This is a genomic window from Nocardia sp. NPDC004278, from assembly GCF_053602975.1.
In genome coordinates this window covers 1-57,671 of record NZ_JBSGEQ010000020.1, presented here as the reverse complement: position 1 = coordinate 57,671, position 57,671 = coordinate 1, and the positions used below count along the sequence as shown (strand labels likewise).

The 57,671-nt window shown below is 65.3% G+C and carries 43 protein-coding genes (1 of these 43 running past the window's edge); 17 read left to right on the top strand and 26 right to left on the bottom strand.

Annotated elements, in window-relative coordinates; all coding sequences use genetic code 11:
- Positions 1-17,394: the 3' portion of an MFS transporter gene (locus tag ACWEO2_RS27295; protein WP_452407916.1), read on the top strand. Its footprint begins 10,173 nt before the window's first position; only the last 17,394 of its 27,567 coding nucleotides appear in the window; the start codon falls outside the window, past its left edge; it ends in the stop codon at positions 17,392-17,394.
- Positions 17,395-17,575: 181 nt separating this feature from the next.
- Here ACWEO2_RS27295 and ACWEO2_RS27290 read toward each other — a convergent pair whose 3' ends face one another.
- From ACWEO2_RS27290 to ACWEO2_RS27275, 4 genes are all read right to left on the bottom strand, one after another.
- Positions 17,576-17,953: a hypothetical protein gene (locus ACWEO2_RS27290; RefSeq protein ID WP_452407915.1), complete on the bottom strand. Its 378-nt coding sequence runs from the start codon at positions 17,951-17,953 to the stop codon at positions 17,576-17,578.
- A 173-nt stretch (positions 17,954-18,126) separates the two neighbouring features.
- Positions 18,127-19,410 carry a KamA family radical SAM protein gene (locus ACWEO2_RS27285; protein ID WP_452407914.1) on the bottom strand — a complete coding sequence of 428 codons (1,284 nt, stop codon included), beginning with the start codon at positions 19,408-19,410 and terminating at the stop codon, positions 18,127-18,129.
- Complete coding sequence (locus ACWEO2_RS27280) at positions 19,407-20,660, bottom strand: MFS transporter (RefSeq protein WP_452407913.1); 1,254 nt, start codon at positions 20,658-20,660, stop codon at positions 19,407-19,409. Before ACWEO2_RS27280 ends, ACWEO2_RS27285 begins: the two co-directional genes overlap by 4 nt.
- The gene (locus ACWEO2_RS27275) at positions 20,648-21,691 is read right to left on the bottom strand and encodes a GNAT family N-acetyltransferase (protein WP_452407912.1); all 1,044 of its coding nucleotides are present in this window, start codon (positions 21,689-21,691) and stop codon (positions 20,648-20,650) included. The genes ACWEO2_RS27280 and ACWEO2_RS27275 overlap by 13 nt, the downstream gene beginning before the upstream one ends.
- Positions 21,692-21,999: 308 nt before the next feature.
- Here ACWEO2_RS27275 and ACWEO2_RS27270 point away from each other — a divergent pair, with 308 nt between their 5' ends.
- Positions 22,000-22,731 carry a response regulator transcription factor gene (locus tag ACWEO2_RS27270; protein ID WP_452407911.1) on the top strand — a complete coding sequence of 244 codons (732 nt, stop codon included), beginning with the start codon at positions 22,000-22,002 and terminating at the stop codon, positions 22,729-22,731.
- A gap of 50 nt (positions 22,732-22,781) precedes the next feature.
- Here the strand turns inward: ACWEO2_RS27270 and ACWEO2_RS27265 are convergent, their stop codons facing one another.
- On the bottom strand, positions 22,782-23,822 hold the full coding sequence (locus ACWEO2_RS27265) for an epoxide hydrolase family protein (protein ID WP_452407910.1): 1,041 nt from the start codon (positions 23,820-23,822) through the stop codon (positions 22,782-22,784).
- A gap of 37 nt (positions 23,823-23,859) precedes the next feature.
- On the opposite strand from ACWEO2_RS27265, the gene ACWEO2_RS27260 reads away from it, so the two are divergent.
- Positions 23,860-24,420, top strand: a complete 561-nt coding sequence (locus tag ACWEO2_RS27260) for a TetR/AcrR family transcriptional regulator (RefSeq protein WP_452407909.1) — start codon at positions 23,860-23,862, stop codon at positions 24,418-24,420.
- 515 nt (positions 24,421-24,935) lie between these two features.
- On the opposite strand, the gene ACWEO2_RS27255 is transcribed toward ACWEO2_RS27260, so the two are convergent.
- The 8 genes from ACWEO2_RS27255 to ACWEO2_RS27220 form a co-directional block, all read right to left on the bottom strand.
- Positions 24,936-25,403, bottom strand: a complete 468-nt coding sequence (locus tag ACWEO2_RS27255; RefSeq protein ID WP_452407908.1) for a hypothetical protein — start codon at positions 25,401-25,403, stop codon at positions 24,936-24,938.
- A gap of 81 nt (positions 25,404-25,484) precedes the next feature.
- Positions 25,485-26,168: an MFS transporter gene (locus ACWEO2_RS27250; RefSeq protein ID WP_452407907.1), complete on the bottom strand. Its 684-nt coding sequence runs from the start codon at positions 26,166-26,168 to the stop codon at positions 25,485-25,487.
- An 18-nt stretch (positions 26,169-26,186) separates the two neighbouring features.
- Positions 26,187-27,314, bottom strand: a complete 1,128-nt coding sequence (locus tag ACWEO2_RS27245) for an ATP-grasp domain-containing protein (RefSeq protein ID WP_452407906.1) — start codon at positions 27,312-27,314, stop codon at positions 26,187-26,189.
- 454 nt (positions 27,315-27,768) lie between these two features.
- The gene (locus tag ACWEO2_RS27240) at positions 27,769-29,169 is read right to left on the bottom strand and encodes a DHA2 family efflux MFS transporter permease subunit (protein WP_452407905.1); all 1,401 of its coding nucleotides are present in this window, start codon (positions 29,167-29,169) and stop codon (positions 27,769-27,771) included.
- A gap of 508 nt (positions 29,170-29,677) precedes the next feature.
- On the bottom strand, positions 29,678-29,884 hold the full coding sequence (locus ACWEO2_RS27235; protein ID WP_452407904.1) for a DUF397 domain-containing protein: 207 nt from the start codon (positions 29,882-29,884) through the stop codon (positions 29,678-29,680).
- Positions 29,885-30,026: 142 nt separating this feature from the next.
- Positions 30,027-30,233, bottom strand: coding sequence for a DUF397 domain-containing protein (locus ACWEO2_RS27230; RefSeq protein WP_354959563.1), 207 nt, complete (start codon positions 30,231-30,233; stop codon positions 30,027-30,029).
- Positions 30,230-30,877, bottom strand: coding sequence for a DUF5753 domain-containing protein (locus ACWEO2_RS27225; RefSeq protein WP_452407903.1), 648 nt, complete (start codon positions 30,875-30,877; stop codon positions 30,230-30,232). The genes ACWEO2_RS27230 and ACWEO2_RS27225 overlap by 4 nt, the downstream gene beginning before the upstream one ends.
- Before the next feature lie 105 nt (positions 30,878-30,982).
- Complete coding sequence (locus tag ACWEO2_RS27220) at positions 30,983-31,108, bottom strand: hypothetical protein (RefSeq protein ID WP_452407902.1); 126 nt, start codon at positions 31,106-31,108, stop codon at positions 30,983-30,985.
- A 261-nt stretch (positions 31,109-31,369) separates the two neighbouring features.
- Here ACWEO2_RS27220 and ACWEO2_RS27215 point away from each other — a divergent pair, with 261 nt between their 5' ends.
- The 3 genes from ACWEO2_RS27215 (at position 31,370) to ACWEO2_RS27205 (ending at position 32,675) form a co-directional block, all read left to right on the top strand.
- Complete coding sequence (locus ACWEO2_RS27215; RefSeq protein ID WP_452407901.1) at positions 31,370-31,798, top strand: DNA-directed RNA polymerase subunit beta; 429 nt, start codon at positions 31,370-31,372, stop codon at positions 31,796-31,798.
- A 6-nt stretch (positions 31,799-31,804) separates the two neighbouring features.
- Positions 31,805-32,053 carry a hypothetical protein gene (locus ACWEO2_RS27210; protein WP_452407900.1) on the top strand — a complete coding sequence of 83 codons (249 nt, stop codon included), beginning with the start codon at positions 31,805-31,807 and terminating at the stop codon, positions 32,051-32,053.
- Between the two features lie 130 nt (positions 32,054-32,183).
- Positions 32,184-32,675, top strand: coding sequence for a hypothetical protein (locus tag ACWEO2_RS27205; protein WP_452407899.1), 492 nt, complete (start codon positions 32,184-32,186; stop codon positions 32,673-32,675).
- 198 nt (positions 32,676-32,873) lie between these two features.
- Here ACWEO2_RS27205 and ACWEO2_RS27200 read toward each other — a convergent pair whose 3' ends face one another.
- A complete protein-coding gene (locus ACWEO2_RS27200; protein WP_452407898.1) occupies positions 32,874-33,236 on the bottom strand; it encodes a hypothetical protein in 363 nt (120 codons plus the stop codon).
- A 201-nt stretch (positions 33,237-33,437) separates the two neighbouring features.
- Positions 33,438-34,010: a hypothetical protein gene (locus ACWEO2_RS27195; RefSeq protein WP_452407897.1), complete on the bottom strand. Its 573-nt coding sequence runs from the start codon at positions 34,008-34,010 to the stop codon at positions 33,438-33,440.
- Between ACWEO2_RS27195 and ACWEO2_RS27190 the strand changes: the two genes are divergently transcribed.
- From ACWEO2_RS27190 to ACWEO2_RS27180, 3 genes are all read left to right on the top strand, one after another.
- A complete protein-coding gene (locus ACWEO2_RS27190; protein WP_452407896.1) occupies positions 34,009-34,137 on the top strand; it encodes a hypothetical protein in 129 nt (42 codons plus the stop codon). The two genes, ACWEO2_RS27195 and ACWEO2_RS27190, sit on opposite strands and share 2 nt — an antisense overlap.
- Positions 34,134-34,274: a hypothetical protein gene (locus ACWEO2_RS27185; protein ID WP_452407895.1), complete on the top strand. Its 141-nt coding sequence runs from the start codon at positions 34,134-34,136 to the stop codon at positions 34,272-34,274. The genes ACWEO2_RS27190 and ACWEO2_RS27185 overlap by 4 nt, the downstream gene beginning before the upstream one ends.
- Before the next feature lie 157 nt (positions 34,275-34,431).
- Positions 34,432-35,379 carry an MBL fold metallo-hydrolase gene (locus ACWEO2_RS27180; protein ID WP_452407894.1) on the top strand — a complete coding sequence of 316 codons (948 nt, stop codon included), beginning with the start codon at positions 34,432-34,434 and terminating at the stop codon, positions 35,377-35,379.
- A gap of 260 nt (positions 35,380-35,639) precedes the next feature.
- Here the strand turns inward: ACWEO2_RS27180 and ACWEO2_RS27175 are convergent, their stop codons facing one another.
- Complete coding sequence (locus ACWEO2_RS27175) at positions 35,640-36,809, bottom strand: FAD-dependent monooxygenase (protein ID WP_452407893.1); 1,170 nt, start codon at positions 36,807-36,809, stop codon at positions 35,640-35,642.
- 79 nt (positions 36,810-36,888) lie between these two features.
- Entirely contained in the window at positions 36,889-39,609 is a 2,721-nt protein-coding gene (locus tag ACWEO2_RS27170) for a helix-turn-helix transcriptional regulator (protein WP_452407892.1), read from the bottom strand.
- A 128-nt stretch (positions 39,610-39,737) separates the two neighbouring features.
- Here ACWEO2_RS27170 and ACWEO2_RS27165 point away from each other — a divergent pair, with 128 nt between their 5' ends.
- Complete coding sequence (locus ACWEO2_RS27165; protein ID WP_452407891.1) at positions 39,738-40,793, top strand: helix-turn-helix domain-containing protein; 1,056 nt, start codon at positions 39,738-39,740, stop codon at positions 40,791-40,793.
- On the top strand, positions 40,759-41,652 hold the full coding sequence (locus ACWEO2_RS27160; protein ID WP_452407890.1) for an alpha/beta hydrolase: 894 nt from the start codon (positions 40,759-40,761) through the stop codon (positions 41,650-41,652). The genes ACWEO2_RS27165 and ACWEO2_RS27160 overlap by 35 nt, the downstream gene beginning before the upstream one ends.
- Before the next feature lie 195 nt (positions 41,653-41,847).
- Here the strand turns inward: ACWEO2_RS27160 and ACWEO2_RS27155 are convergent, their stop codons facing one another.
- The gene (locus tag ACWEO2_RS27155) at positions 41,848-42,750 is read right to left on the bottom strand and encodes a class I SAM-dependent methyltransferase (RefSeq protein ID WP_452407889.1); all 903 of its coding nucleotides are present in this window, start codon (positions 42,748-42,750) and stop codon (positions 41,848-41,850) included.
- 275 nt (positions 42,751-43,025) lie between these two features.
- On the bottom strand, positions 43,026-45,803 hold the full coding sequence (locus ACWEO2_RS27150) for a helix-turn-helix transcriptional regulator (RefSeq protein WP_452407888.1): 2,778 nt from the start codon (positions 45,801-45,803) through the stop codon (positions 43,026-43,028).
- A 214-nt stretch (positions 45,804-46,017) separates the two neighbouring features.
- Here ACWEO2_RS27150 and ACWEO2_RS27145 point away from each other — a divergent pair, with 214 nt between their 5' ends.
- Genes ACWEO2_RS27145 through ACWEO2_RS27135 form a run of 3 tightly spaced genes read left to right on the top strand, consistent with a single transcriptional unit; the run spans position 46,018 to position 48,256 of the window.
- Positions 46,018-47,223 carry a phosphotransferase gene (locus tag ACWEO2_RS27145; RefSeq protein ID WP_452407887.1) on the top strand — a complete coding sequence of 402 codons (1,206 nt, stop codon included), beginning with the start codon at positions 46,018-46,020 and terminating at the stop codon, positions 47,221-47,223.
- 19 nt (positions 47,224-47,242) lie between these two features.
- Positions 47,243-47,818 (top strand): hypothetical protein, encoded by a 576-nt coding sequence (locus ACWEO2_RS27140; protein ID WP_452407886.1) that lies wholly within the window; start codon positions 47,243-47,245, stop codon positions 47,816-47,818.
- Positions 47,819-47,833: 15 nt separating this feature from the next.
- A complete protein-coding gene (locus ACWEO2_RS27135) occupies positions 47,834-48,256 on the top strand; it encodes a threonyl-tRNA synthetase editing domain-containing protein (RefSeq protein ID WP_452407885.1) in 423 nt (140 codons plus the stop codon).
- Here ACWEO2_RS27135 and ACWEO2_RS27130 read toward each other — a convergent pair.
- Genes ACWEO2_RS27130 through ACWEO2_RS27120 form a run of 3 tightly spaced genes read right to left on the bottom strand, consistent with a single transcriptional unit; the run spans position 48,245 to position 50,237 of the window.
- Positions 48,245-48,640, bottom strand: a complete 396-nt coding sequence (locus ACWEO2_RS27130; protein ID WP_452407884.1) for a hypothetical protein — start codon at positions 48,638-48,640, stop codon at positions 48,245-48,247. The two genes, ACWEO2_RS27135 and ACWEO2_RS27130, sit on opposite strands and share 12 nt — an antisense overlap.
- Positions 48,637-49,815, bottom strand: coding sequence for an aminotransferase-like domain-containing protein (locus tag ACWEO2_RS27125; RefSeq protein WP_452407883.1), 1,179 nt, complete (start codon positions 49,813-49,815; stop codon positions 48,637-48,639). The genes ACWEO2_RS27130 and ACWEO2_RS27125 overlap by 4 nt, the downstream gene beginning before the upstream one ends.
- Positions 49,812-50,237, bottom strand: a complete 426-nt coding sequence (locus tag ACWEO2_RS27120; RefSeq protein WP_452407882.1) for a cupin domain-containing protein — start codon at positions 50,235-50,237, stop codon at positions 49,812-49,814. Before ACWEO2_RS27120 ends, ACWEO2_RS27125 begins: the two co-directional genes overlap by 4 nt.
- A 714-nt stretch (positions 50,238-50,951) precedes the next feature.
- Between ACWEO2_RS27120 and ACWEO2_RS27115 the strand changes: the two genes are divergently transcribed.
- A complete protein-coding gene (locus ACWEO2_RS27115; RefSeq protein ID WP_452407881.1) occupies positions 50,952-51,242 on the top strand; it encodes a hypothetical protein in 291 nt (96 codons plus the stop codon).
- Positions 51,243-51,580: 338 nt separating this feature from the next.
- Here ACWEO2_RS27115 and ACWEO2_RS27110 read toward each other — a convergent pair whose 3' ends face one another.
- On the bottom strand, positions 51,581-52,147 hold the full coding sequence (locus tag ACWEO2_RS27110) for a hypothetical protein (protein WP_452407880.1): 567 nt from the start codon (positions 52,145-52,147) through the stop codon (positions 51,581-51,583).
- A gap of 167 nt (positions 52,148-52,314) precedes the next feature.
- Here ACWEO2_RS27110 and ACWEO2_RS27105 point away from each other — a divergent pair, with 167 nt between their 5' ends.
- A complete protein-coding gene (locus ACWEO2_RS27105; protein ID WP_452407879.1) occupies positions 52,315-52,467 on the top strand; it encodes a hypothetical protein in 153 nt (50 codons plus the stop codon).
- A gap of 62 nt (positions 52,468-52,529) precedes the next feature.
- On the opposite strand, the gene ACWEO2_RS27100 is transcribed toward ACWEO2_RS27105, so the two are convergent.
- On the bottom strand, positions 52,530-53,264 hold the full coding sequence (locus tag ACWEO2_RS27100) for a MerR family transcriptional regulator (protein WP_452407878.1): 735 nt from the start codon (positions 53,262-53,264) through the stop codon (positions 52,530-52,532).
- Between the two features lie 170 nt (positions 53,265-53,434).
- On the opposite strand from ACWEO2_RS27100, the gene ACWEO2_RS27095 reads away from it, so the two are divergent.
- Positions 53,435-53,791 (top strand): DUF1707 SHOCT-like domain-containing protein, encoded by a 357-nt coding sequence (locus tag ACWEO2_RS27095; protein ID WP_354959540.1) that lies wholly within the window; start codon positions 53,435-53,437, stop codon positions 53,789-53,791.
- 42 nt (positions 53,792-53,833) lie between these two features.
- Here ACWEO2_RS27095 and ACWEO2_RS27090 read toward each other — a convergent pair whose 3' ends face one another.
- Complete coding sequence (locus tag ACWEO2_RS27090; protein WP_452407877.1) at positions 53,834-56,269, bottom strand: tetratricopeptide repeat protein; 2,436 nt, start codon at positions 56,267-56,269, stop codon at positions 53,834-53,836.
- 126 nt (positions 56,270-56,395) lie between these two features.
- A partial coding sequence (locus ACWEO2_RS27085) for an amino acid permease (RefSeq protein ID WP_452407876.1) occupies positions 56,396-57,671 on the bottom strand: 1,276 nt, incomplete at its 5' end.

The following is a 57,671-nucleotide window of genomic DNA, read 5'->3' as shown; positions in this document are numbered from 1 at the left end:
CTACGCTTGGCCGAGATCGCGCTGCCGATCATCCTGGACGCGTTGGTGTCCGGGACAGATATCTCGACTGACGACTTCCTCGACTACCTCGGCAGCCGAATTCACAACGGGCGGCTCCAACACCATTGGCGCACGGCCACCCCGGAACAGCGACTTCCGTTCGACGATCCCGGCTACCCCGAGGAACTGCGTGAACAGCATCGGTGCCTCGCCCGCGCGGCACGTGATTCGGTGGTCTCGGCCAGTGCTATCGACCAGTCCGTGGCCGATCCGTTCGAATCCTGCGCGACGGGCGCCAAGGTCGCCGCGGAGTTGTGGCGCAGACACGCGGTCCGCATCTTCGGATTCGACTTAACCAGTGTCACAGTGGAAGTCGTTCGTCGGATCGCTCGAGCGATACATCATTTGTTGACGAAATACCCGCACGTGCAACTGCTCCAGATCGGGATCGGGCCCGTCTCGCAGGGGCGACGGTTCGCCATGAGTGACCATGTCGCGGGAACCGCTACGAGTTACCCGTACACGCGGTCGATCACATTGTCCGACGATTTCGCAGCCGACCCGGAGCTCTTCGCTCAGCAATGGGCCGAGATGCTGAACGACGGGCTCGCTGTAGGGTCTGTCGAGGAGCCGGTACTCGGGTTGGTCCGGCGGGAATTCGGCTATGCACTTAATAATGCGAGTTGGCTGAGAGCGCAGCGGGACGCCAAGTTGACGCTTGTCGACCACCATCGAGACAGTCATCAGGGGCCGATGCCGTGGTCTCCGAGTGAGGCGTTCGCCTGGCGGGACAGCCAGTTCCGCAAATATGGACTCGGTGGCGACGGCCGATTGGATGTGGCCGCCGCGCTGGCGGGAGCCTTCTCGGCCACGGAGCATGATCCGACCGGCGCATCGGTCGGGGAGCAGGTACTGCACGACCTGTTGACCAAGATCGCGCCACAGCGGTTGGCCCAGAAGTACCGCGAGCGAGGGCAACTCGCGGCCGAGTACCGTCCTGTGACGCCGACGGAACAACAGGCCAAGATGGCGATGGTCGCGGCGCTGCGAGCCGATCATGGCATCGATCTCATCGGTATCGAAAACCCCGGTATCAGCGCGGACACCGCCGGTCAGCTCATTGCGGCCAGACTGCACATGATCGCCCGGTTCCCGATCCTCAGAGACCTGTCCGAGATCAAGATCGTCCCTGGAGACATCGGCACATTCGGCGAGACGTCCATTGACGGCATCGAATTCAACGAATTGTGGATGACCGCACCGGCGCGAATGCACGCCGATGCAATAAAGCAGGCGGCTACCGGACGGCTGCGCGTCGATCTCGACCGCGTGTACTTCTGCCTGGCCATTCACGAATTAGCTCACGCGCTGCGCCGGCTACTGCCCATCCACGCGCCGAGTGCGTATGAGGTGGTCTGTAATTACTTCGAGGAAACCCACGGTTCCAACAACATTCGAGCATTGCGGGCATGGATGGCGGAGCAATTCAGCTCATACGGCATCCGCCAGAAGGACGGCGCTCTCAATCCGGACGAGGCCGAGGCAGAATCGGTGGTGGCTGCCGAGGTCGACACCCTGACGCCGACCGAGGGCGAGGCAATGGTCCACCGCAATATCAGCGCGCTGGCCGACGCCGAGGCCGAACGACGCGGCCTGACCCCGGCCGAGCCAGCCATCGCGGAACAGCCGGACTCCGATGACCCAACGCATGCGGCGGAACCCGAACGACAGCAAAGCACCGTCGGCGAACAAGTCGACTCGGATACCGCCGCAGTATCCGACCAACCCACCGCACGCGTGGAAAACAGCCAGGTCTACCACCGACTGATGGCCGCGCTCGGCAACCCACTCATCGCACGAAACCTGGCCGCCAGAGTCCGTGCCCGCGCCGCCCGAGAACAACTACCCACCGACACCGAAGCCGCCAGGCAACGACTGTTCGATATGGCCGAAAACGTCCTGGCCGAACACCGTGACGCCATGGCGGGACTCCCAGCGTTCGACAGCAACCAACCCGCACCCGAAAGAGAAACCGGCCCCGTCTCCTTCCAGCGCGGCGGCGTCTTCAACCACAACCTCCCCGACAACCAACCACCCGAAAAACCCCACGAAGCGGCGGTACCCGACACTCAGCACAACCCCACATCTGCCGCCAACAACGAAAACTCCACGGAAATAGGCAGTGCCGGTCACGGCGACGGCGCTGGAGCGAACCCGCCGGACGCCCGCGAGCGCCTTGCGACACAGCGGGAGCAGGCTCGCGCTCGGCGCGACGAACTCGCCGAGCGGCACGACATCGATCCGACCAGCTTGACGCCAGGTTCCGAGTCGTTGCGAGCACTGCGCACCAATTCCACTCAGGCACAGGCGATTCTGGCCTCGCGACTGGACGACGACAAGCGTGCCGACCCGCCGCGCCCGCCCGACGAGATAACGCGTACATATCTCGAGTCGTTCAAGGCCAACCGCGACATGCTGGCGGCAGCCGAGCGGGTCAATGCGTTGGACGCGGAAATTCGGCTGCTCGACAAGGTCGACGAGGCCCGTAGCCATGCCGATTCGACGGCGGCGCAAGCACAGGACCTGTATAACGTGCGGCGCAAGCGAGACGAGGCGGCGGCCGAGCTCGCGCAACAGCTCGGTGTGGACCAAGCGGTATTGGGCGCGTGGGTCAGCTGGGTGGTCACCTTCCTGGAGACCAATGGCACGCAGGACGACGACCCCCGACTCCGCAACGCTAAGCAATTCGTCGAATTCCATTCGCGGACAGCGGCCGCCGAGGAATCCCGCTTCCTGGATGGCCAGCGCGCTCGGCTCGACGCTCTCGCCCAGCAGCGGCAGGCAGCCGAGGCGCGACGGGAACAAGCCCGCGCGGCGACCGGCGCAATGGCCGATTTGGTCGTTCTCGGGCTAACCAACCCGGCACAGCCCGACGAGCTGACCGCACCGGAATACGTCGAGTTCCACAGCCGGCATCAGCAGATTCGTAACCTCGACAAGCAGCTCGGCGCACTCGCCGACGATATGCTCGCCCCACGTACACAGCCGCGTCCGGTGCTACCGAAAGATTGGGCCGCGGAGCATCCGGAACTGGATCAGATCGCGGACGGCGCCTGGTATCAGCTTTCCACGGTGCGCTCCGATGTTTCCCAGAGCGGAGATGTCGACGAAGTTGTTTCGGCCGTAATGGGTTTCGATGCGCTGAATCGAGAACAGCGCTGGGCGCTGGTTCCCCAACCGCACGACGATAAGCGCGCCTTGCCCGCGCGCTGGCGCGACCGGATCGTCCGGTTGGGGATCACCCGAGAGATGCTGGACAGCGACCTACAGCTGGCACTGCAACAGCCCGACGACGCGGATCCGATGGCGGCGCTCGAGCTGCAATTCGAGCAGGCCGACTTCCTACGACAGCGGATGCGTCTCGAAGCGGCGGTGCTGGGCATGGCGGCGGCCGCGGAACTCGCCGCCGATCTACCCAGCCACCCGCGTGTGCACGTCTTGGACTATTACTCAGGACATTTCGAAATACCGACACATTTCGAACTCGCCATCGGGGATGTCGATGCCGCCGACGAGGTGCACGTTCGAGTCTTCGATCAGGACCTCACCGCGACGTCCGTGATCGCCGCGGTCGCGCAACTGGCGCAGGACATCGAGGCGGCCGCACGCGACAATCCCGGAGAACGAGTCGCATGGGTGCTGCGCATGACGGGTGGCGCCGGTGTGGATCAGGCCCTGCCAGCGCTGATCGAAGATCTTTCAGCGCGCAAGCGAATTCGCGATTACTACGCAACCCGGCCGGGTGGACGGCCACCACTGCCGGGCTTCCATCTCGTCTCCGGGCACGAGGGCGCCGACGAGTTGGTACTCCGTGCGATGCAAGATCCCGGACTCGCTGGCCTCCTACTGGAAGCCCCAGAGCCGCAATCCGATTCGGAGGTGCGCGGTGACGGCTCGGTCGCGTTCCGAAGCCCGGACGGCCCACCGGTGTCCTGGGACGACCTGGCGCTGGCGCTGCTGCTGGAAGGCGCGAACGCCAAGGATTGCGCGCCGAATGCCATCGATGCGCTCGAGCGTGAGGGACTACCGGTCCGACGGCGCACGGATCAGGGCCCGCCGGAGGAAATGTTCGCCGCGGAGTTCAGCTGGTCGACACGCGCGGGGTGGCTGCGCGGAGGTTTCGTCGCCGACCAGAACGGCACCGCACGCGACAAGGCCGCGGATTTGCTCCGTGATCTCGGTCCCGGGGCACGGGTGGCGGTTGTGTTCGACCGTCCGAATGGTCTCGGCGCACACCTATATCTGACGAAAGCGGATGAGAACGGCGATGTCTGGCAACGTGAACTGGTCGGTTACGACCCGCGCGAAGAACCGCTGGAGTACCGTCCGCGCGAAGAACAGTGGACACGGCATGTGCGCGGCACCCCGGACGAATCGGGAGCCACCTACTTCGGGGTCGCCTTCGTCCAGAACGACGACGTCACCGGCCTGCGACCCGTGCCCCTGTTCGATCCCGACACCAACGTCGCGGCGACGCCAGGTGAGCCGCTTGCCGACTACCCGATCAGCCCGATGGGTGACCGGTCCGAGCGCGACGGGAGCAATTCCCGAACCACGCAGAGCCAAACCCGAACCCAGTCCCCGACAACCGAACCGCCACCCGAAACGCACGAAGCGATAGCGCCGCCAGCAGGGGAGGACGGCCGCACCGACACCCCGGTCGATGCCGCGGGCGTACACGGCGACCTGGACGCGGCACCGTCGGTGGCCAACCGTTTCGACGACGCGGAGTCAGCAGCTCGTTCCCTCCCGGAAACACCATGGAACAACCGTCGCCAGCCCAGCAAGCCAACGCCTTGGACCGGCAGTAAACGCGGTAGCGACTCGGCTGGTCCTACGAAAGGCACCCCGCGGAGACCAGCTGGGTTCATCGAGTTTCGGGCTGGGCTCTGCGCGATACTGGCAGCCGATGTCAAAGCACCCGATCCAGCTCAGGCGCTGGCCGAGGCCACCGCCGAGCAAATTCTGGAGGCCATCGACAGGCTTCCACTTAACCAGCGGACTGCCCTGCGGGGTCTGGATACCGGGAAGCCTTTTGCAGCGGAAACACAGTCGGATCCCGACGAAATCGAGGACATCGTAGTCGAGGCCGCCGACAGCTTGGTCAAAGCGATCGTGCGCGCCGAGCGCACCAGGCTCGAGGCACTGCGTCGAGCATTGGCAGAGGCCGATCCATCGCAATTACGGGAGGCGCTCGCCCTGCTCGGGGCTAAGCAGCGTCGTATCGTACTCAGCCTGTTCCGTGACCGCATACAGCCGGCCGACCTAGCCGTGGCAATGCGGCTCGAGCAGCCGACAATCAAGCTGATGGCGGACGGGGCCATCCGCCGGATAGCCAGACATCTCGCCGACAAACGCCGCGAAAACCTCGGGCCCGCACAAGGGCAATCCCCGGACTCGTTCAGTGGGGGAAGCATCGTCCACAAGGAGAGCGAGCTGCTGGTCGATGTCCTGAGCCGGCTGGAAGAGTTGTACGCGTCCCAGGTGGCGTCCCCCCGTGACGTTGTAGAGCCCAGTGTCACCCATAGACTGACTCCTCGTCAGATCGCGATTCTTCGTCTGATGGCAAAGGGCAAGACCTTCCCGGAAATCGCGGTCGCCACTGGGACTTCCAAGTTTGCGGTACAGGCACAGAAAGCCGCTATCGTTCGTGAATTCGGCATCAGCGATCGGAACGGGATCGTCGAGATGGCGATACGCAACGGCATCATCGACGATGACTCCGACTCGCAGGACTCCAACAACGACGCCCCGGCTGCCGATGGAGCCGCGCATGACCCTCAGGTGGAATCGTCCGAAGAGCCGATTGAACTGACAGTGTCGCCCGCTCCGTTGAATTCGATCGCACTCAGCAAGCTTTCGCGTCGCGAGGCCGACGTGGTTGGCCTGGCCGCACTGGGACTGTCGAATCGCGAAATCGGCCAGCGGCTCGGTATTGCACCGCACACCGTGGAGGACCACCTCGGCCGCGCCGCCCGCAAAATGAACGTCCGAGGACGCAACGCGACAATCGCGGAGACGACACGTGCGGACGTACACACGGTCGCGCTGACCGAAGTCGAGGCACACACTCTTCGCTTGGTAGCGGACGGCATGTCACGCGCAACCGTCGGGGCCGTGCTCGGCGCAACGCCGAAGCAAGTCCATCGGCTCCTGACACAACTGGCCGAGAAGGTCGGCGCCGACGGCCCGCTTCAGGTGGTACTCGCGCCGCTCGACACAGATCCCACTTCGGCCCGAATGTCGCAAAGCCAACTCGAGAGGCTTCGCGTCGTCGTCGGCACCCTGCCGACCACCCCCGACGGTGATTCGACGACTGTCTCCCCGGATGCGGTGCAGGACTTCCGGATTCGAATAGCGGCCGAACTCGGCACGGGGCCCGTCGATGTCACACGATCCGAATCGACCAGCGATCAGGCCCTCTCGGCGACGGCTGCCGAACCCAACCGACCGGATGAAACGGCCGCTGAGACGGGCAGCGCAGCAGACAACGGCGGCGCACCGAGCCCACAACTCCCGCCCGGCGGCTACGGCGCGGTGGCAGAGAATCGAAACGCGGACGCCGCAAGGTTCGGGATCAGCGCGATAGGTGACATCATCGGTGGCCGCGCCGAGGGGCTGGAACCGGATCCGCCGCTGCGGCGCGAGCCAGGTCTGTTCGACCCGGTGCTCGATGGGTTCGGCCGGAATCCGGAAGGCCGTGCATTCTGGCTGCCCGGTAAGCGGAGGAAACAAGCGGCTGCCAGCGCGGCCGCCGAACCCGGACAGACGCCGGCCGCCGAATCGGCACCGGCATCGCCCGCCGGCCCGACCCAGGAACCCGAAACGCCCGAAGAGTCGGTCTCACCGAAGCAGTTGCTTATCACCAATAAGGTGTATCGCGACCAGTTGTACATTCCGAATGCCCTCTCCAACATAGGTTTCAGCATTCAGGAGTCGGCCCTGCCACTGTTGATGCTGAAACTGACAGGTTCGCCGATGGCGGCGGGCCTCACCTCATTCGCGCCCATGGCAGCGAAGGTCTTGGCCGAGCCCCTGGCGGGCTATGTCGCCGACTTACAAGACCGCGTCAAGACAATGCAGATCACGCAGTGGGGAACTGTCGCGGCCGCTACCTTCGCCGGTGGCGCGGTGGCCCTCGGGGTCCCGGATATCGGCCCGGTACTCGCCGGGACAACCTTGGTCGAGGCGTTCCTTTCGACGTTTTACCTGCGCAGTCTCCTGGGGACGGTTCGAGATCTGGTCACACCCGAGCAGCTGCTGGCAGCGAACCGGATGGCGGAAATCGATCGGTATGTCGCCGGTACCGGTGGGCGCGCGCTCGGACCCATCGTGCTGAACGTGGCGAACTCGCTGCCGTTCGCGGCGAACGGCGCCTCATCGCTGTGGATCCTGAGGGCGCTGTCTCGCCTCCGAGAGTCTCTCCCGCCGCATGTCCCGAAGGACCGCCCCGCATTCCGCGACATATTCACCGATATCGCCGACGGCGCGCGGGCAGTCCGGAACGACCCATTTCTTAGCGAATACGCCCTGGTCACGGTGGCCACCAATGCGGCGATCGGGATTTTGAACATTCGCACTGCCACTATTATCGACCAGGCCCACATGCACGATGTGGCCACCGCGGCGGTCGTCAGTGCCAGCGCTATCGGTGGCGTAATCGGCGGGCTGCTGCCGAAGAAGTTGATCAGCAAGACCAAAGTCGAGCTCCTGTACCCGGCAGCGCTGTTCGGCTTCGCCGGAGTCGCCGCACTCCAAGCGGCAACCCCCAACCCCTTCGCTGTGGCCGCTGGTGCACTCGGCACCTCGATAATCGGTGTCGGCCTAAATGTCCGGGTGGCAGGACACCTGAACCAGACCGTTCCCAAGGAGCTCTTCAACCGGGCGAACAGCGCGAAGGATATGGTCTTGTACTCCGGAGCGGCCGCCGGTCCGCTGCTGGGCGGCGCCCTGCTTTCGGCGCAGGGAATCTTCGTCCCGGGCTGGATAGCGGTTGGCATCATCGGTGCGGGCGCCGTCGGCGTCGCCGCGCACCACGCCGCCGCCATCGGCGGCGCCGCGCACCAGCTGATCAGACGCCTGTTCGGCCTGCGCCAGCACGGATCCGAGACCCTGCCGGAACCGGATACGGAAAGCCGCGGTGCCCATCCAGATTCCATCCGGGCGGACGGCACCGATCCGCTGCTCGAGCTGATCAGCGATGTGAATCCGTTGGGCAACGAGAACAACTGCGCCGAATGCGCGATCGTCACCGACCTCAGAATCGACGGCCGAACCGACATGGTCGCCGCACCATCGCCAACGGGTCGAACAGGCGGCCGCGGCACCGACGGCAGACATGACGTACCGTTTATCGAGGCCCACTACCGGACGACATTCCAACCCGTCCAGAGCTTGGCCGACGTCGAAGACGAATTGATCGACGGCGACCACCGGGCTCGCGGCATCATCGTCTACTACGACCACTCCCAGCTGGACAACAACCAGCAGCCGACGGCACACGCGGTGAACGTTGTCAACGACCACGGCACCATCCGCTACCTCGATGGCCAACACGGCCGCGACGCGACTACCGACATGCGCGCGACCGGTGATCGACTCACGGTGCCGGAGAATCAGGTCGACGGCAACCGACCACCGGTCGAAGCGTATTTCCTACGAACCGACGGCCGATACACCGGATTCCAGCGCGGCGCACCCCACATCAGAAAGCTCGCCCCGAACCGACCGGTTATCACGGGGACCGGCCCCGCACCCGATTCGGAGCAGGCGAATAGCCAGCTTGCGCAGGCGCGCACACTCCGCGACTCGGGGGCTGTGGACCTGTCGATAGATCCGGCTGAGCTGCAACACAACGCCCCGGCCGGTGCGCGAGCAGAGCGACAGGAGCCACCCACGCCACCTCGCGGTGGGGGTGGTGCCAACCCGCCGGGGCCGATGACTTCATTCCACGAGTTCGATATCGACCGAGCGGCACGCGGCCTCCCACCGCAACGCAAGAACCACCGAGCGCTCAAATCCGGAACAGGGCTGCACGGCAACGAAATCGGCGGCACTGTCTACCACCACCACGCCCAAGACCCAGACGGCCGACCATACCCGCAGACCCGAGACTCGGGAGCACCCAGCGATGCCGCGCATCGGCCGGAAGACGATCCGACGACTCCGCACGAACCGCCGGGCAATGGCGCTACAGAATCGGCGAGCGGGCCGCGCCGACGAGCGAAACCGATCGACGCCACCGGGCTGCTTCCTCGTGAACTCGAGGTGCTACAGCTGACCTACGAGGGCCTGTCGCGCGATGAGATCGCCGTAAGACTGGGATTGAGTCCCGGGACCGTCTCGAATTACAACACCAGTGCGGCCAAGAAGCTTAATACTGCGAGCATCATTGCCGCGGTGGTCAAGGCCAGGCGCTGGGGCCTGCTCACGACTACCGATACGCCGGCATCGACGGACTTCGATCTGTCCAAGGACGAGATCGAGTTGCTCCAGTTGATCGCCGAAGGGCGGACCAACCAGCAGATCGCCCACAAACGCAAGGTGACCCGTCAGACCGTCGAGCGCCACCGTGCACGCATCGGCGAGAAACTCGGCGTCCGCGAGCCGATACCGATGGCCATGATGGCACTGCGGCTCGGAATAATCGATGACGACAGGTCCAACGCAACCGAGCCGCCCGAGCAGAGCACGTCCGTCGATTCGATATCCGACGGTGCAACAGCTGTTCCTGCCGAGACGCCGAGCCAACCCCTGATCCGGCACGTGCTGCCCCCCGACGTTCACACCACAGAAATTCTCGACAGCGAACACAGCCCGGCGCTGACTTTGCGCCTGTGTGCCGAACGGATGCTGCACGGTCTCGGGCTGCAGAACGAGCCCATCCCGATAGCGCCGAACGGCGCACCGCGCTGGCCGGCCGGCCTGGTGGGTGATGCCACCGGAACCAGCGGATACGCCGCGACGGCGGCCGCACCCGGCGACGTGTACCGTGCCATCGGTCTCGATGCCAAAGATCATGTGCCGGCCCACCTCACCACGCGACCGGGCAGTATTCGACACGATGAACGTCTGCTCGTGCGAGACCTCGCGTCCGCACATCCCGGAATCCATTGGGATCAGGTGCTGGCTTCGGCCAAGGACAACGTCATCGACCTACAGTTCCAGCTGACGGCGGCCGAGATCCGTCCAGACGACGTGGACATCACGCTCAGGCCCGATCCAGCGCATCCCGAATCCGGGTCCATCGAGGTGCATCCGGCGATCGATCAACGCCGCGCCTCTCCTCGAATGCTGTTCTCCGGACGCTTCCAGGTCGGTGGCGGGACGGTGCTGACCGCGTTCGCAGTACAGCACGGTTCCGGCAGTCCCGAACCGGCTCCGGAAGCGGCTGCGCAACAAGATAATTCGATCCCCGAACCGGGACACCCACCGACCGAGCCCGGGGCCGCACACCACGGAGAACAACCTGGTCGCACCACAGCCCCGACCGCCGAGGGGACCTCCGCGACGACTGACCCGCAAGACATGCGTCCACCACACCATCCAGCACCCCCTGGCAGCGAATCGCCGCACGGAATAGAAGCACTGCGACGCAGCCCGCAACCCGAGACCGAGGCGACAACACCGACACCACAGGAGGACACACAACACCCCACAACAACTCGCCCTGAACGCGATCCTCTCGCCCCCACTCGGTTCCGCGCCGCCGGCTGGAACCGTCGGGCCCGCCGCATGAACCCGATCCTGGCCGTCCAACGCAACAACATCCCGGACGACCCCGTAAACGGAGTACGCAACAGGCAGCCCACATCATCGACACCTGGCACTGAAGCAGCCGACGTCACCGGCGCTGACGGTAGCGGGCACACAGACGCCGAGCCCACCGCGCAGCCTCGGCCCGCACACCCGACCGGCGCGAGTACTGACGACGAACCCCCAGGCGGCGACAATCCATCGACCAACCCTCGTGCCAGGGGCGCACGTCCCACCGACAGCGCTCCCCCAGGACCGGAAATCCCCAACCCACAGTCCACCAGGCTCTATGTCGCAGGTGCGCATGAGACCGGCTCCGCACCGCGCCTGATCCACGCCGGGTCGCGGCCCGACGGCAACCGGGGTGTCGTGGCGAGCTTCCTCGCCGAAGGCTATGTCGCGCATGGCAGCTACCGCCCGTTCACGCTGCTGGCGCCTCAACTTCCGGCCCAGTTCGCGACCTGGCTCGGCAAATCGAAACCGGATGCGATGGCGTTCGCCACGTCGAATATCGACCGCGCGATGTTCTTTGCGTTGTGCGTGTGGCCGGGCAACAGTTCCGGTGGATGCCAGCACTGGTCACCGGACAGAACGGCGATCGTCGAGACGTTCGTGCTCGGCCGGGCCGACCGCGAGACCGCAAGTGCCCCGGGGCATCGCGGATATGTACTGATCTTCCCCGCGGACCAATTCCGGCGGGCGCACGCGCCACAGTTCTACGTCACCGACCGCCCGGTTATGCCGGTGGCGATCGTCGAGGTGACCCCCGATGCCTGGACCGGGCCGCCGATCGTCACGCTTCCGTCGACTCGCCGGGGAGGCGACCAGCACCAGGCGTTCGGTTACAAACTCGGCGGCGCCGAACTGGTCACGACCGTCGAGCGCCCACGTCCGAGGGCAGAGCTGTCGATGGGATCGGTTCGCGGCCCGGATCTTTCGAAGCTGTCCGACGCGCGCGAAACCGAAATGGTCGAGGTCTACCGATCGACCTCTGAGGCTCGGCCGCAGCTGTCGGGCTGCGCCTACGGCAAGCATGTCACGACCCCGGTCAGCGGCTGGACGTCGACATTCAGCCCGGATCTCGAATGGCGCGCGACGCTCGACACGACCGGATGGGAACCCGGGTCCGGGCGGCCTCTACCCCTTGGAAAGCCCCTCGCACGTCAGTCGGAAGGCCCACCGCCACAACGCGCGCTCTGGCGGCCCGGTCTGCCGCCACCACCGTGGCCCGCGAATCAGGTCGACCAACACGACCGGCTCCCACGCTGGGGTGGCGGAACCGCCAACGGCGTTCGCAACAGGCAGCCCACACCACTCCCCGAAGCCCCACCGGCCGCCTCCCGTGACAAAGCGGCACAGCAGATCGATGTCACACCTCCACAGCCGACCGAACCCGGTTGGCGGCACCGACGCACGCGAGACGAGGTCGCACTGACGCGCTCGCTGTACAACGATCCGCGCAGCCGGGCGGCCGTGATCGAAGTGCTGGACTGCCTGCGCGAAGTACTCGTGCAGTTGCACCCTGACGCTACTCCCGACCAGATCGACGACGCGTTCTATGCGTACGAGAACGTGAAGTGGGGTGGCGCGGTACCGCGTCACGTGTCGTTGGATGAACTTCGGCGCGAAGGGAATCTGCGTGAGTTGATGTCCGCGGTGCTCAACGCCATGATCCGCAACGCGGAGCTGACGCAGACCCGCTCGGGCACCACACTGGCCGACGGCCTCGCCGGACTGCTGAATCAACCGGATTGGCAGGCACAAGCAGCGGCTATCGGGTTGAACATCCCTGCACTGGGTGCCATCCGGGAGTCGATGCTGGCCGAGAAACGCGATGATCCGATTACGGCTGTGGACTTCCGCGACGTCACCCATCTGGTGCAACCGACGGATCCGGTCGTCGCACAACTCCTCGCCGAATACTCGCAGCGCAACAATCTGACTCACAACCGCTTGCCCGACGAGATGGCGCGCCGGAGTCTCGATCTGACCGAATACGCGCTGCTGTCGATGCCCATATCGGAACGGGAGCTGCAAGCCATTCCCGCCGGCATGCTCATCGCCCGGAAAATCAGCATCCTGGATCCAGCTCGAGTGCTGCCGCACGATCCGCGCGGCCGGGTCGACGTGAAAGAGCTACTCGCGCAATTGCGGTCCGAAGATCCGACGATCACGGATGTACTGCCGCTCTACCGCTACGACGAGCACAGCGGCCGCATGCTCGACTCGGCAGGATATGCCGTCGTCGATGGTGTTCGGGTCTTCCACGAGGCGGAACCGGTCAGTGCCGCAATGGCTCTCGAACTGGACCCCACCCGATACTCGGTCTCGCTGCCATGGCGCCCCGGCACAGCACTGGTCGAGTTCGACACCGACGATCCGTTGTTCCAGCAGATTGCCGTCGACCGCCGGTTTGCGCTTACGGCGGGGCCTTCGGGCAGCGCCACTCGGTTGGTCGCGTACACCAACTTGTTGCCGGTAGGCTTCCCTGGGCTCGACTTCATCGGTGCGGCAATGGGTTTCATGATGCCGCACCATCACTCGCTGCACGAGATCGTGCACGGGCTGCGAATGGCTGGCGTCCGCTTAGTGGCCGACGCGATAATCATCGGCTCCGATGTCGCCCTGTTCTATCGCGCCATGCGCAACCGGTTCGCGCGTCCACGACGGTCCCCCACGCCGTCGGAATGGCTCACCACCCGCGGCGCGGCCGGAACGTCGACGGAGCCGACTACGCCACCACGGGAGGCTGCCTCCGGCAGGCGATCGCCATGGAGCAGCCGATCATCCACCACAGATTCTGAGCGCACGTCGGCAGCAGCATCTGAAACCGCCGCACCCGACCCTGGCCCTCAACGCCGACCCGCCCGCCCTGCTGCCCTACCCGGATTCATGGGCGTCCCAGACCCTGACGATCCGTTCGGCGACCGCGCCAACCCCCTACATCACGGTTTCGAACCAGCACGCGGACACCGACGGGTCGAAGCGCTCGCCCAACCCCACGCCACCGGCGGAGGCTGGCCTCGGGGCGGCGGCAATGGCGACGAACCACCTCGGCCACCGAACGACGTAACACCGGCTGTACGGTCGAACGACCTTGGCACCCAGCCACTTCCGGAACAGCCGGCGGCGCTGGAAACTACTGACGATCCATCTACCACCGAGCCGGGTGCACAGCACGACGAGGACACCGACCAGCCGAACCCTGGATCAGCCGGTGCCCAGCTGACGATCATGGATCCCGGCGCCGAGAACGTCGCTCCCGGACCCGAGTATTGGCGCCCGGTTCAGGACGCGATCAAGAGAGTGGTGGCACTGTCCCCTGAGGGATTCGGATACCTACTGAAGATGCCGATGCCCCGAGACGGGGCACCATTCGGGGCCGACTGGGTCAGCAATCGGCGCGACTGGTTCCACGCACTGTTCAAGGAAGACCTCGACAAACTGCGGGACGTGGAGCTCACCGAGAAGGATCTCTTGGAGCTGGCCCGGTTCATCCAACGCTTCCCCGTATACATGACGCTTGCGTTGATCAACGTGACCGGCTCGTCGATCGATCAACTGGTCCATGAGCACAAGATCGACTGGCACACATTGTTCTTCACGCAGGAGAAGATCACGAAGGACGGCGAGACCATCCCGGTCTGGAAGTTCCGGACCAAGCCGGTAGGCACCCCCGAACGGGCCAGCCGCCGGGATTCCACCGATGAGACCAGGTGGGCCAGCTGGCAGCGCACCACTTCGAATGATGAACTCCCGCAACTGCTGCTGATCGCGGCCGGCATCATGCAGTACTTCTCCGGCAGGCCGATGCTGGACGACGACATCGAGCTGATGGACGACGCCTGCAGGCGCGGAGTGATCACCGATGATGAGAACGCGTTCTGGAAGCGGCACCTGAAGGACGACCTGTGGTCGGCGGCGTTCTACCCCGGCTGCCGGTGGCTCGAGCCACAGAGCGACGACTACCTGCGAGCTCGGGTCGACTGCGCCTTCATCTGGTCGAGAATCGGCTCTCGCCGGGCCGAGGAATACCTGATGGCGGTGACCGACAAGTACCTGGTCAGCACCGTCCTGCGGGCAAACACCGAGTTCGTGTTGGGCACCGCGAACGACATCGTGAAAAGCGTCGCCGGTCTGCTGCCCGGACGATCCGGGCAGCTGCTCCTGGAGACCGGACAGCACATCTTCGGGGGCATCACCGGCAGGATCGCAAGCACAATGCGCGCCGCGACGGTCTGGGCGGCGGACCGCGTATACCCGGCGCCGACGACGGACGCCGAGCCCGATAACAGCACGCCGTCGACATCCTCGCGACCGACGCCATCGCGCGACCGGCAGTCCGCCGACCGAGCGCGCGAGTCCATACGTGCGGCCGGGCGCACAGCCGACGATGCCGCCGCCATGCCTGCGCCCGACGCCGGACCCCCGCCCCGCAGGCGCGAAATCCGCCCTGCGGCCATGATCGGCCCAATGGGCGTCCCTGACCTCGAAGACCCCTTCGGCGACGCCGGCAGCCCCTTCGACTACGGCCGCAAACTCGCACGCGGAAATCGGCGTGCGGAACAACTCGCCCAACTCAATATCGACGGTGGTGGCTTCGCCCGTGGCGACAAACCGCAGAACGCCCCCGACAAGCAGCCCGCGGCGACTCCAGAACTGGCACCGCCGCTGCGCCGAGCGCTCGAGACCGCCGAGAAGGAGGCGGCGGAGGTGGCGGCGGAAGCGTTGTGGAAGGCTCGGCAGCTCGGGATGAAAACCGAGCACGCGCACCGGGAGGAGCTCGAGGGCGTCGAGCAGGTGATCCTGGATCTGCAGGCCAGGCAGCGTCGGCGGTTCGACACGGCGTTACGTCGGCTCGTTGTCGACGGATTCGCGACGCTGGTGCTGCGCGATGAGGCAGAGCAGTTGGTCCCCAAGGCGGCCGAGCATTTCGAGTTGCTGAAGCCGCATATCAAGAACGCCCGGAACTATGTGCACGAGGTGCGGACGGCGTTGGAGGTGTTGGCGGCCAGGGATGCGCTGAAGGCTTTGGGCGCGGACCCGATCCTGGATGATGACGGTCACCGGATCGAGGGAATCGGGGTAGTGCCGGGCCAAGGCATCGTGGTCGCATCGCCACTACTCGGTCAACAGAACCTGGTGGACGAGCTGATACCGGGGCTGCGGGAACGGGCCGCGCGAGAAGGGATTCCGATCGAGTACCTGCAGGTTTTGATCGACGAGAATGCCCAGCTGACCGTGGAAGCGGTGCCCGGCGACCACACCGGGCCGGAACCCGCGATCCAGTATTACATCAACCGTCCGGACACCCGTGCGGCCGACCGTGACGCCAAGGCGTGGCTGAACGACCTCGCCGATGAGCGATCGTTCGCCGAGAAGCTGGCCAAAGCGGCAGCCTCGGGTGAGGTCGTACGCATACCCCTCGAGACCGTGGATCATCACACCTCGTCGGCATCGGTCTACTTGATCATCTTCGAGAATGGTTATCAGGCGGTCCTGAAGAAGGTCCGGGAAAAGGTCCACGCCGATGCGGAGCAATTGGCGGCGCGGACGCTCCGGGATGCCGGAACACACGCCCCGGAGGTGCTGCGCCTCGACGACCTGACGCTGATGGTGGAGTATGTGCCGGGGATTCCCGCGAACAAGCTGTTCTGGCATGGGAAAGATGGCTGGCGCGAGCATTTCCCGACACCCGCGGCAATGCGCCAGGGGTTGGGCGACATGCTGATTCGCCCATGGGATCGACACGAGGGCGCCAATTGGCTACTCGCGCACGGCTTCCAGATAGTGCCGATCGACAACAGTAACGCATACCAAGACGAGTGGCCGAAACCAAAGGGGTTCAGCGATCATTTCTGGGCGATAAAAGATGGCTTGGCCACATATATCAAGCATCATATTCCGAGCTCGGAGCTGGATGACATCCGCGAGCGAATCCGTACCTCGGAGTCCGAGTACCTCGATCTCCGCCACTGGGAATGGTACTCGAGTGTGATCAGGATCTTCGAGGAGATAGCGGCACAGGCGGAGGACGCCATGCCGCCCATCCGTAAACCCATCGAGGTGCTACGGATACTCGGTCAGCTTCGCGATGATCTGGCCGACCAGTTCGGCCTGCCATACCCACACGACACCCGGACATCACTCGAGTGGCGTAGCGCAGTCGCCGAGCTGCGACAGGCGTACACCGATAGTCCCGACCCGGAAATGCTCGGCTATGTAGACACTTTGGACGCGCTGGTCAAACTGCACCTGCACGCTCAGCTGAACGAGGTGAGCGCCGACGAGCTCGACGGAACCTGGGAAACCGAAGAGCCGGTCGACGGCACCCGGGTCGAATTGATCGACACGTATCTGGAAGGTCTGTCGCAGCGACTCGCGGATTTGGCCGAAGGCGCCCACTACCCCGATCCCAACGGGGAGACCGACACGCAATGGCAAACCCGCTTCGATCGTGAAATATCAAGTGCTACAACCGATTCCAAGCCCAACCAGTCGCCCACGGCAGGGCCCCTCGACATGGTCGACACGAACTCCGAAGACCTCGGCGAGGTTACCGCATCCGAAGGTGACTAAGCCGAACATTTCGTATTGAGACTTACCAAGAAGACAGATCTACCTTTGCGAGCCTCTTCAGAAGCATGATCGGCCACGTCAAGACCATTGTGGCATTGCGGGAAGCTATGGGACAGGAATTTTCAGCCTCCGAAAAGAGGCTCATGGAACTCTTGGGCGCCCGTCCGGATCGGCATCCGACTCACTTCCGCGTTTCGGATGGATGCGAACGGCGGTGCGCCGGAATGGCTTCGGTCCAGAAGTGGTGGCGGACGGCGTCCCAGAGCTTCGCGAGTTTCGGTAGCCGTTCGCGCGCCTGGACGAGATCGGGATAGCCGCCGGGATCGAACGATGCGACCCGGGTTGCGTCGGATGTGTTGTGTACGAACATGATTCCGATCTCATGCTGCTGGTTCAGCTGCCAGGTCGCTTGCAGGCCATCGGCTTCGGTTCGGTGGATGGTGTCCACGGACACGCCGGTCCGCACCAAGCCGACCGCATTGGGTGTGCGAGTGTCATCGCGGCCAGCCCGACCCCACAAGCCGACTGTATCCGGCTGTTCCGCTTGGATGTTCGTCATCATTGCGGACCTTCGCTTCGGGGTGTCGGTGGTCGATGGTGGCGGTCGACCCGAGGGGTCCGGCCGACCGCCACCACTAGGACACACCCATTGCGGGCATCCCGGAAGCCGAAAACGGGAACCCCTGCCGATTAGTCGAAAAGCCCGGCACAAACCCGAAATTTTCTGGACGACTATACGACCTCACTCCGAGGTCGCTCGGGAATGGCCGTGCCGAGGGCGGGTGTCAGATCGTCGAGCCAATGTGCGCCAGGGTCATAGCGCGCGAAGAACTGGTTGCCGGTGTCGCGGGGGTCGCGGGACTGGAGCATGCGCAGCGCAAAGACCTTGGTACCCATGATGGTTGGGGCGCCGTCGAGTACAACCTTGCCGGTATGGGTGGACATGACCGGGCCGCGGGCGCTGCGGGCCAGGCCGGATACCTGTCGAATGGCATCGGTGTAGATCTCCAGTGCCCGTGCCAGCGGAACCTCGAAATAGTTGCGAGCGCCGGTGTCTCGTTCGACGAACATGTAGTACGGGATCACGCCGGACTCGACCAGCGACTGCCACATCCGCGCCCAGACATCGGCATCGTCGTTGACGTGCGCGATCAGCGGCGCCTGCGCCCGGATCACCGCACCGGTGTCCCGGATGTGGGCGATGGCCCTGCGGACCGCGGCGGTGGACAGCTCACGCGGATGCGAGAAGTGCGCCATGACGGCGACGTGCCGTCCCGCGGCCACACACCGTTCGAACAGGCGCAGCAGGTCATCCGCATCCGCGTCTTCGGTGAATCGGGTCGGCCAATAGGACAGCGCCTTGGTACCAAAACGCAGTGTGCGGATATGTTCCAGGCCCGGCTCCAGCAGTGGATCGACCCAGCGGCGCAGCGCCGCGGTCCGCATGATCATCGGGTCGCCGCCGGTGAACAGCGCATCGGTGACCTCCGGATGCTCGCGCAGATAGGCGGTCACTACGGTGGGATCCGAAATCGCCTGGCGGGTCTCGGTTCCGACGAACTGGGCCCAGCGGAAGCAGTAGCCGCAGTAGGCATGACAGGTCTGTCCCTGCGACGGGAACACCAGCACGGTCTCGCGATACTTGTGCTGCAGTCCGAGTAGCGGCTTCCCCTGCAGAACAGGGATATTCGCGTCGAGTTGGCCACCGGGATGTGGGTTGAGCAGCCGACGTGCCTGCGCGCCCGCCTTGGCCAGCACTTCCCGCGAGGCGTCGGCGTCGTACAACTCGGCAATACTGCTGAATACCGTGGGCGGCAGCATATCTCGGTGCGGGAAGGTGAGCCGGAAGATCGGGTCGTCGGGCGCTGCCGTCCAGTCGATCAACTCGCGATCGACATAGTCGTTCACACGGAACGGCAACACCGCGGACACGATCCGCAGATCACGCAGGTATTCCTCGGAAAGGCCACGCGCCAGAGCCAATTCGGCCAGGCGTTCGCCGGTGTAGAGCTTCATACGGTCACCATCTCTTCGCCGCGGCGGAGCAGGGGAATGTCGCGATGGCGGCGCAGGCCAAAAATCCAGACGATCGGGGAACACAGCCCGATGAGTACCGCGGCCGCAACGAAGACCGGACGCGGGTTATTGCCGTCGAGGTGCGTGAGCAGGCCCGCGAGCACCGCACCGGCCGGTGCGGCCGCCAGCACCACCGTCCGCATGGCACTGGTGACCCGGCCGAGCAGCTCGCGCGGCACGAGCTGCTGCCGCAGTGTGCGTACCACGATGCTGGCCAGCACATCGGCCCAGATCAATACGGCATTGCCGAGCGCGAACCACCAGAGGTTCGGCGCGAAACCCACTGTGCCCAAGGCGATGCCGATCAACAGGATGGCGGCCACACACAGCGGTACCGGACGGAACCGCGTCATGAATACGGGAGCGGTTGCGGCACCGAGGATTCCGCCTATGCCACCGGCGGCCACCACTACGCCGACCAGCCCCGCCGACATGCCGAGATAGTCATGCGCGAAGAACACGATCAGCGTCTGGACCGCCAGACACAGGTTGGTCACCACCTGCAGCACGGCCAATGCGCCGATGGACGAGGACGCCGAGAGATAGCGCAATCCGGCACGGAATTCTGCTCCGAACCGTCTCCACGACACCGGATCTCGGCGATCGATGGATTTCGGTAGGCGACGGTATGTTCCCCATAGCGTCGCAAGTGACACCACGAATGTCGCCGCCTCCACCAGCAGCGCGGCATCCAATCCAACTGCGGCGGCAAGCAATCCAACTATCGGTGGCCCGAGCAGTATCGAAGCCTGGCTCGCCGTTTCGAGAATTGCATTGGTGCGCACCAATGCTCGATCACGATAGATATCCCGCACCGCAACCGCCAATGCCGTCTCGAAGAAGACTCCGGCAACCCCGGCACCGAAGGCGAGCGCCAGGATGACACCCGCCGAACCGACTCGCACGGCGGTCAGCACGAAGAGCACGACGAAGATCGCCGCCCGCACCAGATCGGCGATGATGAGCACTTGCCAGGGATCGGCGCGATCCACCACCGGCCCGGCCGGCAGCCCGGCGACCAGGTAGCCGACCGTGCGCGGTGTGGCGGCCAATGCCGCCGCGACGGGATTATGGGTCAACTCCAACACCAGCAGGGGAATGGCCAGCACGGCCAACCCGTCACCGAGCAGGGAGACGATCTGGCCCGGAATGAACAGCCGAGTTCCGCTGTGGCCGTTCACAATAGCCATGTGTGACCCGCCAACTGCTCCAGTCGGCAGCCGTAGGAAACCTTCTCCTGCCACTTGAGGGTTCCGTAGTCGATGCTGGTGCACCCCCGGCGCAATGCGGCCGCCACCAATCCGTAGAACAGCATCACGAAATATGCGCCGTATGCCTCCGTCCGCTGCCCACACCACAACGCTCGCAACGTATTCCCGTGCCGCAGCGACAGCGAGAAACCGATAACCCGATCCCCCTGCCGGACCGTGGTCACCACTCGATCCTCGGGCGGGTAGTGCCGGATCATCCGGTCCAACGTCGCCGCCTGGGCGGCTCGGTCGCCGGTGGAGTTGTACTTGCGCAGCAACCCCATCCGCAGTTCCAACACCTCGTCGCGGACCGCGCCGAGATCGGCCTCGCCCAGTTCCGCTCCGCTCTCGCCGATCCGGCGCAGCAGCCGTCGCAGATCCCGCCGCCGTTCGCGCGGCAACTGTGCCAGATACCCGTCGATATCTCCGAAATCGACCGGCATCACGCACGTCGGATACAGCCGGACCGGTTGTGCGCCACAGTCTTCCAGCACGCTGTGCAAGATGTGTTGCCGCTCAGGGACGTACAGGTACGACACCGATCGGACACCCTGCTGCTGGGCCCAGGCGTGTACGGCTCGGACTGTGTGGCCGAGGACGACCGGGTCGGTCGCTCCGGGGCCAGCGGGAACGCAGGTGTAGCCGGGCTGCAGCGCCAGCACCGTCGGATACAGCGATGCGGCATCGGGCGCGGACACCACTGGCGATCGCGGTTCGGGCGATGGGATCTCCCCGCGCAAGATGGCGGCGATGTCGTAACGTGGTTCCGCCGGTGCGGATTTCAGCAAACGGGTGTACAGCCCGACTTGCGGTTGTCCGTCGACATAGGCCACCAACCAGCGCGGCTCGCCCGGCAATAGCGGCCCCATCGTTTCCAACCAACGATCCGATACGGCGAAATCCGCGGTCGCGGCCGCGAGCACGGCCCATTCCGCGGGGCGGATCTCTGACGTTCTCAGCTCAACGTGCATCGCTCACCCGCAGATTTCCCGATGAGTGAGCGGGATCGGCGCTGATGCCGCGGATTCACCCGATCGAACGTGCCGTCATTTGACGACACTATATTAAGCGGCGCGTTAGGCCTCGATATAGAATCGTCCCCGCATGTGGGAACGCGAACTCCATCGCCGCTGACCTGGCGATCCGCCGCGCATCAATGCGGATATTCCCACCCGGAATGGCGGATGATCTCGCCGCGCGGCTGCCCTAGTGTCCGAATCGCTACCGTCCGAACCGAAATCGGCCGGGCACAGAGCATTCGAAGGCAGGGGTGTCTGGTATGCGGGTGATCGTGGTCGATGACAATCTCGATGAGGCCGAAGCGCTGGTGCACCGGTTGCGCCGCCGGGGCCATCAGGCGGATCACAAACGCAGAGCCGCGGACCTGTTGGTCGCGCACCATCGCTATCACGCCGCCATCCTCGACCTCGAGTTGCCGGATATGCCGGGACTCGAGGCGCTGCGCAAGCTACGCGAAGTCAGTTCGATGTCGGTACTAGTGCTCACCGCGGACTCCGACGAGCGCTCGGTGGTACGCGCGCTACGCAGCGGAGCCGATGACTACCTGGTGAAGCCGCCCCGCATCGGCGAGTTGGCGGCCCGGCTGCACGCGATCGCCCGACGTGCTCCGGCGGCCCACCAAAACCTCACGCCGACAAGAACGGTCGTCGCGGGGGACGTTCGAGTGGATCTGCTGGCCGGGATGGTCGAGGTCGCCGGGCGACCGGTGCAGCTGACCCCGGTCGAGTTCGAACTGCTGCGCGAGCTGGTCGAGCGCCCCGGTGCGGCGGTCAGCCGTCAGCAATTGCTGGACCGCATCTGGGGCGATGCATTCGTCGGGGTGTCGCACGCGCTGTATGTGCACATCACCAGGCTGCGGACAAAATTGAACCGCCCCGGCCTGATCACGACCATCCACAGCTATGGCTACCGATGGAATCCGGAGGCCGCGGCGCCGGGGGCGGTCATACCAGCGGCGCTTCCGGCCCTCGCGGCATCAGGGTCGCACTGAAGCGCTTCAACCAACGATCCGCGATGCCCGCCGACATAGGTTAGATCGTTTCAGCCGCCCAGCTCGACCGCACGGTGGATGTCGCCGGTGTATGCCTCGGGCTGTTCCCAGGCTGCGAAGTGGCCGCCGGCACGGTGTTCCACATAATCGCAAACGTTCAGGAACGCCTCGGCGTAGCTGCGCGGCTCCGGTTTGATGTCGCGCGAGAACACCGACAGCACGGTCGGCGTGTCGATCCGGTCAGGGAGGGTGACCGGTTCGACATAGGTGGCGAAGGAGGTGCCGATCGTGCCGGTGACCCAGTAGGCGGTGACCCAGGTGAGGAGCTCGTCCACAGTGAAGGCCGACTCGTCGGACCAGGACTCCAGTTTCTCGACGATCCACGCCGCGAGGCCGGCGGGTGAGTCACCGAGGGCGACGGCGAGCGTGTTCGGCCGCGTCGACTGCTCCGCGATGTACCCGCCCTCGGTCCGGAACCACTGCGCCGCCCGGTCGAGGTAGGCCGCCGCGTCGGGCGCGAGCTTCGCCGGGTCCGCCGTGAGCGTACGCCGCGGGGCAATGTTCGTGAGGTGCAGGGCCGCTACCCGGTCCGGGTATTCGGCCGCAAGGATTTCCGCGACGGTGCCACCCACGTCGCCGCCGGACACCGTGTACCGCGAGTAACCGAGCTCATCCAGAGCGTCAGCAACGATCCCCGCGATCCGGTTGACCGACATGCCGGGAACGGTGAGCGGGGCCGCGAACGGGAAGCCCGGCAGCGCGGGAACCACGACATGCATGTCCGCGAGCAAGGGCAGGACGCGCTCGAACCGCAGCACCGAGTCCGGCCAGCCATGCAGCAGCACGACAACCGGGGCACCGGGATCCGCGGACCGCTGATGGATCACACGCAGGTCGGTGTCGCCTGCCTGCACCGTCACCCAGGGGAACTCGCCGATGCGGCGCTCATGCACGCCCCAGTCGTACCCGGTCGCCCAGCGTTCGAGCAGTTCGTCGAGGCGGGTGCCGGTGATGCCGCGCGTCCCGTCCGCACTCCACGGGGTCGTGACGCGCCGCGTGCGCTGGAGTCGCTCCCGTATCTCGTCGTTCATGTGTATCAGCGTACACATGATGTGTATGCTCATACACATGACCTTCCGCAATGCGGCCGCCACCCGGCAGCGGATCCTGGAGCACGCGCAACGCCAATTCGCCCAGTACGGGTACACAGCGATCACGGTCAAAGGCGTGGCCGACGCGGCCGGCGTGTCGCCCAATCTCATCACGCGCTATTTCGGCGGCAAGGATGGTCTTTTCCTGGCGGCAACCCGGGTGGAGATCCCGGTCTCGAACTCCTTCGACGGCGACCGTTCCGCGCTGGGTTCGCGCCTCGCGGCGAGCATCGTCCAGCGCTGGTTCGGTGCACCCGGGCAGGATCCGCTGCTCGTGCTGCAACGCGCGTCGGGCGAACGCCCGGAGGCGGCGGAGGCGCTGGCCGCCTTTCTCGACACCAACTCGCTCGAGCCGCTGCACCGATACCTGCGCGACAGCGGCCTGGACGACGCGGACGCCCGCAGCCGAGCCGCAGCGATCGACGCGTTCGTGCTCGGCGTCTCGACCCGCCGCCGGGTGCTGCGTTCCGAACTCGGCGACCCCGCTGATCTCCAGGCCTGGCTGAGCGCCACCATCCAACGCCTCGCCGACGGGTGAGGCACGACAGCAAGAAGTACCGAAACTCTGCCTCCGGTCTGCATCTGCGGTCCGGCCATCGACGTCTGCCAACCATCGCGATCACGGCGATATCCGGCACCGACCACGCGGATAGCGGTGAAGGCTCCCGGCGTCGCGGCGATCGCCACCCCCATGCCTACTCCCCCGTCCGGATAGATTGCTGCGCTACCCACTTCGGCTGCTCGCCGAGCGTAGTCATATGGCGGTCGATTACGGCATGGGTGACCACCTTTCGACTACCTTCGACCGCCCCTGGACCCAGGGGCCGATACGGCAGGAGCTATCTGGACGCGGCATTAGCACAGCGGCGGTGGTGTTCACCGCCATACCGACGGTGAGCACCACCGACGCTGCGATACCTGTCGCAGACCCCTGATCGACGAATAGCGTGTGACCAAAGCGAAATCGGGACCCGGCAGCATCGCCCCGAGAATCGCCGCGTGCAAAAGAAATCAGATCCACCGGTGTGCCCTCCGCGGCCCAGAGACCCGTATTCACAGCGTCGGAACCAGCACGTACCGATCGCGTGTCGACGTGGCCCACCTGATGACCACCGGCGCGAGCAGCCCGGTCGCCAGCAGGATGAATCCCGCTATATACCAGCCGGTTACGCCCAAGCCGATGCACAGCCACGTCAGCAATGCCGGGCCGACCGCATCGGCCATGCGCAATCCGATGCCGAAAACACCCAGATAGAGACCCAGGTCCTGAGGCGGTGCCAGCGCATTGGATGCCTCGAAACCGCCTGCGGTCTGCCACAATTCGCCGACGCTCAGCACGGCGGCACCGACCCCGAGGATCAGCACGGCAACCCAGCCGCCGCGTCCGTGCGCGGTTGCCAGCAGCACACATGCGATGAGAAACGCCCAACCGCTGCGGCGCAGCGCGACCCCCGCGGCGGTGGCATCGACGACCCGTCGGCTGGCTCGGACCTGGAACAGGACCACGATGGCGATGTTCACCATGTCTATCGCGGCGATCGACCAGCGCGGCGCGGCCGTGGCACCGATGATCCACAGCGGTATGGCGACCGATTGGATTCGTTATTGCAACGACAACACGCCGTCCACTGCGGTCAGTGCCAGGTACGGCCGGTCCCGCAGGGCGAGCCAGCGCTCACCGTGATGTTCGGCGGTCGCCGCCGCTGGCCCCATCGCGGGCAGTCGGGCGACCAGCGGTATCGCCGCGGTCAGGAAACCGGCGGCGATAATGATGGCCACCCGGTAGACCAGCGCGGAATCCAATTGCACGGCCACCGCGGCCAGTCCGATGCCGATAGCGATACCGACATTGAGCACCGAGCGGATGTAGGCGCGAAACTCATTGGCGCGACTGGTGACAACCCGCGGAATCATTGCCGAGATCAGCAGCTGGACGCAGGCCTGCGCCGCGGCCGCCGCCGGAATGACGACCAGATACATCGTGAATCCGTCGACCGCGAGAAAGCCGACGGTCGCGACGGCCCCGACGAGCAGGCTGGCGCGCAGCACACCGAGCGGGCCACGTCGATCCGAGATCCGGCCGACCAGAATATTGCTGACCACGCAGGCGGCCCCGGCGACGCTGAGTCCCACGCCGACCTGCATCGGCGAGATCTGCACGATTCTGGTGAAGTAGAGGACGACGGTGGACAAATAGATACCGCTGGAGACGGCCGCGGCAACCGTGATCAGCGTCAGCATGCGCTGCGGTCCGGCCGACGGCAGCAAGGCGCGAAACCAAGACACGAGAACAGTCCGGGCGATTCAGGCGACGGCCGCGTCGGTCGGCGAATCGAGTGCGACGCAATCCATCCGGAATCCGGCGATGGTGCGTTGCACCGCCTCGACCACTTCCCTATTTGAATGTCCGCGGAAGCGGAAGGCCGCACCGATCTCGGCGTAACCGAATGTTTCGGTGATCATCGTCCCCACGGGCGGCACCGAATAGTGATACGGGGCGTATGCGCGCGAAATATCCAATTGCACGTCCAGCACCGTGCAGGGCGGGGTGACCGGCGGGTGGATCAGCAATTCGGCGACCACCTCCGAATCGGCGAGCGAAGCGGTGTCGGGCGTACGACCGAGCTGAATATCGACCGCGGCGCCGAGGAGGTCGTAGCCGTGCACTTCCCGCCACATGTGGGTGGTCTCCCCACCGGCGGCGCGCGCCGCCACCTCGAGGAACCGGATGTGCGGTATACCGAAGGCATAGCCGAGGAAGAATTCGAGATGAAAGACTGTGGGGATACCGGCGCTCAGCGCGGAAAGTACGGATTCGGCAAAGGTGGCGAGCGGGCCGATAAGGGCAGGGTCGTCGATCTCGATATAGCCCAGGCTGGTTCCGTTGTCGGCGAACTCCAGACAAGTACCCAGATATTTCGATGCACGCCATGGGCCGAGCCCACTGCCGGTCCATACGCCGTCTATCGCACCCACCTCGTCCGGGCAGAATTCCTGCACGAGAAAGGGTTCGGCACTCAGGTCGGGCAAGATGGATAAATCTTCAGCGGAATCCAGTTTGACCACATCTCGACTCCCCGCGCCGAGCCGCGGCTTGACGATCAGCGGAAACCTGTGCTCGGCGGCGAATTCCCGAATGGCGGCCACATCGGGGGCGGCTCGGAATGCGGGCACCGAAACACCCTGCTCACGAACGGTTTCGCCCATCGACAGCTTATCGCGAAACCGTACCGCATATTCCGGCCGATCGCCCGGCAGATCGAATTCCGCACGCAGTTCGGCGGCCGTGAGCAGGTCGAACTCATGGAGCGCAACAATGCGTTCCGGCGTACCGAACCGAGTCGCGAGATCGCGCACCGCCGCTGGCACGAGAGCCATATCGTCGAGAATCGTCACCGCGGCCGCGGCATGCACCGGTATACCATCCAGCACGCTGCGCGGGCAAACGTAGGTTACGGAATTCGAAACGTGATCTATACGCTCGAGATACGGGACGTCGACACCGCGCACTCTATGTATGACAGTCACGTGTGATTGCACAGATTCCTCCGCTCGAAGCCAGGCTGACACAGTTGAATTTAGTAGCGAAAATTAAGCTGAAGTAACACATTCGCCAACATGCGACAGCGGTACGGAGAACCTACTGCCGATCGACGAACTTGTCTTTGTGATCCACATCACATTAGGCGTCGAACGGCATTTAGTCCCGACGCTCGCGAGAATCCTTTCAGCAGAAATCCGGATCAAAGGTGTGGGATATTTCGGCACAGCGATGCTTATCAAATGTGCCGACCACGCAATAGGGCAATCAGTGTGAGATTTCCGCGGATACACGACCATCCACGGCTACGGCTATCGGAATGCCGCAGCGCCAGGGCCGGTCATATCAAGGGGGTTCCGGCGTGCGCGGCATGAGGGTCGCGGTGAGCACGGCACCGGCGAAAAGTAGCGCACCGCAGATCCACAGCGCGTCATGGAAACCACTGCCGAAGCCGATGGCATCGGTGAGCGGCGCGCCCGAGATACCGACGAGCCCCGGCAGCGCGGCGACGGCGAGCAGTTGCGCGGTCCGGGCGACCGCATTGTTCACCCCCGACGCGATTCCGGCATCCGATACCGACACCGCGGCGAATACGGCACCGGTCAGCGGGGCAACGAAGACGGCCAGCCCCGCACCGAGCACGACGGTCCCCGGCAGCACATCGCTCAGATAAGTTGCGCGCGGGCCGATCTCCGTCAGCAGTACGGCACCGCACGCGGCAAGCGCCGAGCCGAGTGTCATCGGGATCCGTGCACCGTGCCGCTGGGCCCACCGGCCCGCGGCCGGCGAAGACACCAGCATGATCGCGGTGATCGGCACTGTCGCCAGGCCCGCCGCCAATGGCGAATATCCCGCGACCACCTGCAATTGGAGTGGCAGCAGGAAGTAGACGCCACCCAGGCCCCCGTACACGGCAGCGGTCACCATATTGGCCGCGGTGAACACCCGCGAGCGGAAGAGTGATGGCGGCAGCAGCGGATGTTCACCGCGCAACTGGATGAGCGCGAACATCCCGAGCAGCGCCGCACCGAGCAATGACATCCACCCGCGTGCGCCGATGAACCCATAGGTGAGCGCACCCAACCCGGCCACGGCGGTGGCCGCACCCCACAGATCGAGCGGTCGCGCATGCACATCCCGTGACTCCGGAAGGTAGCGCACCGATACGACGGTCACGGCCACCGCGAACGGTACGGTGATGAGAAATACCGAACGCCACCCGGCCAACTCTGTCAGCCAACCACCGACCACGGGTCCGCCCGCCTCGACGACCCCGACAAGTCCGGCCCACAACCCGATTGCCGCACCGTGATCACGACGATCGATCGAGGCCGTGATCAACGCCAGGCTGCCCGGGGTGAGCAACGCACCCGCGATCCCCTGCACAACCCGCGCCACGATCAGCATTTCCATGGTAGGCGCGACGCTGCACAGCACCGAGGCCACCGCGAAACCGGTACTGCCCCAAACGAATACCGCGCGCTGCCCCACCCGGTCGCCCAATCCCCCGCCCACCAGGATCAGCGATGCCAACGCCAGCGTGTAACCGCCGACGACCCACTGCAAGTCGGCCAGGTCGGCACCCATACTCGAACCGATCCGCGGCACAGCAACATTGACGACCGGCGCATCCAGCAGGACCACCGCCGACCCGAGCACCGCGGCCGTCACGACCCACCGCCCGGTGCCCGAACTCAGTCGCGGCGGCGCGGCCGCGGCCAAGTTCGCCGCAACAAGATCGCTCACGATGGAAATTCTCGACTCGCCCGCCGCGCCCCCGCCAACGGGCGACCCGCACATTTACATCGGCTTAAGTTTGGCAGTCGACCGACCAGTTCGGGCGCGGGTACTCCGGCGATTGGGTCGATGCCGAGTTCGGGCAGGACCGAGAGACGTGGCGGTCGGCGACACCGGCCCGACCTCGCCGACTGCCCGGCACCGCACGGAGTCCGCCCACCGATGAAGTGCGACATTCGCTTCGGTGCTGCGCATCGACTGCTCACCGCGATCGGCGAGGCCGTCATCTGCCGGTACCTCGGCACCGGAACGATCGGGTGCGGTCCGCGTTCTACCCGCTCGCACGATTCGAGACCACAGTGAGGATGAACTGCTCAATTGGTTGCGCTCGGTACCACTGTCAAGCTGGGCATTCTGAAACCTGGAGTGCGGCACCCACATCCGGCATGGCCCCTTACCGCGAAGCCCCGTAACTCGACCGCTGCGATCGGGGTACGGGGGCTTTCGGGATATCGGGCTACGGCCGCTCGAACTCGCCAACCGCTACGCCCGCGGTGAACGCATCCCACTCGCTCGGCGTGAAGACCAGCACCGGGCCGGTCGGGTTCTTGGAGTCCCGCACGCCGACCAAGCCCCGGTCGAGGTGCGCCACTTCTACGCAATCCTTCGACCCGGTGCTGCGAGTGCTCTTGAACCAGACAGCGCCGGACAGGTCGATGTTCACTGGGCATACTCCTCTGCAATCCGGCCAATGAGAGCACGACTATCCGCCTCACCCACCGCCAACCTGTTGATGTCGACGCAAGCTTCACGATACTGCCGAACCTCTTCCGGCTTCTCGGGATACAGGACTGCCCGGAGGTCCGTTACGGCCGTTCGAAGTCGCCATCGGCTACGCCCGCGGTGAAGGCGTCCCACTCACCAGGCGTGAAGACCAACACCGGGCCGGTCGGGTTCTTGGAGTCCCGCACGCCGACCAAGCCGCCGTCCAGGTGTGCGACCTCTACGCAATCCTTTGATGCGGTGCTCCGGCGGCTCTTGAACCACTTCGCACCAGATAGGTCGATGTTCACCGGGCGTACTCCTTCGCAATGTCGAGCAGCAAGGCGCGGCTCGCGTTCTCGTCCAACGCCAATCGCTCGATATCCGCGCAGGCTCCACGATAGTGGTCGACTTCCACAGGCTTTTCCAGGTACAGATCGCCGGTGAAGCCCTGGATGTACACCACGGGGGACATAGTCAGATCCGCCTTGGGATGTGGCGGGAACTCCAACAGTACGAACGAGCCGACAATCAGACCACGGTAGGTGCCGACCTTCGACGGAACCACGCGGATGGACACGTTCGGCAGCTGGCCACAGTCGATTAGGTGGCGCAGCTGAGCTGCCATTACCTCGGTGCTACCGGTCATTCGTCGGAGAATGGACTCATCGATGAGCACGTTCAATGTGATCGGATTGCGCGCACTGGTCAGGCGGGCCTGTCGCTTCATCCCGACATCGAGCAGCCGCTCGGTCTCGTCAGAAGGCTTGTGCGGGAACTCCGTCCAGCTCAGCGCGCGGCGATAGTCGCGCGTGTGCAGGAGACCGGGCAAGAACGTGGTCTGGTACGACGTCATATGGGTGGCGGCGTCCTCCAGACTGACGAACAGCCCGAAGTCCTTCGGGATCTGGTCGGTGAACGCGTGCCACCAGCCACGTGTCTTGGTTTCATCCACCAGGCCGAGCAGCGCTTTAGTCGATTTCGGCGTTGCGCCGTACAGCTGACACAGATGGTTGAGCAGGACCGGGTTGAGGCGAACCGGCTGGCCCGTCTCGATCTTCTACAGGGTCGACTTGCCGATCGAGATCGACGCGGCAGCGTCGGCCATGGTGATGCCGGACTTCTCGCGAAGCGCCTCCAGTTGGATACCGAGGAGCCGCCGGGCAACTGTGGAATCGGCTGTCACGGATGTCGCCTTCCATCTTGGGGTTTCAGTTGAAACCAGAATGCCGCGCGAACTAAAACTAAACGTTTCTGTTGGAACGTTGTGGACTTGCACGTTTCTGAGGTGTGCTGGGTGTGCGCCCGGAGCGAAAGCTCTCCTCATCAGGAGCTTTTCAGGGGCAGGGCGCATCCAATTCCACAGACGCGAGCAGAGGTCTAAACACGATGGACCACATGGCTTTTAGGGACACCGCGACGTCCCCGGTGTCAGTACTATCGGCGGGTGTGCGATCGGCCCGCGGTGATCGACCCGCCCGAGCTGGGACGCATCATTGTCAAAGCCGGTCGGGCGTGGGCGATTACGATGCCCGCCGATCTCGGTCAGGCGGTGCAAGCCGACCTGGACCGCCGACGGCTCGGTGGCGGGCCGGTGATATCGCATCCGCGTTCGGCTCGGTGGTCGTTCATGATCCGCCCGGATCTACCCGATGATGAGCGACTGTATGCGCAGATGCGCCGACTGAATGTGTCGGTGGTCCGCGCCGGAGGCGATATCGCATTGCCGTCGCCCGCCGATCGCGGTGGGCTCTTCCGCACCTGGATCACTCTGCCGCAGAGTGCATTTCGTCCATCCGGCCGCGCAGTGGTGGACTCGATTCTGGCATGCGTGCATCGTGGCGGAACGCGGTCGGCGTCACACACGGGGACATAGGAACCCATGGACGACATCCAGCCGCGCGGGCGCGACAGCACGCCGCGCCGATCTCCGCGCCCCGACGAACAGGACGTGCACCTCAGTGTGTTTCTACACGGCATCCGGTTCGACTTCGCAGCTTGCCTCACCGCCGCACTGCTGTTCATCCAGGAACACCAGGCACAGCACTACGCCGACGCGGTTACCGTCGACTTAGGAGACGCGAGCGCATACCCTCGCCTACCGAGCGAACGCTTGTACCTCGAACCATGAGCACCAGGAAAGCCTCGCTACCTGCCCGAACACCTTTAGCGAGACAGACCCGACGAGTCGGACGGGTATCCGCTTGACTCCCGGGTCTGACGGATACTGGTGAACGCTGTGGCCGTGGCACTGTGGATGTGTGAGTAATCTGCCCTGCACTATCGGCGGCAATCTGTATGTTCACCGGTATACGGTCAGTCATAAAGAGTTGTTGTTGCGCAGCAACGACTTCGGCGCATTCGAGTATCGGACCGAGATCTGTTTCGAAGCCGTGGAGCGGATGGAACTGGACCCGCGGTTCACTGGCGGGCTCACCCTCACGCCGGTTTCTCGCCATGGCGACCTCGATGACAGCGCTGCCGTGCCCCTGCTGTTATTGGAATTGGCGGGCGGCACGTTCGGATGTGGCTTCGTCGCGTGCGGCAAGGTCACCGCGAGAGGCTTCCGGCGGGAGGGCGGGGACATTGTGTTCGACCAGGTGCTGTTCTGGGAGGGTGCAGGCCACTCGGCGCATGGTGTGGGTGGCCGGCCCGTCGAAACCGGTGATATAGCGTTCGGGTTACCGGTGCGACGTCGATATGCCCGGGAAAAACGCACTTCGGCGCGATTTCCGCCGCCTGACAACTCGTGATCGTCGGCTGGTTTGCGTCGTCGATCCCGAGAATCCTGTGATTCATCCCGGGAAGCATGAAGGAGTGTCACCGACGGCGGTAGTGGCTGAGCCGGGCTTGGTGTTGTCGGTGGCCTTTTGCCGCAATCGCTTTGGAAGCGCACTGTGAGCGGCAACGGGTCGCCGACAGAGCTGTCACATTGCGAGGTGTCATTCCGGCTAGCAGCTCTGACCTGACGAGCCGGACACCAGGATGAGAAAGCCGAACCCGCACATCATGGCGAGGATCCCATAGCTGCTCAAAGTGACTCGCACTAGGTTGATCTGATGGCGGTGGGTCCAAAGATCGGCCAACAGGACAAGCCCGAAAGCCAGCATGATGCAGGCGCCGGTGATCTGGAAGGTTTGCGCAGCTGTGAATGCCGCATCGCGTGAAGCTGGGTCACCATGGGCCGCGTCGCAGTAATCAGCGACTCCTCCGGTGAAGAGCGCATAGCCACCCAGGAAAATGGCTGGCCCGAGCAGGACCGAGCCGACGACATAGGTCAACGCAAGGACGACCGGACGTTCCAAGAGCTTCACCATACGTACCGTAGTTCGCCTCCAGCAGTGGAGATCTCACGAGCAGAAACCGGCACACTATTACCCACCACCGAGTTGGTCCCGGTCGCGAATGTCGATGGGTCCACACTCCGAATGGCCAACTACCGCTGCGAGTCACGAGGGCAGCAGCCGTGCGGAACAACTTCGATCTGCCACTTCCGTGCCAGGCTGCGCGGACAACTACGGGTATCCGCTGATCTTCAGTCCGGTTTCGGACAGCCTTTTCAGTACCGAGTCGGGGAATAGTTCACGCGGGATCACGTGGAACATTGGCAGCTGCAGTCGGATGACAACCGCGGAACCGCGCACCTCGAGTCGTGCGATGTCGGCGTGGTACAGCCTGAAATATGTTGTGGACGAGGCAAAATCGGCCGCTTTCGCGCCAAAGCGGGCAGTCCAGACGGCGCCGTCTGCATAGGACCTGCTGCCGAGCCGACGCTCGAATGCTATCTCTACCCGTTGTATCTGCGCCCAGTAGTACCAGGCGAAGATCAAGACGACAAACAATGCGAGCAGGCCGCCGCCCTCGCCCCAGGCAGCACTGGCCAGGGCAACGACAATCACGGCGTAGCCCATAAACCACACGAGGCTTTGCCGCTGAAATACCATGTAGCGCACGTAGATTCGGGACAGCTGCCGTGCAGTGTCGGGCCCCGCCGTGAAAATCACAGTCGGATCATTCATCGTCGGAAATGCGGGCAGGGGCGTGTCCGGCTGTCCCGAGTTCGCCTCTGGCAGTGGGAGATCTGACATGCGTATAGATCCTTACCCGACTGATACCACTGATCAGGTGTATCCGCGCATCGACCTCTACGACGACGACACCTACATGCTACCCGCTATCGACCGCGCCATCACCCACTTCGACCGGAGCCTGTGACGCGCTCTCGACCGCTCGGCCGGACCGGGCTGCACGTATCCGAACTATTCCTCGGCGCGATGACCTTCGACGAGGACGGACGCTGGGCGCGCAGCCTTCCGCGCTATTCGGCCATGGCTCTAGTCGCCACCGACTGACTGCCGACCGGCTCGGTCACCCCGCCGAGAGCCCTGCGACCGGTGGGTTCACGCGCGCTTCTCGGCGGATGTGTAGCGCGCCTCCTGCATGCGGTCGAGCAGTTCGGCTCACGAAATATCGGTTAACAATCCGAAGCGGTTCACTTACCCTCCCGTTATGGATCATCCCGAACGGCTGGAGAGTGGGCACCCATTCCGGCAGTGGAAGACGTGGCAGATCCCCGGAACTCGGCTCACTTTGACGGGGTATTCGCGGGCCAACGACAAGACGTTCTTCCATGTGCCCGGGCTTCGGTGCAGCCTCGATGCGGGATTGTGTGAGGGGCGGCAGGTGGACACTGTCTTCCTGACGCACACCCACCACGACCATTCGAAAGATCTCGACTTCTTGGCGTCCAAGGAGTCCGGTGTGGACATCTACCTTCCGGCCGAGGCAATGTCCTACACGGAGTCCTTCCTGCGTGCCTCGGCCGAGCTGAATCATGGGGCAGCCTACGACCCCGACTTGGGTGGAGGGTACCGGCTGCATGGCGTGCGGGGCGGTGACGAGTTCACCTTCGGGCGCCGAGGACATCACGTACGGGTCGTCGAATGCGAGCACAAGGTGCCCTGCGTGGGCTACGCGTTCGCCGAACGCAGCAAGGAACTGTTGCCGGAGTACGAAACGCTGCGACGCACCCTGATGGCCGACGGGCGCGGCGCCGAGTTCGGGCGTCTCATGGCCGCGAAACGCAAGGAAGGGGTGCAGGTCGAGCGAGAGATTCTGCGTCCGCTGTTCGCCTTCCTCGGCGACACGCACGTGAACGTCTTCGTCCGCAATCCGTGGTTGTTCACCTACCCGGTGATCATCACCGAGTGCACGTTCCTCCATGATTCCGAGCTGGAGCGTGCAGACCGCATCGGTCATACGGTGTGGAGCCGCCTCGAGCCGGTGATCGCGGCGCACCCGGAGACGCTCTTCGTTCTGACGCACTTCAGCCTGCGACATTCCGACCATGAGGTGCTGGAATTCTTCCGGACGGCAGCCGGGCAGCTAGGAAACGTGCTGCCGTGGGCGCATCCGGAGAGTTGGATGCCCGAGCAACACCAGGCCACGACGATCTGACGTCGAAAGTCGAACAAGGTGAACGGTTTCGAGTGGCGCATGCGTGGATCGAGCATCCGCCGACCTGGCGTATTCCAGCAGCGCGGACTTGCCGATCCCCGCCTCGCCACGCACGACCAAGGAAGCCCGACACGGCCACTGACACGATGTTCCACCACATCACGCCAGACCAGGGCGACGCACTGAGCTGTTTTTCGCACCGTTTCCACCGGAAACCCTAGTACCAACCGGGTTCTCGCCGCGGCATCAGCCTCGGCCCCTCAACCGATGCGCTGGGGATCGATACCGAGTTCGGACAGGTTCATGGCCATCTTGTGGTGCACAGCAGGAACCCGATCCAACGCGCGCAGCACGGTATTGCGCAGGCCGCGCAGCGGTGCGCTGTCCACGGTCGCGACCCGAGTCATCTTGTCGGTGAACGCCACAACGCTCTCCGCGACCGGTCGCCGTTCGGCCTCATAGGCGTCCAGGACGCTGTCATCCGCACCGTCGCGGAGCACCGCGGCGAGCTTGGCGGCCAGATTGAGCCCGTCCTGGAGACCGGTGTTCATACCCTGCCCACCAGCCGGACTGTGCACATGCGCGGCGTCTCCGGCGAGGAAGATCCGGCCCGCTCGATAGCGCGCGGCCAAGCGGTGGTGCACACGGAAGCGCGAACTCCACACGATGTGCTCCACCGTGGCTGGATGCTGTTGTGGGCCACGGGTACTCAGCAGGCGCTGGACGTGGACGTGGTCGGGCTGCGGCGGTGCATCGTCCACAGTGGCCACGATGCGGTGGCGACCGCCGGGCAGTGGCGCGAGGACGGTGACACCCTCCGGCGAGAAGTACAGCCGGATCTCCGCATCGGGCACATCACCGCCCAGGACGGCATCGGCGAGCACGAACGACTGCGCGTAAGTATCGCCCTCGAAGGCGATTCCGGACTGTTCGCGGACGATGCTGTGCATCCCGTCGGCCCCGATGACGTAGCGCGCCCGGATCGTCTCGCCGGTGGCCAAGGTCGCGGTGACGGCGTCGGGGTCCTGGGTCAGCGCGGTCAGCTCACACGGCCGCGACACCTGGCTGCCGGTCGCCTCCAACCGTTCCAGCAGTATCTGTTCGGTGCGGTCCTGTGGGATCAGCAGCGTGAAGGGATAGTCGGTGGGCAGGTCCTCGAAACCGACGTGCAGCAGCACGCGGTCGCGTTCGCGAACCGTGGCCTGCCCGACGATGATTCCCCGCGACACCAGCTTGTCGGTGACTTCCAGTTCGGTCAACACCTCGAGGGTGCGGGCATGGACGACGGCGGCACGCGAGGTGTTCTCCCCTGCGGCCTGTTTGTCGATGAGTACGACGGAGACACCTTTGTCGGCGAGCGATGCGGTCAGCGCCATGCCGACCGGGCCCGCACCGACGACGAGTACTTCGGTCTGAGTGGGAATATTCATGGTGGTGACGCTACGAACGATCCGACCGGCACCGCGTCTGTCGAATGACTGTAATAGCCAGCGTGATTCACACCGCCGGTTAAGTCATCGCATACCTGACGAGTTCGGCCCGCGAGGCCACCCCCAGCTTCGGAAACGCCTTGTACAGGTGATAGCCGACGGTCCGGGCGCTCAGGAACAGTTGGGTGCCGATCTCCCGATTGGTTGCCCCGGTCGCGGCCAGACGCACCACCTGAAGTTCCTGCGGGGTGAGCGAAGCCAGCGGGTCGGACTCACGGCCCTGGTCCGATATCGAGATCCCGGTCGCCCGCAACTCCGCCGCCGCGCGGTCGGACCACGGAACCGCGCCCAGCAGATCGAAGGTTGCCATGGCCGCCTGCAACTGGGTCCGCGCCTCGGCGCGACGGTTGTGGCGGCGCAGCCATTCGCCGTACATCAGTTCAGTTCTGGCCTGTTCGAAGGGCTGATCGCCACGCGCGTGCAAACGCAGCGCGCGCTCATAGAGATCCGCCGCGTCACCGTCGGTCAGCAGGGCGTGGCAGCGGTGCAGCACCGCGAGCGCCCATGGTTGATCGATTGCCTTGGCCCAGTTGGTGAACCGCGTCAGCGCCTGGTGCGCGCGCTGCCGATCACCGATGCGGACGGCGGCCTCGACATAGTCGGGATAGGCGTAGCGCCAGACGAATGCGTGCTTGCCCGGACCGGCTGCCGATTTGTCGAGCCGGTCCAGCACCTGCGCGTACCTGCCGTAGCCGGAGTCGAGTGCGGCGAGAGCGTAGGTGGCCCAGGTGATCCCGGTCATCCACATCCCACCCTCCTCGATCGCTTCCGCGGCCAGGGCCCGGCATTCCTGCTCCGCGCCCGCCGCCCCGGCCGACCATGCGGCGACCCCGGCCAGGTAGTACTTCCAGTAGTGCTGGCCGATGTCCTCGGCAAGCCGCCGTCCCTCGGCCGCGGTGGCTCGCGCCGCACGATGCCGTCCGGTCGCGAGTTCGGCGATCGCGAGCATCATCATGGCCTGGGGCATGCGCCCGATCCGGCCCGCGGTGCGGCAGGCGTCGACCAGTCGCGTCGCATCCCGGTACATACCGTCCACATCGCCACGGGCGAAGCCCAGATAGGCGGCGACAATATGCAGATCGACCGGCAGATCGGCGACATCGCCCAGGTTGTGCGGTGCGATATTGACGGCCAGCCGATCCCCTTCCAGCAGCAGGCGAATATCGCGCGCCAGCGCGTGAATCGCGTGCTCCGGCCCACACATTCCGGCTGCGAGGTCTTCGGTACGACGAGCCAGTACAAGTTGGTCCGGATGCGGGCGGCTGGACCAGGCGTAGATGGCGGCCCAGCCGAGCATCGCCAGGCAGGTCGGTCGATCATGCGCCGCCGTCGCAGCGAGTACGCGGACCCCGTCGTGCAGCAGCCGCGTTGCTTCGAGCGGATGTCCCGCCTCGAAGGCCAACCCGGCGCGCACCCGGGCCAGTTCCGCCACGATCGACGGCTCGGCGGGCGGCGGTCCGGAGTTCGCGCGCTCCGCCAAATCGGCTGCCCGCTCGGACAGTCCGGCCTCGTAGGCGGCGGTTGCCGCGATCGTCCAACGACGGGACCTATCCGCAGCGGCGGGTGAGAGTTCGGCGGCCCTGGCATAACCGGCACTGACCGCGATCTGGCCACCGCGGCGCCGCGCCCGCACCGCGGCGTCCTCCAACTGCGCGGCGACCGCCTCGTCGGGCAGTGTGGTCACTGCGGCCAGATGCCAGGCCCTGCGGTCGTCGTCCACGGCCCCTGCCAGTGCCCGATGCGCCGCGACCCGCTCCGCGACATCGCAGGCCAATCGGGCGGCGGTGCGGATGAGCGGATGCCGGAATTCGATGCCGGAGGACGTGACCCGGGCTAGATCGGCCTGTTCGGCGGGCGCGAAATCGGTCAGTGCGGCACCGAGCGCGGGTAGGGCCCTGGTCACCGGCTCGATATGTCCGCTGTCGTCCAAGGCCGCAACCAGTAGACACAGCCGCGAATCCTCTGGCAGCGCCCGGATCCGTTCCCGAAATCCGGTCAGCACCCGACTCGACGGCGGTTCGGATCCACCGAGTGAGTACCCGAGCGGTGTGTCGGCTCCGGCGCGCTGCGCGGGCGTGAGTGTGCGCGGAATCTCCAGCAGGGCAAGCGGATTGCCATCGGACTCGGCGATGACATGATCCCGCGCGGATGGTGCGAGGGTGGCTGCGGCATCGACGAGCTGTTGCGCGGCAGCGGAATCTAGCCCGGTCAGCTGCAAATCGGGCACGCCGGGCGCGAGAAAGGGACGTTCGCCGTCGCGGGCGGCGAAGATCAGCGTCACCGGCTCACTGTGCAGGCGCCGCACCGCGAACAACAGTGCGTCGGCGGACTCCTGATCCAGCCAGTGCGCGTCATCGATCAGGCACAGCAGCGGTCCATCCATCGAAAGTTCGGTGAATAGGCTCAGAGTGGCCAGGCCGATGAGAAAGCGGTCGGCCGGTGTCGCCGAACCGAATCCCAATGCCGCCAGCAGCGCATCGGACTGCTGTCGCGGCAATTCCGAGACCGTCTCCAGCACTGGACTCAGCAGCACATGCAGTGCGGCGAAAGGCAATTCCGTCTCGGACTCGATACCGGTGACCCAGAGCAGTCGAGCATCCGCCGACCTGGCGTATTCCAGCAGTGCTGACTTGCCGATCCCCGCCTCACCGCGCACGACCAGCGCGCCGGGACGCCCAGCAACGGCGTCAGCGAGCAGGGTCTCGATCCTCGCCTGCTCCACCGTGCGGCCGTACAACATCCGTTCGCCCTGACTTCCGTCCACTATCGATCAGACCGCACCCTAACGTCTTCCGGAAGCTTCTTCTCGATACCGGGACGGGATGCCCATGTTCGCGGGCGCGATGGCGGATGATTACGGTCCTCGACGTGCCTAGAGTGCCAATGGCGGGAGCCCGAGACGACATCGGCCGGGTGCAGCGCACGCCGCCGACCAGGGGAGGTCCGTTGGAGCACGAAACACCCATGCGGCCAGACGGATTCGACGGATCGGGGACGCCGTTCGTGCCGGATGACCTGTCCGATGTGATGGTGGTGGCCGGGGCGGCGCGGTCGTATCGCAACAGCGTGCACGAGGAAATCAAACTGGTGCAGGTGACGGGCTCGGGATTCACCGTGCGCAGGCGCGGCAGCGTGTATCGGGCCGCGCCCGGTGAGCTGGTCGCGCTGCATGCCGACGACGCGCACTCCGGGACGCCCGATGAGCTGGGCTCGGCAAGTTGGCGCATGATGTGCCTGTCGCCATCGCTGATCGCCGAGGTCATGCCGTCGGAGACGATGCGGTTCGGGGATGTCGTTGTCGGCGACCGCGCGCTGTCGAACCATTTCCGGACCCTGCACACCCTCCTGCATCGGCCCGGTGGCCGTCCTGGTTCGGCGCTGCACCGCGAGGGTGGCCTGCTGGAATTTCTCGGCGCGTTGGCGGTGCGCGCCGACCGGGTCGGGGTTCCCGATATCGGGTCGAATGCGGTCGGCCGGATATCGGAGGTGGTCCGGGATTACTTGCGCGAGAACGTCTCCCGCAATGTCACACTGGACGAACTCAGCGGCGTCACCGGCACCAGCAAGTACCAGCTCGTACGCGCCTGCACCGCGCATTTCGGTCTGCCGCCGCACAAACTGCATGTGCGCCTGCGCCTCGACTGCGTCCGGTGGATGCTGCGCGGCGGTATGCAGATCGCCGAAATCGCCTATGCGACTGGCTTTCACGATCAGCCGCATTTGACGCGCGCGTTCACCGCCGCGTACGGCATGACACCGGCGACCTATCGGGCGAGCTTCCACGGCACGGCGCGGCGCAGCTGGACCCTGAGTGCCGCGCAAGAACGTACAAGACCGATCCAGTCGAATGCGCCTAGCGTCGTGGTCCAGTCATGCGAAAGGGACACAGATGACGCTGCTCGAGAAGGTCGAGTTCACCAGTGACGGGTATCGGCTGGCGGGTGATCTGCACCTGCCCGATCCCGGCACCGAACGCGGTGCGGTGGTATTGACGGGCCCGTTTTCCGGTGTGCGAGAACAGGCTACGGGCTTCTACGCGGAGCGTTTCGCCCAGCGCGGTTACGTCGCATTGTCCTTCGACCACCGCAACTGGGGCGATAGCGAGGGCCTGCCGCGCCAGCACGAGGACGCCACCGCCAAGGTCGCCGACCTGCGGCACGCGGTGAGCTTCCTGGCCACGCGGCCGGAGGTCGACCCGAACAAGATCGCCGCATGCGGGGTATGCCTGGGCGGCATCTACGCGACACAACTGGCCGCATTCGATCCGCGGATCAAGGCGATCGCGCTCATCGCCGCCGCCTACAACAACCCGACGCTGATCCGAAACCGCTTCGGGGCGGTCAACTTCGCCGCCTTGCTCGAACAGTTCGCGCAGATCGCCCAGCGCCAGTTCGAAACCGGCGAGATCGAATACTGGCCCGCGGTCAACCCGGCCGGAATGCCCGCCGGAAATCCCGGCCCGGAACCGTTCGACTACTACGGAACCGACCGCGGCGCGCGGCCCGGCTGGGAAAACCGCTGCACCGCACTGTCGGTCCTGCAGGAACTGACCCTGGACGTGGATGCCTACCTGCCGCTGCTGACCGCCCCCGCGCTGATCGTGCACGGACGCGGCGACCAGGCCATCCCGGTCGCCGACGCCGAAGCCGCCTTCGCCAGAACCCCCGAACCCAAGGAACTTCTGCTGCTCGACACCACCAATCACATCGACCTCTACGACGACGACACCTACGTGCTACCCGCCATCGACCGCGCCGTAGCCCATTTCGACCGAAGCCTGTGACGCGGTCTCGACCGCTCGGCCGGATCGGACTGCGCGTATCCGAACTGTTCCTCGGCGCGATGCCCCTCGACGGGGACTGGCGCCGGGCGCGCGGCCTTCCGCGCTATTCGGCCATGGCTCTGGTCGCCACCGGCTGACCGGCGACCGGCTCGGTCGCCCGGCCGAGGCCGAGCAGCCGCCCGGCGACCTGCGGGTTCACCCGCGCTTCTCGGCGGATATGTAGCGCGCCTCCCGCAAACGGTCGAGCAGTTCGGCGGGCAAGTCGGCGGGCAGGTCGGTGATCGGGCGGCCGTAGCCGGCGGCCAAGTCGAAGGGCGTGGCGCGGTGGACCGACCAGCCGTGCGCAGACAGCCAGTCCCCGGGATCGGCGCGGTCGTCGTCGTACCACAGGTCGCGCACGTTCAGGCTGCCGAACGGGTTGTCGCCGAAGAACCTTTCCTCCATATCGAAATGGCGCTGGTCCAGGCCGCGGCCGAAGTCGTCGGTGGCCAGGCTGCTGCCGACCGCGGACAGGGCGTCGATACGTTCGAACAAGGCGTCGTGTGCCGAACCCGGAAGGAACGGCAACAGCCCCTCAGCCGACCACGCCGCCGGGAGCCCCGGCTCGAAATCCGCGGCGGTGAGCGCGGCGGGCCAGTCGTCGCGCAGATCGACCGCCAGTGCGCGCAGATCGGCCCTGGCCACGGCACCGTGATCGGCGAGCACGCGATTCTTGAACTCCAGCACACGGGGCTGATCGATCTCGAAGACGACCGTGCCCGCGGGCCAGTCCAACCGATATGCCCGCGCGTCCAGACCGGATGCCAGGATCACTGCCTGCCGCACACCGCGCTGCCACGCTGCGGCGAAGAAGTCGTCGAAAAACTTTGTCCGAACCCCCATGAACCGCCCGAACAAACCGACCGCGCCCACCGACGCCGGGTTGTCCAGCATCCGCAGAAAATGCGGTTCACCCGCCGCCTGGACGAACCACGCCGCATAGTCGTCGTGGATCATCGGCTCGGGATCGAGCGTCTCGAGTGCGCGAAACGTGGCGACGCCCAAGGCGGTCAGACCCACGCTCGTTACGATGTCCCAGCTGTCTCCGTCCATTCGCATAGATATCACCCCATGGTGTCAGCGATCATCAGAGCTCTGCTGAAGCGGAGTTAACGCCCCGCATCTATGCCATCGATCTTCCTCCCGGGTAGAACATCCGGGCAACGCCCGTACCCGCGTCCGCCGGTGACACCGTCCAGCGCGTGTCCCATGCACGCGGCGCTATCGGGCGTTGCGCGAACGTTGTGCACTGCCCCCTGTGCCCGCCTCCGAACGGCACGCCAAACCTTGGTCACGCGAGTGCCGGGACGGCCCGTGGGCGGTACCCGATGGCGTCAGTAACCTGAGATCGCGGCCGCGATCTCTCGGCGCGAACCCACCCCGAGTTTGGCCAGGATGTTCGATACGTGAGACTGAATTGTCCTGCGCGACAGGAACATCTGGGCGGCAATGTCGGCATTCGAGAAGCCCTCGGCCACCAAGGCGGCTACCTTGCGTTCGGTATCGGTCAAGGCGGCGCGTCCGGATTTGGGGCGGTTGCGGGGTCCGCGGACGCCGCGGCGAATTCCGTACGGGCGCATGCGCGCGACCGCACGAGCGATATCCCAGGACGCACCGAGGCCACTATAGAGCTCGACGGCAGCATCCAAGGCGCTGCGAGCGTCCGCGCCGGCCCCGTCCGCGGCGAACAATACGGCCGCGTTCTCGTATGCCTGCGCCTCGTAGAACGGGCGCCCCGCCCTGCGGAACTCGGCGGCGGCCGTGCGCAGTACGGCGGGATCGCGCTCGGCGACACCGCGGCACAGCATGGCGGTGCCGGTTCTGGCCGCGGTCGGTTGGCGCCGAGCGGACTCGGCGGATGCCATGACCACCGAACGAGCCGCCTTCTCGTCACCGACATCGGCGGCAAGGCGGGCGATATCCGGGTAGATGTAATACAGCGTGGGCGAGGTCAATCCGTCGGCGAGGCGTAGCTGCGCGTCGACGAGCAGGTCAAGTGCGCCACGCGGATCCCCGCGCGTCTCGAGCAGCAGCGCCTTGATCCACGGATAGAACTGGCCGTAACTACTGCTGCCGAGTTGGTCGTTCGGTGCGGGGATATCGTCCGGATCCGGCAGAAAGGTGCCGCGGTGGATGCCGATCAGCGCGGACAGGCTCTGCAGGATCGGCGTGTAGCCGAGGGCATCGGGCACCGACCGGCCCGAAGTGCATTCGATGATTGCATCGTCCCAACGTCCGTTCAGTACGTAGAGCCGCGCCTTGGCGGCCGCACTCGCACTGAGATAGACGCCGTGGATCCGGCGACTGTGTCCGATCGCCTTGTGTAGCACCACTTCCGCATCGGCGAACCGATCGAGTTCGATCAAGCAGTGCGCGTAGAGCACATAGGGATCGAACTGGTCGGAACCGAATCCGTTCTCGAAGACGGCCAGAATGCGGCTGCTCAGTTCCAATGCCTCGTCGAGATATCCCTGGACGTAACGCACGGCCCCCACCGTCAACAGCCCATATCCGGTCACGAGGGGGTTCTCGGTGGCATCCCCGATCGCCAACGCCTGTGCACCGGCCGCCTCCGCCGCGTCGAACCGGCCGAGGTAGAAATTGTTCAAACCGCTCATCCCGTGGAACCGGCCCGCGTCCTCGTCCGTAAGGTTCGGTGTGGCCAGGGTCTTTTCGGCAACGGCAACGACTTCACGCAGATCGCCGCGCGCATGGCAGGCCTGCATCAGCAACCACCGCAGTTCGATATCGTCCTCCGGCCGGTTCAGCAGGGCCGTGCGCACCAGGGCTTCGGCCTCGGCCGCGCGACCGTTCCACAGCAGCGCTTGGGCGTGCAGTCGCAGCAGTATCGAACGCATGCCGAGCTCCGCCGTGGCTGCCGCGCGTTGCAATAGCTGCATCGCGATCTCGGGCGCACGCACGATCAACTTGTCGGCCACCGCGACCAGCCAGTCGAGCGTCCGCGTATCGAGTTCGTTTTCCCCCGCCAGCAGGTAGTAGGCGATCCGCTCGATCGGTGCGTCGGTCGCCAACAGGATCTGTCCGGCCCGCCGCAGCAATCCGGCGCGCAGCGAATCGGGCAGCTGATCGGCGAGGACCTGGCGGATCAGATCGTGCCGGAAGACCAGCTCGGAGTCGGCGCGAGTAAGCAGTCCACCGTCGGTCGCCTCTGTGACCACCTTCCAGATTTCCATGATCGGACTGTCCAGCACCGCGGCCAGTTCCGGGACGTACACGGTCGGTCCGAGCGCCGCGGCCATCGGAAGTACTTGCCTCGCCGACCGCGACAGGAATTCCAGCCGCTGCGCAATCGCACCCGCCAGCGACGCGGATGGACCATCGACCAGTTCGGTTGGATCCGCGGTATCCGCGATCACCGTGATCGCCGCGTCGCGCAATAGCGAGGCCACCAATTCCGTTATGTAGAGCGGATTTCCGCCCGCTCCGACCACCTGTCGCATCAGGCCGGGCCCCGGAATCGCACCGACCATATGCCGAACCAGCTCCGCCGCGGCCGGTTCAGCGAGCGCGCCGAGCCGGATCATCGGGGCACGACGTTCCACGAGTTCGGCCGTCAACGCGACGAATCCGGCGTCGCGGGGCAGCGGACGCGCCGCCAGCACCAGCAGCAGTGGCAAATCACCGAGGACACCACAGAGCCGGTGCAGCACCGTGAGACTCTGCCGGTCCGCCCAGTGCACATCGTCGATGAGCAACGCGACCGGACCGGCGGCACACCAGGTATCGACCAAATCGAGGATTGCCTCGGTGATCGCGAATTCGTGCGTCGCCGCACCGTCGCCCGCACGATCCCCGCTGCGCAGCAGCGCACGCACCGGATCTGAGGCGCCGCGGTCGGCATCCAGCCATGAGCAGACCGCTGCGAAGGGCACCTGCCGCTGCAGTTCCTTCGCGGCGCCTCGGCGCACGAACAACCCGTCAGCGGCATATCGGGCACCGGCCGCGTCGAGCAGCGCGGTCTTGCCGATACCGGGCTCGCCCTCGACGAGCAGCACCGTCCCCTGCCCGGCGGCGGCGCGCCTACCCAGCGACACCGCAAACTCGACCTCGGCATCGCGACCGACGAATACGGAGGTGAGGGAGTCCGGCACGCGAGGGATCTTATGCGTCCGCATGCAGATATGCCCGCTGTCGATCGCCAGGTGAGCGCGGTATTCGCATCCGGGGATGCGGATGTTCCGACCAGCTATGACGGATGTTCCCGGTGCGCGCCTGCCATAGTGTCGCCGATTACGGCGGCTCGCCAGCAGCGAAACCGGCCGGGCACAACGCCATTCGAATTGCCACGAGAGCCGAGGAGAACCGTTGCAGTCCGAGGCACCCACTCGGCACCCTGCACTCGCGGTGGTGCGCGGAATCACACGGATCGGTGGTCATATCGCGAGGGAAGCGATCACCCGCCCACAGGCCCTGCGTGTGGCCGATGTGCCGGTGATCGGTCGAGAACTGACCACCAATTGGCTGACCGCTGTGCTGTGCTACGGCCATCCGGGTACCAAGGTCAAGAGGTTCGATATCGGGAACCCGTCCAGCGGCACCTCGACCCGGTGGAAATTGACTGTCACCTACAACGAGGCCGGGCAGGTGGCGGGCCTGCCGGAAAATCTGTTCGCCAAGACGACCGCGGGTTTCAAACAGCGGCTCACCCTCGACCTGGCCGGAATTCTGCGCGGTGAACCGGGATTCTTCAAACACCTACGCCCCCACCTCGATATCGAGGCGCCGCGCGGATATCACAGCGCGGTCGACAGCCGATCGGGGCGGTCGATCTCGCTGCTCGAGGACATAGTCCACACCAAGGGCGCCAGCTTCTGCACGCCGGGAAGGCCGATCGGGCGCGAACAGATCGAGGATCTGCTGCGCACGATGGCGACCTGGCACGCCCGCTACTGGGATGACGCGCAACTGCTGCACTATCGGTGGCTGAAGCCGCCGAGGGCGCATTTCGCCAATCTCGACAGTTTGATCGGCATGTCCAAACGGGCCCGGGTCGGGGCTCGGCGCGCCGCCTCGGTGCTGCCCGAAGTGCTTCCCGCCCACCATGATCGGCTCTACCGCGCATTGGAACGCGCACTCGAGATCGCCAGCACCGGCCCACAGACCTTCCTGCACGGTGACAGCCATATCGGCAATACCTATGTCACCGCCAGCGGCCGGATGGGTTTCACCGACTGGCAGGTCGTACTGCGCGGCAGTTGGGCCTACGACTTTGCCTATGTGGTCGGCTCCGGTCTGACGGTGGCCGATCGGCGGGCCTGGGAACACGACCTGCTCGGCGTCTACCTGGAGCAGCTGGCGGCCTGTGGCGCTCCGGCGCCCGATTTCGATGCTGCCTGGCTGGCCTACCGGCAGCAGGCGCTGTATCCGTATTTCATCTGGCTGTCGACCATCGGTCACAGCGCCATCCAGCCCAAGTACCAGCCCGACGAGGTCTGCCTCGGCATTATCGAGCGCACCGCGACGGCCGTGCTCGACCTCGATGCCGCCGGCGCCGTCGAGGCGTCCGGATGAGCGGCCCCGGAGGTAGTTGATGCGCATTGTCAGCAACCGGTGCCGCACCGTCGAATACACCGTGACGACGGCGAGCCCCTGCGCCATTGCTCTCGAGCCGTCGGCAATCGGAGCGCGCAGATGCTTCCACGACTGCCTGCTGCTGGCAGTCGGGGTGGACCGCGGCGACCGGGCATTGGCGGGCACCGCCGTACAGCTCGTCCGACGCATTGTCACCGAATCCGATGCGGGGCCGATCGTCGTCGACGGCTTCGCGTGTCTGCCCGGACCCGGTGAAAGAGACAGCACTCCAGTGGGATTCGATGTGCTCGCGGAACTCGCCGAGGCCCTGGACGTGCTGACCGAAGTGACCGAACGGCTAGAGGAACGCGGTGAGCAGGTTCATCTCATGCCGTTCGGCTGGTACAAGATGTGTCGCGTCGACCCGCTCGGCGGGTTCGGGACACAGCACATCATCCACATGTCGGCCAACGACGCCCGACAGTGCGAACCGGGAATGCGTTGGCACGGATCACGCTGTCACACCCTGGCGCATACTGCACTGGCCGCTCGGGCCAGGACCGTATGCGTATCACCTGATCGTGGCCGACGCTGATTCCGGAACCACAGCATGAAAATCCTCAGTAGCCGCTGCCGTACCTTCGAATACACCGTCACCACGGCCAGCCCGGTCGCCGTCTCGCTCGAACCGGCGGCGATCGGGGTGACGAATTCGTTTTCCGACTGTCTGCTGTTGATGGTCGGGGTGGAGCGCGGCGATTCACCCCCGTCGAAAGCCGCCACCAAGATCGTGCGGCGCATCGCGTCCAAAACCTATGCGTCGCATATCGTCATCAACGGCTTCTCCCATCTGGCCACCCCCGGCGAACGGTCGGATGTACCGACCGCGCTCACCGTGCTGGCGAGTCTCGCCGAATCCCTGGAAGCCCGCGGTGTCCTCGTCCACCTCATGCCGTTCGGCTGGAACAAGCGCTGGCAGGCCGATGTGCTCGACGGCGAATGGGAACAGCGAGTGGTCCACCTACCGGGATGACACCTCGTCGCACGACATCGGAGGGCCGAATCTACGACCGGTCAGGTCGGCGGCGAGTGGGCCGCGGCACGGTCTGCCCGCAAGATCGTAGAACGTCGCGCTCGCCGATCCGGTGAATCCGTCACCGTGCAGGGTCAGGTCGAACCGCACGATCCCCTTCTGCACCAGCCCCGGATCCGCACGGTCCACAGTGAATTCCAGGAAGGCACCCGATACATTCGACCCGTCGGCCCGCCAGGTACCCATGCCGTTGCTGTCGCTGGTGGCCCGGTTGCCGTGGTCCGGATTCGACTGGAGCATGGTGCCATCCGCGTGGAAGGTCATCACGTGGTATCCGAACGGCGCGCCATCGGCCACCACTTCCCACACGCCGACGACACTCATGCGCACAGTCCTGCCAGCAGTTCGATACCGCGGTCGATGCGGTGCTCCGGCACACCGGCGAAGCTCAGCCGTATCGCATCGCGCGGTGCGTCGGGTGCGGCGAAGAATGCGGACCCGGGCAGATAGGCCACGCCCGCTGCCAGCGCCCGAGGCAATACCGCGTCCGCGTCGAAATCGGTGGGGCCCTCAACCCATACGAACATGCCGCCGTCCGGCTCCGACCAGCTGAATCCGGTCGGAAAGTACTTCTCCAGCGCGTTCGTCACGGTATTCAGCTTGACCGCATACGATGCCACGAGCCGGCCGAGATGCGCGTCGCCCGCCGGGGTGCCGAGGAATTCGGCGGCAATGGCCTGGCTGAACGCCGAGGTCTGCATATCGATGCCCTGTTTGAGTGCGAGCACCGGCTCGAGCAGGTCGACCGGCAATACCGCGATGCCGATCCGCAGCGCGGGCGCAAGGGTTTTCGACAGCGACGTGATGTAGACGGTGTTGTCCGGGGCGAAGGACCATAGCGCGGGCAGCGGCTCACCCCGATACCGCAGGTCGGTGTACACATCGTCCTCCACAACCAGGGCCCGGTGCCAGGTGATCACCTCGGCGACCCGTGCGCGCCGGGCCGCTGACATGGTCCGCCCGGTCGGGTTCTGGAAGGTCGGCAGGAGATAGACGAACGCCGCATCATACTGCGCCAGTGCGATATCCAACGCTTCCGGGATAACGCCATCGGCATCGCATTCGACCTGGACGACCGTCGCGCCGTGGCTGCGGAACACCTTCACCGCCGGGCCGTAGGTCGGGGTTTCCACCAGCACCACGCTGCCGGGGCCGAGCAGTGCCATACAGACGTTGTGCAATGCGCCGGATCCGCCCGTCGCGATGTGCAAGCGGCTCGTCGCACATCCGATCCCACGGCCGGACAATAGCATTCGCGCCTGTTCCAGCAGCGGCGGAAAGCCCTGCGTGAGGCCATACTGCAATGCGGTGTTCCCGTACTTCGCAATCGCCGCGGCCGCCAGCGATGCGATCAGCTCACCAGGCAACAGGGCCGGATCCGGCGCGCCGACCGCGAAGGAGATCACATCCGGGCGGCGCACCAGCGTGGTGAACGCATCGTCGATCGGACCGCTGCGCGGCGCCGCGTCCCGGCCGAATGCGATGCTGGTGCGGCTCATGCGCGAGCGAGTTCGCGCCGCAGGCGCGCGGCGACCTCCAGTGCCGCCGCATCGAATTCCGGTGTCAATATCAGGTCGTTGCTGAAGAGCGGATCGGTACGGATGTCGAGGGCGGTCAGGCCCTCGGTGTCGCTGAGATTCACCGCGACGTGCACGACACCCTCCGGGATATACAGAAGTTCGCGCGGTCCGTGGAAGTACGGCGTCAATTCGGGGCCGATCAAGGTCACCGCCCGCCCGGTCAGACACGCCACGACTGTTTCACTGTGCGCGTGATAGTGCGCCCGCGCCACCTTCCCTGGCGCCATATTCACCATTGCCGCCGAAATGCCCCCGGCCCCACAGGTTTCCTGGGTGATACACGGCAGCAGGTGCTGCTCCTGGGGTCCCACAACCTCCGCTACATCGGCAGCGGCAACCACTCGTACAGTCTTCGAGACACTTTCCATCGGACATCCCAGATAGTTGAGAATGAGCTTGCGGCAATGCCGAGCGTCGAGAACGCTAGGACATGCTCACACCAGAAACATCCGTCACATCGGGCCGGAATATCCGTGTTCGACCTCGGGTGATCGCGGCGCACGATAAGACGATGCCGAAGCGCCCCGAGCGTGGCCAGCGAGTGAATCCTGATCGACCATACGGGCTTTGGGCCGAATATCCCCAACCACGGGGAAGCCTCGGCCGGAACTCGTGGCAACGTGGTGTCGCCCGGTGTGCGTCCCGCCCCGAGCGCGCAGGCATCCGGACAAGGAGGATCGTATGTCCGACGGCTCGAACGAGCTGGCGGTCGAACATCCCCGATCCGAGCCGTGGCCGGGCAGAGGCCCACATGGTGACGCGAATGGACGCGCTGACCGTCCGTCGCTGATGCCACACCGCAGGCGATGGCGGCGCTGATAGCCGCCGCCGAACGCGGCCTGGTCACCCGCGCGACGCTGTGTGCGCCATCCGAATCACGGTGAGCGGAAGCCTCAACCTCACTGCCAGAGTTGGTAGGTTGGAAAATTTCCTAATGGTTCACTATTGATTGTGCCGCTGTTTGACGGCACAATAGAGAGCAGACAACCTGCATACCCGGCACACACCTACCGACCAAGTCCGGGACCCACAGGACTAAGGAGATATCGGTAACCATGAACCTCAAGTCGAAGAAGGTCGTCATAGCTGGTGCGGTCGCCGGCGCGCTGGTCATCACACCGGCCGCCATGGCGATTCAGTCGACCCTCGCGGCCCCAGGGAGCCACAGCAACAGCAACGGCGGCGGTGCCCGCGGCGGCGGCTACAGCAACAACTCGAACGGCAGCCGCCGCGTGGCCGATCAGGATCACGCCGCCTCCGGCAACAACACCTCGAGCCGAGGCTCCTACGAGAACACCAACGACAGTGGTCGCTGGGTCTGGGTTCCCTCCGACGGTGGCCGCTGACCTATTCCCCTGCGGCTCTTCATATTCCGAATGCGACCGTCGCCCCGAAAGGGCGGCGGTCGCATTTGTCTGTGCACCGACACGGCGTGGCGCCTCAGCTTCGCGCCTCCCCGCCCAGCCGAGATTCAACCGTGGATATCACCCAGCCGCTGGACCTCGCACCCACAAAAGCACAAGCCCTACACAGCAGCCAATGACGCTCCGCTGGTACACAATTGACTACTTCGCAAGCGCACAATCGACGCTCGACACAGCTCGATGCCCTCCCGGACGGCACGCACAAGATTACGCGACCGTCCGAAAGGGCATCGGCGATAAGAAGATTCGCGGTAGACGACTCAGGTCAGGCTACCATCGGCACACAGGCTCGACGACCGCCACGATGGCCCCGGCCGGTTCGCGGCCATATCGAAGGTCCACTGCGAGACCGGCCCGGCTGCACGCCAGTACAGCCCGCCGCGGCCGTCCGCGACCGCCTCGTAGATGTCCTCCCGGCCCTCGATCAACTGGCTGCCGACGCAGGAGTCCATGTAGTCCGTGCCGGGCTGCTGCGCCCCCGGGCTGAACTGGCCTGCGGGGTTGCCATTGGTGCCGGGGTTGTACACGCTGCTGCGGCCCGGGGCCAATCCTTCACGGGACCAGCGTGCGAAGCCGAAGAAGTCCGATTGGCACCGGTACATCCAGCCACCCGCGGCGATCGCCACACCCTGCGGATGACCGACGCCCGCCCACAGGCAGCGCACGCCGATATCGGCGTTCGCCGCGGGGGTCGCGGCGCCCAGACCGAAGCCGCTGGCCGCCGCCGCGATCGCGGTGAGCAGGGTGAGCGCTCGAATCTTGCTGCCACCCTTGGTATTACAATCCGAAACTCGCGGCGCAGAGCGCCATCCGCTGAGGTTGACCATCGACGTCTCCTTAATCATTGTCGCCCCGTCGGCCGACGTCGATACGGGCCGAGGGGAGGTGCTGATCCCGCTGAATAATGTAACGCTAATCAACGGCACGTTAGGCCAAGTATCACCACACGTGGGAACGTTGAGTGAGGAGAAGTCGGAGCCGAGCACGAAAAGCGATGGTCACGCCCCTGGATCTACAGATCACGCCCCTGGATCTACAGATCGCGCGCCTGGATCTACAGATCGCGGAATGGAACTACAAGTCGCGGAAGGATCTACAGGACACGGCGCTACATGGCACGGCGTGGATCAACAACGGCCTGGAGTAACGACGGCACGGCCTGGAGTAAGAAAGGCGCACCAGCCCCAACGGCGGCACGCAGTGCCGCGCCTAGGCGTCCGGCAGCACTTCGGCGAGGTCGCTGTCCTGGTCGAGATACCGGGCGATGAAGCGGTTGACCAGTTCGGCGGTCACCTGCCCGGGCTGGATCTTGGTCTCGACCAGGCGTGCCGCGAGTGCCGCACGGTCGGTCGATGTGCGTTCCGAGCGCTGATACGGCTCCCACGCGGTCCGATGGAATAGATCGACGAACCGACGGGCGATCCGATCACAGTCCGCGCGCAGCCGCTCCAATTCGCCGAGCAGCGCGTCGACCGGAATGCCCGCGCCCGCCAGCTGGTCGAAGCTGCGGATCAGCTGCGGATCCGCGATGCGGTAGGTCGCGGCGTCGACCGGTTCGTACAGACCGGCCGAGACCACGCGGGCGAGGCCATTGGGCACCTCGCGGTAGCGCTGTTCGAGCTCGGTCGCCGCGATCGTGTCGACGGCGGACGGCGCGGTGGACTGCGTCACACCCGGCTCAGCGACACCGAGGATGTCACCGAGATCATCGCCGCGGTCCCAGGCCTCGAGCAGCTCCCGAATCCCGTTGAGCTTGATCCCCCGATCGAGCAGGCGGCTGATCGTCTGCACTCGATTGAGGTGATCAGGTCCGTAGAAGCCGGTGCGGCCCTTCACCTGCGGTGGCGGCAGAATGCCGCGCTCGGCGTAAACGCGCAGGCTGCGGACGGTCGTACCGGCCTCGCGCGCCAGCTCATCGATCGTGTACTCCACGTCGCCTGCCATATGTCTAGGAAACCACATCGAAACATTACCCGTAGGTAAGCATACGTCAGTCATGTCGGACACCTATGATCTGCGGGGCCGTTGTCAACCCGCAATGACACCGCAAACTATTCCCGCCCTTGGCAATTCGCCTCCACCAATATGGCCGCGGCCGGGCTTATCCTTCGGAGATGACCGAAGCGCAGGCTTCTCGAATTACCGTGACGGAACGGGAACGGGCGCTGGAACAACTGTCGCACCATCTCGGCACCGGACGACTCAGCCTGACCGAGTTCGACGAACGCAGCGCCAGTGCGGCGGCGGCCACCAGCAAAGGACAATTGGCGGAATTGTTCGCCGACCTGCCGGGCGTCACACCGCCCGCGCCACCGGTAGTACCCACGAGCAATGCACTGCAGAGACTCTCGACGATCGCCGCGCTGATCTCCATCGTCGCGGTCGTGCTCGCGGTCGCCACGGGCAACTGGCTGTGGCTGCTGGCCGGCACCGGAACAATCGTCGCCTTCGTCGTCCAGCGCATGCGCTGAGAACCGCTGGTCCCTGGCACCGCTCCCCCGCGAGCGCGTGCCCTACCAGCGGGTGCGGGGCCGAACGGAATTCGCCAAATCGACCAGCCGGTAGCGGTGCCAGCGATCGGGCGCGGTCCTGGCCAGCGCGCGCAGGCTGGTTTCGAGTCCGAGTCGCAGCCCCGCCGCGGTGACCGGGAAGCCGAGGATGGTCCGGTTCGGATTGCGCGGACGCCCGCCGACCCGCAGCCACTCCAATGCGGCGCCGACCACGATGACCTGCAATTGCAGCGTTCGGGCATCATCCGGCAGCGCCTCGAGGCGGTCCGCCGCGGCGCAGATATCGGCTTCGGTGATATCGGCGATCGGCCGCGAGACCAGCAGCAAACATCCGGTGGTATGCGCGACGCCGTGGTGGCGCGACGCCGCGGGCACCTGGTCCAGCACGGTCACCGCCTCGAGCAATTCGCCATCGGCGGCCAGCCGCCGAGCCAGGCCGAAGGCCGCGCTCACCACGCCGTGATTGGTGCGCCACACCGCCCGGTAGTGCTCGGCTGCGGCGCGGTGCCAGCGATCCGAATCGGCGGGCCGATCCAGATGTTGCAGTACTAGTTCCGCGGTCGCGGCCAGGGCCAGTTCCGGACCTATCTCACCGGGCAGCATCGAATGCACGATCTCGAAATGCTGCCAGGCCCGCTCGTAATAGCCGTCGAGCAGCGCGGCGACGCCCACGTACCACTCGATGCGCCAGTCCGCGCCGTAATCGGGCCGCAGATCGGCGAGCAGCTGACAGGCCGGAACCGTTTCCCTGAGGTCGAGATAGGCGCGAACCGCACACAGCGGTCCCTCTAGATCGAAGGATTCCGGTGCGACGATCGTGCCTGCACGGATGCGTTCGTGTGCCCGACGCAGCGCGTCCAGCGCGTGCCGTGGTTCGCCGTGCAGCAGGGACGACAGCAACTCAGCGCTGGGATCCTCGCTATCGATCAACGGCGTCGGTAGTGCCGCGACGACATCGCGCGCCTCGAGCACCGGCATGCGGTCCATGCCGTCGACGATGCCGTCGGTCTGGCCGATGAGTGTATCGGTGCCGAAATCGTCTCGCATGGAACTCAATTCGACCGACGGCTGCGGATGCTCCAGGCCGGTATCGATCGCGAGAACCATGCGCAGTGCGCCAGCGAGCTGACAGTACATCGAATACGCGGACGGGAATCTGCGCTCCGGCTCCGGATCGGTCGCACGCAGCAGCAATCGATACAGGCACGGGTAGCGCGCCAGCAGTGGATCCTCATCGGGCTCCGGAATGCCGCCGAGAAAGTGACCGTCGCGGTCGCGCGGCAGGTCCAGCGCCAGCGCGGCCAGCGTCCGGCCGACGGTGTAGATATCCGAAACCACGGTCGGCCCGGTCTCGGTGATCTCGGGCGCCTGGTAGCCGGGGGTGCCGTAGATGCTGCCGTAGGAATCCATGGCCGCGACCGCACCCAGGTCGATGAGTTTGACCTCGTGCTCGCTGACCATGATGTTGTCGGGTTTCAGATCGTTGTATGCCAATCCGAACGAATGCAGATAGTCCAGCGCGGGCAGGATTTCCATGATGTAGGCGATGGCCTCGACAACCGGAATGCGCTCCTTACCGCGCAGATCGAGCATCTTCTTCAGCGATTGCCCGCCCACGTATTCCATGACGATATAGCCATCGGCAATATCTCGACCGGAGCGATGCTTGACGAAGTTGTAAATCTTTACGACACCGGGGTGCGCCACCTCGGAAAGGAATTGGCGCTCGGCAAGCGCAACCACATGCGCTTCGAAGTCGAGCGGGTTCTGCAATCCCTTCAATACCACCCACCGATCGCTGACATTGCGGTCGACGGCCAGATAAATCCAGCCGAGTCCGCCGTGCGCCAGCGATCCCTGCACCTCGTATTGATCGGCGACCAGTTCGCCGCGCTCCAGGGTGGGACGGAAGTTGAACGGCGATCCGCACCGGCCGCATTCGCCGACCACAGCGCCGGGTCCGCTGGCGCTGCGGCGACCGACCGGCTCCTGACATTTCCAGCAGAACCGTTTGGGTTCGGGGACTTCGGGATCGGCGAGGATGGCGGTGCGCGGATCGACCGGCGCCACCCGGGGCATCGGCACGAGCCCGGCGCCGAGCCGCCGCACGCTCGGACGGGAACGGCCGCTGCGCCCGGAGACGGGCTCGTCGAGTTCGAGTGGATCGGCGCCGGTGTCCGGATCGGTCACCGGCATCGTCGCGCGGCTATCGTCGGGCCGCAGCTGCAGGTCGGTCGATGAGAACCGTTGCGCCGGAGTGCCTTCCACAATGCTGGGCCCGGACCATGGATGCTGGCGGCGTTGCGACGGTTCGACCTTCGACATGCCTCGGGTTGCCCAGGGGTGTGGCGTCCGCCGCGGTACCTCGGTACCGCGCATCCGCCGATTCGCCCATGGGTGCGGCAGCGGATTCTCGGAGGCGCTGGGTTGCTCCGGCATGGGAACCTTTCGAGCCTGTTGAATCAGGGCCCCATTCTCTTCCCCAAGCCGCCGCCGCGCGCACTGCTTATTCCCTGCAATGGGAATAGCTCCGCCCCGGACATGTTGTCCGGGGCGGAGATCGGTTTACTTGTCGTCGGGCTCGTCGAGGATGACGACCGCTTCACCGTCGCGCACCCGCGGCGGCCGCTCGGCCAGCACCGGGAACTGACCGGTGATGCCCTCGCGTTCCTGGGCGACCTGCAGCACCCGCTTGCGAGCCAGGAACCACCCGCCGACGAAGGCCGGGGCCACCACCACGAACATGGCGATCACCGCGCCCCGCTGCTCGATTTCGTGGCTGCATGCCATCAGCACGATCACCGCGACCAGGAATACCAGCGTGGCGTAGCTGGTGTAGGGCGCACCGAACAGTCGGAACGACGGACGTTCGACCAGACCCTTCTTCGACCAGCGGAACAGCTGCAGCTGGCAGACCACGATCGCGCCCCAGGCCGCGATGGTGCCGAGAGCGGACATGTTCAGCACGATCTCGAAGGCCTTGTCCGGCACCATCGCATTGAGCCCGACACCGACCAGCGCGATCGCGCCGGTGGCGAGGATGCCGACGTAGGGCACACCGCCGCTGGACATCCGCGAGGCGATCTTGGGCGCGCTGCCGTTCATCGACATCGAGCGCAGGATGCGGCCGGTCGAGTACAGACCCGCATTGAGGCTGGAGAACGCCGCGGTCAGCACCACCAGGTTCATGATCGAACCCGCACCGCCGACACCGAGCTTGGAGAAGAAGGTGACGAACGGGCTCTCGCCGGACTTGAAGGCGACGTAGGGCAGCAGCAGGCCGAGCAGCACCAGCGAGCCGACGTAGAACAGCGCGATGCGGGCGATGACCGAGTTGATGGCCCGCGGCATGATCTTTTCCGGATTCTCCGCCTCACCGGCCGCGGTGCCGATCAATTCCACTGCGGCGTAGGCGAATACGACACCCGTGGTGACGGTGACCAGTGGCAGCAGACCGGTCGGGAACAGTCCGCCGTTATCCGAGATCACGCTGAAACCGGTGGTCTGACCGTCGATCTTGAACCGGCCCCCCAGGAAGATGGTGCCGATGATCAGGAAGGCGACGAGCGCGACGACCTTGATCAGCGCAGCCCAGAACTCCAGCTCACCGAACCACTTCACCGAGATCAGGTTGATGCTGACCACGATGGCCAGCGCGACCAGCGCGATCAACCACTGCGGTATCGCCTCGGTGGCTCCCCAGAAATGGACATAGGTCGCGATCGCGGTGATGTCTACGATGCCGGTCATGCACCAGTGGAAGAAGTACATCCACCCGACCGCGAAAGCCAGCTTCTCGCCATAGAACTCACGCGCATAGGAAACAAACGATCCGGAGGAC

Bases quoted from the DNA above. Each gene is read 5' to 3' on its own strand.
- ACWEO2_RS27290 (WP_452407915.1), bottom strand. From the start codon at position 17,953: ATGACGAACATCCAAGCGGAACAGCCGGATACAGTCGGCTTGTGGGGT.
- ACWEO2_RS27285 (WP_452407914.1), bottom strand. From the start codon at position 19,410: ATGAAGCTCTACACCGGCGAACGCCTGGCCGAATTGGCTCTGGCGCGT.
- ACWEO2_RS27280 (WP_452407913.1), bottom strand. From the start codon at position 20,660: ATGGCTATTGTGAACGGCCACAGCGGAACTCGGCTGTTCATTCCGGGC.
- ACWEO2_RS27275 (WP_452407912.1), bottom strand. From the start codon at position 21,691: ATGCACGTTGAGCTGAGAACGTCAGAGATCCGCCCCGCGGAATGGGCC.
- ACWEO2_RS27270 (WP_452407911.1), top strand. From the start codon at position 22,000: ATGCGGGTGATCGTGGTCGATGACAATCTCGATGAGGCCGAAGCGCTG.
- ACWEO2_RS27265 (WP_452407910.1), bottom strand. From the start codon at position 23,822: ATGAACGACGAGATACGGGAGCGACTCCAGCGCACGCGGCGCGTCACG.
- ACWEO2_RS27260 (WP_452407909.1), top strand. From the start codon at position 23,860: ATGACCTTCCGCAATGCGGCCGCCACCCGGCAGCGGATCCTGGAGCAC.
- ACWEO2_RS27210 (WP_452407900.1), top strand. From the start codon at position 31,805: ATGGACGACATCCAGCCGCGCGGGCGCGACAGCACGCCGCGCCGATCT.
- ACWEO2_RS27190 (WP_452407896.1), top strand. From the start codon at position 34,009: ATGCGTATAGATCCTTACCCGACTGATACCACTGATCAGGTGTATCCG.
- ACWEO2_RS27195 (WP_452407897.1), bottom strand. From the start codon at position 34,010: ATGTCAGATCTCCCACTGCCAGAGGCGAACTCGGGACAGCCGGACACG.
- ACWEO2_RS27180 (WP_452407894.1), top strand. From the start codon at position 34,432: ATGGATCATCCCGAACGGCTGGAGAGTGGGCACCCATTCCGGCAGTGG.
- ACWEO2_RS27175 (WP_452407893.1), bottom strand. From the start codon at position 36,809: ATGAATATTCCCACTCAGACCGAAGTACTCGTCGTCGGTGCGGGCCCG.
- ACWEO2_RS27170 (WP_452407892.1), bottom strand. From the start codon at position 39,609: ATGTTGTACGGCCGCACGGTGGAGCAGGCGAGGATCGAGACCCTGCTC.
- ACWEO2_RS27160 (WP_452407890.1), top strand. From the start codon at position 40,759: ATGACGCTGCTCGAGAAGGTCGAGTTCACCAGTGACGGGTATCGGCTG.
- ACWEO2_RS27155 (WP_452407889.1), bottom strand. From the start codon at position 42,750: ATGCGAATGGACGGAGACAGCTGGGACATCGTAACGAGCGTGGGTCTG.
- ACWEO2_RS27140 (WP_452407886.1), top strand. From the start codon at position 47,243: ATGCGCATTGTCAGCAACCGGTGCCGCACCGTCGAATACACCGTGACG.
- ACWEO2_RS27135 (WP_452407885.1), top strand. From the start codon at position 47,834: ATGAAAATCCTCAGTAGCCGCTGCCGTACCTTCGAATACACCGTCACC.
- ACWEO2_RS27130 (WP_452407884.1), bottom strand. From the start codon at position 48,640: ATGAGTGTCGTCGGCGTGTGGGAAGTGGTGGCCGATGGCGCGCCGTTC.
- ACWEO2_RS27125 (WP_452407883.1), bottom strand. From the start codon at position 49,815: ATGAGCCGCACCAGCATCGCATTCGGCCGGGACGCGGCGCCGCGCAGC.
- ACWEO2_RS27115 (WP_452407881.1), top strand. From the start codon at position 50,952: ATGAACCTCAAGTCGAAGAAGGTCGTCATAGCTGGTGCGGTCGCCGGC.
- ACWEO2_RS27110 (WP_452407880.1), bottom strand. From the start codon at position 52,147: ATGGTCAACCTCAGCGGATGGCGCTCTGCGCCGCGAGTTTCGGATTGT.
- ACWEO2_RS27105 (WP_452407879.1), top strand. From the start codon at position 52,315: ATGGTCACGCCCCTGGATCTACAGATCACGCCCCTGGATCTACAGATC.
- ACWEO2_RS27100 (WP_452407878.1), bottom strand. From the start codon at position 53,264: ATGGCAGGCGACGTGGAGTACACGATCGATGAGCTGGCGCGCGAGGCC.
- ACWEO2_RS27095 (WP_354959540.1), top strand. From the start codon at position 53,435: ATGACCGAAGCGCAGGCTTCTCGAATTACCGTGACGGAACGGGAACGG.
- ACWEO2_RS27090 (WP_452407877.1), bottom strand. From the start codon at position 56,269: ATGCCGGAGCAACCCAGCGCCTCCGAGAATCCGCTGCCGCACCCATGG.